This window comes from Paenibacillus sp. FW101-FHT12H11, from assembly GCF_058790355.1.
In genome coordinates, this window is record NZ_JBYTCO010000001.1 from 628,439 (window position 1) to 686,109 (window position 57,671).

Consider the following 57,671-nt stretch of genomic DNA (forward strand, 5'->3'; position numbering starts at 1 on the left):
ACTCGGCGGTTCAAGTGTTTAATGCCGCTGTTATCCAAGCGGGCATTCCGACGGCGCTGGGCGCGGCGATTACTACTGCGCAGCAGGCGTTGACGGATCATCCGGAAGGCACGGATGTAGGGCAAACTTCGGCAAAAGACCGCGCTACCTTGCAGACCGCGATAGATGCGGCGCAGGCTATTGCCGACGATGCGAAGAATCAATCTCAGACTCGATTAGATGAAGCCACTGTCAGTTTGAACGAAGCTATGGCGGCATTTGAAGCCTCTTGGGTGGGAGTGGTGTTAACCGCATCGGCTAATGATTTGTATGGAACAAACGGCGCGCTTCGCTTTACGGTATTTTACGGATACGAAGTAACCGTGAGTGGGACACCCGCCGTTCCAATCATGATTGGAGATGATTCCGTCACTCAGACGGTATATCAGATGGTATATGCCCCGTATACAGGAGAGCGCGGCACAGCATTGACAAAACTTACTTTCGAATATGAAATTCCGGCAGGGCTCGCAGATGTTGACGGAATAAAAGTTGCCGCTTCATTGGACCTCCCGAACGGTGCAAGCATTGTTCGCACCTCCAACGGACTTGCGGCTTCGCTGAATTACGTAGCACCAGACGCGAGTGGAATACGTATCGTAGCGATACCGCCCGATGTTGCCCTGACGGCTGCATTGAACGGTTCGGCAAGTAACGCGATCAACGTAACCGCAAGTGTGTACGGCGTGACTGCGGGAAATACGCTGACAGAGCTCCGTTGGCTGCCTGGAAGCCTCAACGAGGCTGATTTTGCTAGGGGAACGAAAGGAACCGATATTTTGGCTGCATCTCAATTCACGATTACGGCCAACGGCGACTATACCGTATATGCCCTAGATAAAGCAGGTAATGAAACAGTGAAAACCATCACTGTTACTGGGATCTCAATCCCGTCTTCATCGGATAATGGCGATGGACCTATGACATTAGGGACGGCTGTGACGACTGGGACGACCGTAAAGATAAATATGAACGGCGGGATTACCGCTCTTGTCGATCCTTCCGACATCAAAAAGATTACGCGTTCGGACGGCACGGTGGTCGAACAGATCGTCCTCTCCGAACGGACGAGGGAGAGGGTACTGGAACTCTTGAAAGATGCGAAGGAACCGTTTGTCAGCATTAAAATTGGAAATCGGGAGCAATCGGTACAAACACAGTTTCCGGCTGACTGGATTGCGCATATGGCCCAAGCTTATCCTAATGCAGTTATCGAGGTGAGGCTGAACGACTCCAGTTATCAATTGCGGTTAAGCGGTATCGATCTGACCGGCTTGGCGGAGCGTCTCAACACGGAAGTATCGGATATGAACGTGAACATCCTACAGGCGCAGGCCGGCGAGAATGTTCGACAAGAGATTAATCGGATCGGCGTTTCCCAAGGTTTTACTGTTTTTGCCGACGTCATTGATTACCAGGTGACGGCAGAAGCAAAAGGGCAAACGTTGGAGGTGCATGACTTTGGCGGATCGTACACGATTCGGACCATAAAGTTAGACCGAGAGAACATGAACCGTAACCTGGTTGCCGTTCAGTATATCCCGGCAAACGGCACCGTCGTTTTTGTTCCCTCACAGCTGGAAACCGGTCCAGATGGCAGAACAGAAGCGATTTTGAAAGTGCCACATAACAGTGTATACACAGTTGTAGATGTGCAAGCACGAACGTTCGCCGACTTAAACGGACATTGGGCGAAAGCGGATGTCGAGTATCTGGCGTCCAAATTGTTGGCGAACGGAGTGGCGGCCGACCGTTTCGCGCCAGAGGGAACCATCACACGAGCGGAATTCTCAGCTTTGCTCGTTCGCGGGCTAGGGCTATCCATGAAGGAGAGCGGAGGCAGTGCCCGTTTTGCGGATGTCCCGGCATCTGCATGGTATGCATCTGCAGTAGATACGGCAGTGGCTAGTGGCTTGGTTAGCGGCGTCGGTGCCGGCCTTTTTGCACCCAATGCCCCGATTACCCGCGAAGAAATGGCCGTTGTGATCGCGAGCGCCTTAGCCTTGACCAGCCATGGAACTGGCAGCGAAGGGCAAGGGCAAAAGGGCGGCAGCCAACATGTTTTCACGGATCGAGAATCCATTTCTTCATGGGCGCAAGAAGCGGCAGTCCGAGCTTCGGAAGTCGGCATTATGAATGGGATGGAAGACGGGCGTTTTGCCCCGACGGAGTATGCAACGAGGGCACAGGCAGCAGTTATACTGAAAAGGTTCCTGCAGTATGTACATTTTGTTAAATAAATATGGTTACAGAAAAAGTCGCATCGGATGCGGCTTTTTTATTTTATATCCTCAAGTTCTTAAGTCTGCTAGTCGACGAAATGTTAAGGGAGAAGGGTAGATACTCGATGAATAAGCATGTATATTGAAAAGGAGGTTTACTTAGGGCTGACCCGCATGGCAGTTCCATAGTGAGGAGAGACGCTGTAGTGAGCACAGTTCAATGGTTGTCCGTACTGCTTTTTTTGGCAGCGGGATTCATGATATACGTTGCGTTTTTGTCCTATCAGCAACGGCATTTACCAGTCGCTAGAACGATGATTCTGATTATGACAGGAGCGGCTTGGTACGCAACTGGTTAAGCCGCAACTTATACGAAGTTAAGCTTTCGCTTCAAATTGAATATGTGGGCATTCCATTCGTCACGACGCTTTGGCTCTTCCAGGTCATCCAATTCTCTGGGACGGCTTCGCGTTACCGAAAACGCCTTGCGGCGGCCCTATTCGTAATCCCTGTAGGGGTCTTTTTTTCCCATTTGACCAATGAGTGGCATCACCTTTTTTATGAGCAATATATCTTCAATGAATCTACTTCATTTCCGTTGTATATAACAGTTAAAGGGCCATGGTATAAAGCACATACGCTGTATAATTACTTCGTATTATTGTGTGGATTTTTTCTGTTTATCCCGATGTATTGGCGGTCTTCAAGAATCGTTCGCAAGCAAATTATCATACTGACCATGGGAGCCGCAGTGCCCCTACTGTTCAATATTACCTTGTGGTTTGGAATGGTGGTCGATTTGACGCCTTTCGGGTTCGCAGTGTCTGGGATCGTCTATGCCTGGGGAATTCTGCGATTCAATTTGCTCCGATTTACACCGCTTGCGTTGACTCAAGTGTTCGACACCATCCGCGATGGTGTTATTCTGCTCGATTACAAGGATCAAATTGTCAGTTACAACAAAGCGGCCGAAGGCGTCTTACCGGAACTCACATGGACGAAACATTACCCTGCCTATGTCGGGGAGGTTCTCTCATCGAATCCTGAATTGATTCACCCCATTCTTGACTCTCATCACGGAAACGAGCGGTTCTCGTTCTACAGATCCCAAGCTGATGGCCATAAAAATAACTATTATCAATGCAGTGTATCGTTCATCTATGATTCAGGCACGCCCATTGGAAAAATGATCCTGTTTAATGATATCACGGAGTTGAAAGAAAACGAGGCAAGGCTGCGTGAGAGTGCGAACCAGCTTTTGGAATTAAATGCGTTTAAGGACAAGATGTTTACGGTTGTGGCACACGACGTTCGTGATCCGATCGCGCATTTGGTCAGTATAACCGAACTGCTTGGTGAAGAGCTTGCTGCGGATAACAATGAGCATGCCGAATTGTTCGGAGTACTCCAAGGACAAGTACAGAACACGTTTTATCTTGTGGAGAATTTGCTCGACTGGTATCGCAACCAGAAAGGGAATGTCGTGTTTCGACCGCTAGGCTGGAATTTACAGCAAGTCGTTCGTCAAGCCTTGTTACTAGCAGAGTCGAAGGCAGGAATGAAGCATATTGTGCTGAGAGAGCAAATGGACGAGCAATTTACAGTTAGCGCGGATAAAGAGATGCTGGATCTCATTCTGCGGAACTTGCTATCGAATGCAATCAAGTTTACGGGCATTGGTGGATGGATTGAAGTTGGAGCTGATCTGGACAAGGATAGGATTGTTGTGACTATAAGCGATAATGGAGAAGGAATGGACGAAGAGACCGCGGACATGCTGAGCCGTGACGATACATTTATCAAAGTGCCGGACCCTGAACAAGGTGCAGGGCATGCTAGATTTGGGCTTATGTTAACTCGTGAATTTATTGCGATTCATGGAGGGAATCTGTGGTTTGACAGCGTGCCTGGAGTGGGAACGACGGTTTATTTTACTTTACCTTTACACAGTTCAAGAGGCGGGATGGGTGTAATAGACTATCGGAAGGAAGGCGAAGAGGCATGAAAGTTATTTTGGTAGACGATGACGCGACCATGCATTTAATTTTGAGCAAAATGCTGCATAAGCTGCCAGAGGTTCATGTTGTTGGCGCCTTCGCGGATGCGAAATCTGCTGCCCTCTTTTTACAAGAAAATACAGATATCGGCCTCGCATTCGTTGATATCTCCATGAAAGGTGAGAATGGGCTGGAATTCGCCGCAAGGTTAGGAAACGCTGGATCTCCTGTTCAAATTGTGTTCGTCACCTCTCACAAGGATTTTGCCCTAGAAGCTTATGATCTTTCAGTGATTGATTATTTGGTTAAGCCGGTTTCCCAAGAGAGACTGCAGCGAACCGTGCACCGTGCGCTTCAGAACTGGCGGGCTTTTCATCCGCCAACGATCCAGGTACCAGCGGCGCAGGAAAGAAAAGCGATTGTTATTACAGTGCTTGGAGACGTTGTTGTAAGCAATGAAACGGGCCGAGTGAAGTGGATCTCGCGAAAATGCGCAGAGCTATTTGCCTATCTCCTGCTTTACCGAGGTAGACGTATTCCACGTTCTAAGTTGGTTACGGATATTTTTGGCGGTGTGGAGCAAGCAGGTGCGGAGAGCTATTTGAATACAACCGTGTACCAACTGCGCAAGTCGCTGGAACAGCTTGGTATGCGCGAGGTCATACGTTCTGAGAACGATGGCTATGCACTTGAGTGGAAGGACGCAGATATTGATTATGTAGAGTTCGAAATGAAAGCGAATGAACTGCAAACGATCGATGCCAGCCAAGTGGAAATTGCTCTAAGCGTTGAACGGCTTTATACAGGTGATTTGTTTGGCGATAAAGCGTATGTATGGGCTATTCACGAAACGGAACGTTATCATCAAATGTACACTTCATTCGTCAAACGCCTTGTCGCCGTACTGATTTCGTCGGGAGATACAGGCTCGGCTTCAAAGTTATTACTAAAGCTTAAAGAGTACAATCCGTTAGATGAGTCGGTTATCCACCATTTGATGATCATATGCGAAATGGCGGGGGACAAAAAGGGATTGACCGTGCTGTATACAGATTATGTTCGGCTGCTTCATCAAGAGCTAGGTATTCGCCCTTCTGATGAGTTGACCGTTCTATACAGTTCGTTAGTTCGTGCAATCACAGATAAGAAGCCAAAAACCGCGAAGCCTTGAGGCGTCGCGGTTTTTGGTTTTTTGGGGTTCTACATATTTTGCATGATTAAAATGTGTAAAGGTCTGATAATTACATAATAATAACCGAATTTTTCTATAGGATTTGGGTTCATAATGGGATAATCTAAGAAGAGGCACTGACGATATTGTGGTCAGTGTCTCTTTGTACTCATCCTAAAGGAGTTGGCACCGTGTTTACTGACCGATTTCGACGGCTATCCTTCCGGGATATGAAGATTAAGCACAAGTTAATCGTCGTCATGATGCTCTTAATTATATTTTTTTGCATCGTTGTCATATCCTGCTTGCAGTTCATTTTCCATGCTTATGATGACATGTTATATGGGCAATCCGCGCAAACGATCAACAACTCGATCGGTGATATAGAGAATGAGGTCAGCAATATTGAAAAGCTGTCGCTTACCATTGCAACAGATCCTCGCATTCAAGATCAGCTTGCCAAGGTAAAAGGTATGACCAATGAATATGATCGTGCACAAGCATTAACCGATTTTAAAAATAAAATTTTTGTCTATATGCTGACCGAGAAACATATTTCATCCATTCAATTTATGAATGATGCTGGTTATAGTTTATTGATTGGCCAGAGTGCGCAGATGCCGGAGGAAAGCAAACAACAAGAGGTTATGATGAAAGCGAGACAAGCAAAAGGAGGCAACGTTTGGGTGGATCCGGATGCCGCACATCCTTACTTATTAGCGGCCAGAGAAATACGTTCCACAGGTCCGAATTTGTTGGAACCGCTGGGTACGCTTATTTTTCAAGTGAATTTGCAGTCTGTCGTCCAGCAGCATCAAATTATAACCAAAGATAGTGGATTACTTTATATCTGGAAAGGCAATCAGCCTATTTATACACCTGGTCAGGGTTTTGAGCCTCAAGTTGATATGCGCGACAACAAGCAAGGGTATACGATTCAGAAGATAGGCGGGGTAAGCTCTTTCATTGCCTATACGACTTCCCGAGAAACAGGTTGGACCTATTACAGTGTCTTATCTTATAACGATATTTTTAAAAAGAAAAATGATTTGCGATTCGCCCTTCTAGTGGTCGTACTTCTCTTATGCATGCTTGTAATTGCAATTAGTTACCGCTTCGCCAGAGGAATAACGAAACCCATTGAACTCTTGACGCAACAGATGAGGCACGCGGAAAAAGGCGATTTCGGAATGATTGTCACTCATTCGCCAGAGTTTGACCGCTCGGATGAAGTTGGTTATTTGCAGAAACGGTTTTTCATTATGATCCAAAGAATCGATGCTCTGATCGAAGAAAACTACAGCCGGCAAATTATGTTGAAGGATACAGAATTCAGAGCTTTACAAGCACAAATTAATCCTCATTTCTTGTACAACACACTGACCTCAATCAATTGGATGGCGAGGGTAAACGGACAATCGGCGATCTCTAGCATGGTGGAATCGCTCAGCAGACTGCTCCGTAACGCCATTAACAATAATGGGCAAGTTATTACCGTTGGCGAAGAGATTGGCTTGCTGCAAGATTATATGAACATTCAAAAGGTAAGATTTGAAAACGAATTGCAGTTTGTACTCGATATCGATGAGAGCTTCTATCAGTACCGAATCCCCAAAATGTCCCTTCAGCCCATTGTTGAGAATGCGATTAAACACGGATTGGAAAATATGCTAGGAGACTGCACGATTACGGTTACAGCTGTTCAATTGGATGAACGGATTGAAATCTGTGTTACAGATAATGGTCCTGGCATGAACGAAACAGCCCTAGAATTATTGAGGAAATTTGAAATGCCATCGAAAGGAACGGGGATTGGACTCAAAAATATTCACGAGCGCCTGCAACTCATGTTCGGGGAGTCGGCGGGGCTTTTTTTCAGCAGTACGTCAGGGCAGGGCACACAGGTTACGATTAAGTTTCCGAAGGAGCGTGTAACAGATGTATAAAGTTCTATTAGTAGACGATGAGAAGCTATCAAGAGACAGTATAGCAAGTTTAGTGAACTGGCATGAGCACGGATTGCAGCTAATTGGAGCCGCGAAGAACGGATTTGAAGCTTTGGATTGGGTGGACAAGGAGCTGCCGGATATTGTAATCACCGATATAAAAATGCCGATCATGAGTGGTCTTGAACTTATTGGCAAGATTAAGGGAAAAAGAAATGATACGGTATTTGTTGTGCTTTCCGGATACGACGAGTACGAATATATGAGCGAAGCCATGCGTTATGGGATTAAGCATTACCTACTTAAACCATGTAATGAGGTTCAAATCATCGAGGTGTTGAGCGAAATTAAACGGGAAATGATTAGTAGGAGTACGGAGCGGGAATTCTTCACGAAGCTAAACAGCAATTTTAATCGGGTACTCCCTCATGTAAAGGAACAGTTTTTAAGAGATATTGCGCTTACTGGCACTTATAATCAGCGAGACTTCGAAGAGTTTATGGCGATGTTTCATATCAACGTTCAATCGTTTCAGCTTGTTCTTGTTCAGTTTGGGGAGAGCTGCGGTTATTTGGAAAAGTTTGCTTTGAAAAACATTGCCGAAGATTTGTTTACGCCGGAGAAGCTTTACTTAAGTACGGTTGTTGAAGACTGTGTACTTTTATTAGTACAATCTATGGACTTTAACGAGCTAGCCGATGTTGTAAATCAAGTTAGAGATATCTATAAGTCCTATTACAAATTAGAACTGTTTATGGGTGTTAGCGGAATCGGGGGCTTCAAAGATATTCGTAGTATGTATAAAGAGGTACATGACGTACTTCGGTATCGATTCTACTTTACGGAAGGATGTATTCTCACCCGTGATGATGTTCACGTTACTTCAAAAGTTACTTGGCGGGTTGATTTCAACGCGCTTTTCGAAGCAATTGCCTCTTCCGTCAAGGCGGGAGATGTGAAGGATGTCACTCAGAGACTCCAATCTCTCTTCCATATCTTCGAAAATCATCGGATGGAGATCAACGAGGTGAAATCTCACTGTATGGAATTGTACATGATTGTTATTCGCCAAGGACTTAACCCACCGACCTCCGAGAAGATGTTTCAAGTCGTTAAATTTCAAGAATTAGATACCTTGCACGGGACATTTGCATTTCTGAGTTCGGTATCTGAAGAAGTAGCTAGCTCCAATTATCAAGAATCGTCCAGCAATCAGAATAAGATGATCTCGACTGTCCTACGAATCGTCGATGAACATATCGGAAACCCGGAGTTATCTTTAACGTGGATTGGGAAAGAGCTTCTGTATATGAACGTGGACTATTTAGGAAGATTATTTTCGAAAGAAACCGGTGTTAAATTCTCGCAGTATGTCCTGGAACGAAGAATGGATCAGGCCATCCGTTTGATTGTACAAGCGGGAGATTTGAAAATATACGAAATCTCCCGATTAACCGGCTTCAGAGAAGACACGCAGTATTTCAGTAAAGTATTTAAAAAATATACGGGATTCACGCCTTCCGAGTATAAACGGAATTTCGATGAAGGCTCAAGCAAGTAGCCTGGTCATGTAAAAAGTCGAATTTTTGCATAGAGGTCATCGAGTTATTGCATTGTTCCCAAAGCCTCGCAGAGGTACGATGATAGCAAGACGAGTGGTATTCTCAGGGCCCGAAAATAACCATTGGTTATCGATCACATATTTTCCCACAGGAATGGATATGACAGGAGGGTTTATGGAGATGAAATATAAAGCGATAACGCCGATAGTGGCAAGTTTAGCCGTTACGATGGCACTAACAGGTTGCTCTAGCGGAACGAAAAATACAGATACGGCTACAGCAACTGCAGGAACAACATCAAACTCGCCGAGCCAAACGGCAAGTATGAAAGCAAGCACTTTGCGCGTGCTGTGGTGGGGTTCTCAGCCAAGACACGATGCAACCAATAAAGTGTTAGACATGTATAAAAAAGACAATCCCAATATTTCTTTCCAACCTGAATTTCAGGGATTTGACGGCTATTGGCAGAAAGTTACCCTTCAGGCTGCAACCAACAATATGCCGGATGTGCTGCAATATTATGTAGGTTCTGCTGACACGCAGCAATTCATGGACAAAAATTTAATTGCACCTCTTGATGATCTGGTGGCAAATAAACTTATCGATGTTAGTGATATAAGTGAGAGTGCATTATCAAGTGGAAAGCTTGGAGGGAAGCTGTATGGTATACCTCTAGGTGTGAATGCCAAAGCCATGGTTGTAGATCCAGAGGCTTATCAGAAAGCAGGATTGACGATTCCGACGAACGGCTATGCGACATGGGAAGATCTTGGGAAAGATTTGGTGAAGTTGAAGGCGGTTACAGGGACATACGGCGCTGACGACCTTTTTGGTGAAAACTTCATGTTCCCCTATTATGCTCGGCAGATGGGGCAGGTTCAATACGCAGACAAAACGGGGATCGGTTTTGATGAAAAAACGTATGTAGACTTCTATACGATGAAAAAGAATTGGAGTAAAGAGGGACTGATCCCGCCGATCGATGTCATCCTTTCGATCAAGTCGCCTGAAGAGTCCAATATTGCCAAGAAGAAATCTGCTGTCAATGTTATCTATACTAATCAGTTTGAAAGCATTTCCAAGGCAGCCGGAAAGGAACTAAAGCTTATTCCTCTTCCAGGGCCTAACGCAACCAAAGCAATGGATTTGCGACCAGGTAATCATTTTTCAATTCCGGTTAACTCAACAAATAAAGAAGAAGCGGCAAAATTCATCAGCTACTTCGTTAATAATGTAGAGGCTAATAAAGTACTCAATGCGGAGAGAGGCATGCCGGTTGCCGGAAAAGTAAGGGACGGTATTAAGGATGGATTTACACCAGAGCAAAAGGTAACGGCTGCTTATATTGATCAGGTTGCCAAAGCGAGCTCACCCATGGATCCTCAGCCGCCTGCTGGTTCTACGGAGATTGAGAAACTTATGCTGGATTTGGAACAGCAAATCCTGTATAACAAGACAACTCCTGAGCAGGCTTATGCGACATTGAAGAGCGAATCACTTAAAATTTTGGATAAGAATAAAAAATAGGAAGTCGGACTTGCGCATATAAGACATACCCAAAAAGGCTAGCTTAACGGCTGCCTTTTTTTAATACGGATGAGGTGACGAGAAGTGAGAAAAACAGCTGTGCGTTCGGAGTTTGAAAATGGGGCAGGCTATCTATTTATTATGCCGTGGATGGTCGGGTTTTTAGCTTTTACATTGGTTCCTTTGATTTGTTTGGTTTACTTTTCGTTTACGAAATATGACTTGTTATCTTCCCCAAAGTGGTTGGGATTAGACAATTATGTTGAAATTCTAACGAATGACCCTAAATTTATACAATCCTTGAAAGTTACTTTCATTTACGTACTTATTGCCATTCCTGCTCGCTTGATCGTTGCACTCGCAATAGCTTTGCTGTTAAATACGAAGTATCGACTTGTAGGAGTTTATCGCACAGTGTTCTACATACCTTCTATTATCGGTGGGAGTGTTGCTGTTGCCGTTATGTGGAGATTATTGTTTTCTAGAGAGGGTGCCGTCAATTCATTCATTGGTTATCTGTTCGGTAAAGCCCCTGATATTTCTTGGGTTGGGGACCCGAGTACCGCCTTAGGTTCAATCATACTGCTAAGCATGTGGCAATTTGGATCTCCGATGGTTATTTTTCTGGCTGGCCTAAAAAACATTCCAGCTTCCTATTATGAAGCTGCTGTCGTGGATGGGGCGAACGGCTGGCAAAGATTCATCCGTATTACCTTACCGCTGCTCAGTCCGATTCTCTTCTTCAATTTAATCATGCAAATTATCGGTGGTTTTATGACGTTTACACAAGGTTTAATTATTACAGGCGGGGGTCCTTTGGATAAAACGTTATTTTACCAACTGTATGTATATCGAAGAGGGTTCGAATTGTTTGAAATGGGTTATGCCGCTGCCTTGTCCTGCATTCTGCTAGTCATTGTTGCAGTCCTGACAGCCATCGTATTTAAGACGTCAAATTCGTGGGTTCATTATGAATCAAAGGGTGAATGAAATGACAACAACTTGGAAATCGTTACTGCCTAAGATAAGTTTCCAGATCTTGTGCGTTCTCATTGCTGTACTGTCGTTGTATCCCGTTATTTGGATGATAGCTAGCTCCTTTAAAGAAAGCGCTAGAGTTTTCGCAGAATCGCATTCCTTGATGCCGCAAGTTTGGAACTTCTCTAATTATGCCCGTGGTTGGAAAGGATTTGCGGGAATTTCTTTCACCACCTTTTTTACGAATACGGTCGTTATTGTTCTATTGTCTACGTTAGGTACTCTATTGTCTTGTTCATTGATTGCATATGGCTTCGCAAGAATTAAATTCCGGTTTAAAGGGTTTTGGTTTGCAACCGTGATGGTGACGATGCTGCTTCCCTCGCAAATTGTTTTGATCCCGCAATATATCATTTTTTATAAAATACATTGGATTAACACGATACTTCCCTTAGTCGTGCCTTCCTTTTTCGGGAGTGCGTTCTTTATTTTCCTCATCATGCAGTTTATTCGAACGATTCCGTATGAACTCGACGAGTCCGCGAAAATTGATGGCTGTAACCGATTCGGTATTTACTTGAAAATTATCATTCCTTTGGTTGTACCAGCACTTGTTACATCGGCTATCTTTGAATTCTATTGGACCTGGGATAAGTTCTACGAAGCTATGATTTATTTAGGAAAGCCATCAATGTACACCGTAAGTGTAGCGCTGCGCATGTTTGCCGACCCGAGCTCACAGACGGATTGGTCCGCTATGTTCGCTATGGCAAGTCTATCTTTGCTTCCGCCTGTTATCGTATTTTTTATTTTTCAAAGATATATCGTGGATGGAATAAGCACGACGGGGCTCAAAGGGTAGCGAGTTGAAGGGTTAAACGGAGTGTGAATTCTAGAAAAACAAAGGAACCGTCAACGCTATGACGGTTCCTTTGTTTATAGTTCCATTTTCTGTGCGAGACTCATTTCCACACACATGAGAATAAAGGCACCTGCTCCGTGCAAATCGTTCTCGCTGGTAGGGCGTGCGATATAGTGGGCGTAGTCTCCGATCCCTGTGCCAATGCAGATTTGACCGATGATTACGTTGCCATTCTCATCGAACTTCAGTGTATCAATGACTCCTTGATAGCCTTTCCAGGCATACGCCAAATACTTAGGATCCAGATAACCGAATCGTACGGCTTTGGCAATCGCATGAACATACAAGGACGTACAGGAATTTTCCAACCAATTATCTATTCGATCACCTTTGTCGACAACCTGATACCATAAGCCAGTTTCATCATCCTGATATTTCGTCAAGGCGATGAGCAGATCCTGAAGAATGGCTGTCAGCGCGGCTTTATCCTTATGATCTTCTGGGAGGTATTCGAACATTTCCAGCAGAGCGACAGGGTACCAGCCAATGGCTCTTCCCCAGAACTCGGGAGCGAGGCCGGTATCCGGGTCCGCCCAAGCCGCTGCTTTGGTTTCATCCCAACCATGATACAGCAAGCCAGTGTTAGGATCTTTGGTATGCCTTTCCATCAATAACGCTTGGAAGGTCATCAGGTCGAAATAGTCGCTTTCGCCAAATGTCTGACCGAACTGCACAGCAATGGGTCCAGCCATATATAATCCGTCTAACCACATTTGATTAGGGTAATGTTCCTTATGCCAGAACCCGCCGGACGGATTGGTTTTCCATGATTTTATAAGGGGAACAAGCGTATGCAAGGCTTTTTTATATCGTTCATCGCCGGTTTGCTCGAATAGGTTAAAAAGAAGCACGCCAGGCTGAATATCATCCAGTTCGTCCGGGTTGAACTTCTTGATACTGCCATCTGCGAGAATCTGGCTGTCCACCCAGCGTTTGATATAATCATAGTATTTATTATTATTGGTTTCCCGCCAGCATTTCTCCATACCGGACAGAAAGACACCTTGATGATAATGGAACCGGTCTGGAGGAAGTAATTCCGGCTCAAATTTGAACATTAACGCCTCGCAGGCTTTTTCCGCCCACTCAATGGGAGATCTGGTCTCTTGTTCTGTGATTCTGATTTGACTATTAACTTCTGAAGAACTCATTTGGTTCATTCCTCCTTCTTGTACGTAAGGCAATCATAACAGAGGAATATGTACATTTTTTGCGATGATGTTCGAAAACTACCTATATCTTGCGAGAAATGCACAGTGGCGTATAATAAATGACAAATGGATGGAGAGGTGGGCAAGGAATGGGAGAACTTCAATTCGAAAACCGAGAAGGTACCTTCTCGGTTTCCCACAGGAAAGCGCTAAGTCACAATATGCCGATCAGCCATTTTCACAGTACCTTCGAGATCTTCTATTTAATGTCTGGTAAAAGGGAGTTTTTTATTAAGGACAGGACGATGGTAATTAACGAGGCTGATGTCATCATCATCTCTCCCAATATTCTGCATCGGACTACGAATACGGAAAAGCCCAAGCATGAACGGCTCATCGTGAATATTCATGAAACCTATATGGCTTCAGTCAATGGGGCCTATCGGGATATTTTACAGCCTCTTTTTGAGAACGAATATCTTATCGTAAAATGCTCTTTGCAGGACCGGCTTGTTATCGAGGACCTTGCACAACGAATCATACAAGAGATGCAGGAGAGGAAACCTGGGTTTGAAATGTATGCGCAAATTCTAGTGCTGCAGCTGCTCATCATTTGCTGTCGATATGTCAAACAAAATAGCATGGAACCGGCCGAATCACCAAGCCCCATGCATGAAAGAATCTCGGAAGTTGTTAAATATATCAACAATCATTATACGCAGGAACTGTCACTTCATTTGCTGGCAGAGAAGTTTTATGTGAGCCCTTATTATTTGAGCCGATTTTTCAAAGAAGCGACTGGATTTACGTTTGTGGAGTATTTGAACAGTGTCAGGATTAAGGAGGCAAAGAAGCTTCTGGAGCAATCCAATATGAAGGTTAGCCTGATTGCCAAGAAGGTAGGCTTCGGAAGTGTTACGCATTTTGGCAGAGTGTTCAAACTAGTCACAGGTTATGTGCCGCTATACTTTAGAAAGAATTAGGATAGCGAGGTGAAATTTTATACGGAGCGTGAAGATGAGTTACCAGAGGTGCATACCTCTGGTTTCTTAATTTCGGGTATTCAATTGGAGTTTTCTAAATTGATTGGGACTAACTTGTTCCAGATGTTTAAAAACGGTACTGAAATAGTTGGCATCTTCAAAACCTGATAAAAAGGCAACTTCTTTGACTTGCATAGAGGGGTTCAGCAACATAAGCTCCTTGCTCTTTTTTATTCGAACGGAATTAATATACTGAAAAATTCTTACATTGGTTGTTTTCTTAAATACGGTACATAAATGCTGCGGGGTAAATTCCGTAATCTCTGCCATTGTTTCTAAAGTGAGCGGATGATTAAAATGTTGGTCAATATAATCAAAAAGTGGCTTAAGTTTATTATTCATATGGGTTGCACTATTGTTTGGGTGAGTAGAAGTGTATTGCACGATGTCGGTCAAAAGGGAATAAATAACGCTGGAACATTGGATCCCTTTCAAACTGCCGTCCGATTGTTGGATGCCTAAGGCACTTTGAATTTTGGATAAAAGAATATCGGGTCTAAGTACATACAGGGCACCAGAGGATTGAATGCCTGCGTTCTGCCTCAAGAATGACCCCACTTGATGGCCGTCGAAGACGATCCAATCCACGATCCAGGAAGGAGTTATCGCGTAATATTCATGAGGGGTTCCTTTTAACAGCAGCATAGCCATACCTTCTTTTACTCGATATGTTCTGCCTTCCGTCAGCAACTCACCTTCACCCTCTATGCATTGGATCCACTGATATAAATATCCTTCGGGACGCACAATAGGTTCCTGACTCCAGTTCGAGCCTACATCGACTAGATAGTAGGGCAGTAATCTATCTGATTCTGTAATGATTGGTATGCGTCTCTTCAAGTGATATACCACCTTAATATTTTAATATAATACTTAATATTCTTAGATTGTTTGAGGTTTAATTGAATTTTATAATATGAATATAACAAATGAAATATGATTGAGCAACGAGAGGATGGGATGAGAATGAGCCGAGTAGAGAACTTGATTATGGATGGTTGGGAATTTACATTGAAGGAACCTAAGGATGAGTATTTCGAGCCCGTACATCTTCCGCACGATTGGGCAATTACTGCTCCCATCAACCGAACAATGAAGCAAGGGGAAGCTCAAGGTTTTAGAGAGAGATGGGGGATTGGTTGGTATAGAAGAAATCTTGCCATCGCCGAGATTAAGGAAGATCACGTCTATCATTTGCAATTTGACGGTGTATACGAGAACAGCACGGTATGGGTGAACGGGAAAGAAGTGGGTGGACGAAAATACGGATATTCGAGATTTACGCTGGATATTACGGATAACATTCAAGAAGGAGACAATCTGATTCTGGTTAAAGTGGATAACACTTCTTTCCCGGCAGATAGATGGTACTCAGGGGCAGGCATCTACCGAAATGTTAAGCTGCTAGAATTGAATCAACATCATCTCAAGCCGGAAGAGATTCAAGTGAAATCCATCGTTAGGGGAGATAAAGGGATTGTGACCATCTTGACAGGTGTTTCCTCCTTAGTGAAAGCCTATATTTCTGATGGAACGACTTATTTTACTGGCGAATCGCAAGATGGAACAATCTCAGTTGAAATACCTCAAGTAAAGCTCTGGAGCCCGGATCAGCCGCATTTATATCATCTGGAATTATCTCTTTTTGAGGGGGATAGGCTTGTGGATGCCTACCGTCTACGGATCGGTGTCCGAGATATTCAAATGATTCCCGGTAAAGGCATGTCCGTCAATGGCAGCATGACTAAGATTAAAGGATTTTGTATTCATCAAGATGCGGGGTGTCTCGGAGTTGCCGTTCCAACAGAAATCTGGAAAGAAAGATTAATGAAATTCAAAGCCATGGGATGCAATGCCATTCGTCCGTCACACCACATGCCGGCATCAGAAATACTGGATATTTGTGATGAACTTGGTTTGCTCGTGTATGAAGAGCCATTCGATAAATGGACGGGGGGTTCATATAGAAGATATTTTGAGACGGAATGGCAATCGGACTTGGAATCTATGGTAAAAAGAGATCGTAATCATCCGTGCATCTTTATGTGGGGCGTAGGCAACGAAGTCGAAAATCAAGGGCAAGCGTCCATGCTCAAAATATTAAAAATGCTGAAGGATCACTTGCTCACCCTCGACGATACGAGACCGATTTCTTATGCGATGAACCCTCATTTTAAATATGAAAGCCATGTCGATTTATCTCAAGTGAAGGATATTCAGCAGTTTGTCGATGAGGTTAGTGATACAGAAATATATGATAAATATGAAAGAGTGGAACGGATCCGGAGAATTGCCGAGATTGTGGATGTCATCAGCTGTAACTATCAGGAGCAATGGTACCCGCTAATCCATGAGGCGATTCCCGATAAATTGATTCTGGGAACGGAGACTTACCAATTCTTTCGGGGACATCCCGATCAGATGCAGAATTTCAGCGATGAAGTGCCATGGATGGATGTGGAGAAACATGATTATGTTATAGGCGGCATGTTATGGACAGGCATTGATTATCTGGGCGAGTCCATGGGGTACCCCGCCAAAGGATGGGCGGGTTCGTTGTTCTCGACAAATAATGAGCGTAAGCCAATTTCGTATCTATATGAAAGCTATTGGTCAGAGAAACCGATGGTCTACTTGTCTGTCATGGACTACTCTCTGCAAGATGAAGGCGTGAAGGAGCATTGGGATGCTCCAAGATATGCGAGCCACTGGAGCTTTCCGCAGTTTAATAAAACGGTAATTCCTTATATGATCGCAACGAATTGTGAGGAAGTTACGATTGATTTGAATGGTAAACAGTTTCATGTAAAAAAGCCATCTGACTATCCAAACCGAATGATTACAGGTTATCTCCCCTACCTGCCGGGAACAATAACAGTCAAAGGTTATATTAGCGGTCAAGAGGTGAGCAGCTATAGTTTACAAACAGCCGGGCTTGCAGTGAGACTTGGATTTGATTCAGAAGTCATTACGCTGAAAGCCACGGAAGGATATCAGAAATTATTCACGGTGCGAGCTAAAGATTCGGATGGCACACATGTATTTCGCGAGAGTTCAAAGGTAAATTTCGCTGTGACCGGACCGGCGGAGATTATCGCAGTAGACAATGGAGATCTGTGTTCAAGCGAGCCTTACGATAGAAACTGGATGCACATGTACCGTGGATGTGTGAGTACGGTTATCCGATTAACGGGTGAAACAGGGCGCGTAGTGTTATCGGCATACTCAGAAGGTATGTATGCTGCTCAGTTGGTCGTTGAGGTTGTTTAAGGGCAGATGTCTTTGCAGAGCTGCGCTCTGCCGATTATGCGAACTATAGAACAAGACAGGAAGAGTATGCCTGACGGCAGCTCTTTTTTGTTTTGTCCAGTAGGTTAAAGTTCTGGAAGACGAAGCCGGTCTTCCGATTCATATCGGACGATTAGGAAGGAGAAAAAAGTAGAAAATTGAAGGAAAATATATCCATAAATAGGATTGACAAATATTCCCTCCAGTCTTAGAATTTGTATCAAGACACTTTGTTAGTCATCTTAACTATCAAAGGGGGTGAGAATGTGCTTGGACGCGGTCAAACTGGAAATACCAAGCTAGTTAAACAAATGAATCGACAATTGCTTATAAGTCGGCTCAGAGAATACAAGCGAGTTTCCCGGGCGGATTTGGCTAAACTTACTGAATTGAGTCGTCCGTGTGTTTCCTCTCTAGTAGATGAAATGATACGAGAAGGCCTCATCCATGAGGTCGGCATCGGTGAATCCAAAGGCGGAAGAAAGCCGATTTTACTGGAGTACAACTTTAAAGCTAAAGGTGTGATTGGCGCTGTGTTTGAGGGCAGCACCCTCCATATGTCCATAGCAGATCTTAGCGGTGAACTGCTCTTCAATTATGGGACGCGTTTATCTCAGCCGACCAACGGGGAGACGGCAATCCGTGCGCTGGAAGTGGGTGTGGATGCCCTTCTGAAGCAAAGTGGATTTGATAAAAACCATCTTCTGGGCATTGGGATCGGACTTCCGGGAATCACGCAGCGCACGGACGGAACGATTAGTTATGCGCCAAGCACAGGTTGGATGGGGCTGCCTGTTCAGCAAGAAATGGAAGAAAGATTAAGCATTCCGGTATTCATCGAAAATGATGTTAATTTAATGACGATTGGTGAGTTTCATCAGGGGATTGGCTTTGGTGTTCGTAATCAAGTTCATATGTATGTAGGTACAGGAATCGGTGCAGGAATTATTATTGACGGTCAATTTTATCGAGGCTTTCGTGAAGCTGCCGGCGAGATCGGCTATATGATCATCGGGCCTGTCGGACGAACTCGGCGTGGTGAATATGGCGTATTCGAAAGAAATTATTCAGTTTCTGGCATCATCGAAAAAGCAAGGCTGATTCTGACGGGCTGGAACGAAGATACGAGTGTCATCACCGAACTTATGAGGCAATCAGAGGACGGAAATCGAGCAGCGGAGCAGCTTTTGGAAGACATTTACGTTCACTGGGCACATGGCATGGTCAATATGATAAGTGTGTTGGATCCAGAGTTGTTAATCATTAATGGAGAAATGGTCAACATCGGCGAACAGGGGATAAAGAAGTTAAACGGGCTTCTATCGGAATGGGTTCCCTTTGTGCCGCCTGTCAAAGTTGCAGCCTTAGGTATTAAAGCAGGAATAATTGGAGCTATTCAAATTGTTTTGGAAGCCCTTTCATGAACGAGCATACATAAAGGATCACCAAAAAATAAATTACTGGAGGAATTTAAACAATGAGAATGCTAAAGGGGAACATTTCGAAATGGGTTACCGGCATGCTTCTTTGCACTGTTATGACAGCGGTTACAGCGTGTGGGAGCGCGACTCCTAGCGGTGGGCAAGCAACCAAGCAGCCGGATAAACCGGCGGAATCGGCTAAACCTGCCGAAACTCCAAAGGCCTCAGAGAAGCAAAAACTCGTCATTTACACAGCTAGAGATAAAAACGTTGTGGATGAGATTATTCCAAAGTTTAAAGAGAAAAATCCAAATGTTGATGTTGAAGTGCTGACCATGGGCGCTCAGCAAATCATGGAACGTGTCCGTGGAGAGAAAGCTAACCCGCAAGCAGACTTCTGGTGGGGTGGAACCCAATCCTCGCTTATGACAGCGGCAGACGAAGGACTCCTTGAAAGCTTCAAACCTAGCTTCGGCGACAGCATACCGGCGCTCTATAAGGATGCAAAGGACCGTTGGTACGGCGAAATGCTGCTTCCTGAGGTTATTATGTACAACTCTAAAGCGCTAAAAAAGGAAGATGCCCCTCAGGATTGGGATGACCTGCTTGATGCTAAATACAAGGGGAAAATCATCATTCGCGGTGTTCTCGCTTCGGGTACGATGAGAACCATTTACTCTGCGATGGTGTTTAAAGAAGGTGGAGCTACAGATCCGAAAAAAGGCTACGACTGGCTGAAAAAACTGGATGCGAATACGAAAGAATATGCGCAGGATCCTACAAACTTATATTTGAAGCTGGCGCGTGAAGAAGGAACGCTGTCTCTTTGGAACATGCAGGATATCATGATTCAGAAAGAATTGCAGAAGCAGCCATTTGATTTTATTTATCCGAAGAGCGGTGCGCCGATTCTGGTAGATGGTGTAGGTATTGTTAAAGGTGCAAAAAACATGGACGCAGCCAAGAAGTTTTATGAATTCCTATTTGATTCCAAGTTGCGAGTGGAATTAGCAGAGAAACTATTCCAAATCCCTACCAGAACGGATATTAGCAAAGACACGCTTCCTGCTTGGTTAAAGGGCGTTGAATTAAAGCCTATGCAGTTGGATTGGACAGTTATGGCTAGCAAGGAAAAAGATTGGATGCAGTACTGGGACGAAAACATCAGAGGTAAGGGCGGCAAATAAATCAGTTTGGATGGCGGAGGGTCCCCCTCCGCCACAATGACAACAAGGGAGGTAGCCCGCTTGATTGATGTAGCTTTGGAACATGTAAGCAAAGAGTTCGGTAAAGTGAAAGGTGTCCAAAACGTAGATATCAGAATTAAACCAGGAGAATTTTTCACTTTTCTTGGTCCGAGCGGATGCGGGAAAACAACGACGCTTCGGATGATCGCCGGATTCTATTATCCGAGCGCAGGACGCATTGTCTTCGGGCATGAAGATGTTACAATCCTGCCTCCGAATAAACGGAATACAGGCATGGTATTTCAGAACTATGCGCTTTTTCCGCATTTAACCGTATTTGAAAATGTAGCGTTCGGCCTGGAGGTTAGAAAAAAGTCTAAAGCGGAAATCACCGAGAAGGTAGAGCGAGCCTTAAGACAGGTGCACCTGGGTAATTTTGGACACAGACGAATTGACCAATTGTCAGGCGGACAGCAGCAGCGTGTTGCTTTAGCAAGAGCCCTAGTGATTGAACCCAAGATATTACTTTTGGATGAACCCCTGTCCAACTTGGACGCTAAGCTTAGGGAAGAAACACGTTTAGAGATCAAGCGTCTGCAGATGGAACTTGGAATAACTACGATCTACGTTACTCATGATCAAGCGGAAGCGATGTCGATGTCAGACCGCATTATGGTCATGCACGGCGGTATCGTCCAGCAAATCGGGACGCCCGAGGAAATATATCACCACCCGGTTAATCGGTTCGTAGCTTCATTCATCGGTGAGTCGAACTTGTGGGAAGGCGTAATTGAAGAGATCCGTGGGGAAGAAGTCGCAATCCGAGTGGCCCCTAGCCTCGTGTTAACGGCTTTAGCCCGTAATTGTTCACCGAACACAACATTGGCAGTTGGGACCAAAATGACTGTATCCATACGTCCTGAGTCCGTTCGTGAAGCGCTGCCGGAGGAGCAGCTTCGACCGAATACCGTGATCGGTAAGGTAATCATTTCAGAATTTACGGGCATCAGCGTTAATTATTTGCTTCAGGTGCACGAGCTTTCGTTGAAAGCCATGTTTGTGAACCACAAAACACAGGTCCAGCAGCGGGGGGACGAAATATCTATCTATATTCCCAAAGAAAGCGTATACCTGTTAGGGTAAACGAGGGATCCGATGATGAAAACTGACATACAATCCTATACGCAGCCTGTCACTCGTAAACGTTCAATTATTCATTCACCTAATTTCGTTTATGTGCTAGTAGCACCGCTTTTTCTTGTATTACTGGCTTACGTGCTATTTCCCTTATGCCAGACCTTTCTACAAAGTGCCTTCGTGGATGGGCAGTTTTCGATGAAAAGTTACGCCAAGTTCTTTAGTTTGGAGCATACTGCAAACCTGGAAGCCCTATGGACGAGTATTTATTTATCGGTTCTTAGTGTGATTACGTGCGCACTCGTCGGTATTGCCATGGCTTTCTTGCTTGAGCGTTATGAATTCCCGGGACGGAAAATATTAGCCGTGCTCGTTATGGTTCCGATGGCTTTACCCCCGTTAATTGGCGTGTTGTCCTTTACGTTTTTATATAGTGAGAGCGGGATCATTCCCCGCGTCCTGAAACTTCTGCTTCATCTGGATCACGTCCCTTTTTCGCTTAAAGGCGTGTGGGGTGTGCTCGTAGTCCATACGTTTACAATGTATACGTATTTCTACATGACAGCTTCGTCCGCTATCAGAGGTTTGGATCCATCGCTGGAGGAAGCGGCGTCCAGTCTTGGAGCCGGAAGATTATATATTTGGCGGCGAGTTATTATTCCGATGCTGACACCGGCCATTATCGCTTCATCTCTATTGGTTTTTATGGTTTCTATGGCTTCTTATACGGCACCTCTCATCTTTGGAATAGAGCGGACGATGACGATGCAGATTTACTTGTCGCGTACAAATGGCAATCTGGATATGGCTGCGACGCAGTCGACGATTTTATCGTTCGTCTCCATTCTGTTTTTGATTCTAATGCGCTGGTATCAGAGTCTTCGTAATTATCAAAATATGAGTAAAGGCGTCTCTGTGCACAGAACGGAAGTAAAAACGATGTGGGGCCGATATTTGGCGATGCTGTTTTCCTTCCTCGGCGTCATTGTCCTGCTTCTGCCGATATTCGTAATTATTCTTATCTCTTTTTCCGCAGATGGCAAATGGACTACGCAAATTTTACCGCCAGAGTACACCTTTAAGCACTATGTGGAGCTTTTTACGAATAGCAAAACGTGGCGCCCGGTAGTGAACAGTTTCAAAATGAGCTCCATTGCCACATTAGGCAATCTCCTATTTGGCGTAGCGGCTGCTTACGCGATGGTTCGTATGAAATTCAAAGGAAAGTCGCTAATGGACATTTTTATCATGCTTCCATGGGCGCTGCCAGGTACAGTTGTAGGTATTAATCTGATAGCGGCATTCAGTACGCCGTCCATATTCAGCTTTAACCAAGTATTGGTAGGAACCTTCTGGATTTTGCCTATCGCCTATTTTGTCCGTCATTTACCTCTGGTTTTCCGCTCGACGTCCGCTACTTTGATACAAATGGACGTCTCCACGGAAGAGGCTGCACGCAATTTGGGTGCTACCTGGTGGTACAGCTTCCGGCGCGTCGTTTTCCCCATGGCGCTTAGCGGCATTCTGGCTGGGACACTGCTTGCGTTCGTGGACGGTATTGGCGAATTCGTAGCCTCCATTTTGCTTTTTAAAACAAGTACCGTTCCCATCTCGGTAGAAATATTTCAGAGAATGTACGCTTTCGAATTCGGCACAGCTTGCGCATATGGCGTTTTGCAGATCGTCCTGATTATCATTGTTCTTTTTATTTCGCGCAAGATGACAGGGGATAAAGCGGGCAGCGCATTCTGACGATCCGTGATGATCTTCAAGCAGGTTCGGTCATATCGTGGGAACACCTAGGAGTTCATAACCACGTCATGATATACAGCGGGAAATTGGCCATTTCTTGCCGTGTTAGTTAGGAATGATCAAAGGAGGAGTTCAATTGAGTGGTAAGTCGAAATCAAGCCCCAAATTAGTATCCATGATGACGAGCGTTGCGATCGCAGGAAGTATGCTTTTGCCTGCAATGGCAAGTCCTGCTTATGCAGAACGAGGCGTAGTAGATCTCTGGAAATCGATTAAGCCGTTAACGACCATTGCAAGTGCCATGAATACCGGTGCCCATCCAGATGACGAGCATAGTGCTGTGCTTGCTTATCTTTCTCTTGGCAAAGGTGTCAATACGTTCAGCGTTATTGCAAACCGTGGCGAGGGCGGGCAAAATGAAATCGGCAGCGAGCTGGGTAATCCCCTGGGAATTATCAGAACGCGCGAACTGCAGGAAGCCTCAAAAATTACTAACGTAACACTAGGCATGCTTAGTGAAGAAATCAATGATCCGATTTTTGACTTCGGATTTTCTAAAAGTGTAGAAGAAACGCTTCAACATTGGGGGGAGTCCGTTGCGTACGAACGGTTGATACGTAAGATCCGTGAGGATCGTCCGGATGTCATCATTCCATCCTTCCTTAATGAAGATTCGACGCATGGCCATCATAGAACGATTAACGTTCTGACTGTTCGGGCATTCAAGGATGCTGCCGACCCGAATGTATTCCCTGAGCAGCTAAAAAAAGGTCTGCAGCCTTGGCAGGTTAAGAAGTTATATTTGCCGGCGGACGCCAAGAAATATAACGTCATGGTTCCAGTAGGCGATTACGATAACATCTACGGCGCTTCTTATGTGCAGCTGGGTGAGGAATCGCGATTTATGCATAAGAGTCAAGGTATGGGCAGAGTCGTAGATGAAGGTCCATCCGGTAATTATTATACGCTTGAATCAAGTACAGTAAAAACGAATGATAAGGAAACAAGTTTCTTTGATGGCATTGCCTTTTCTTTTGCCGACCTCGCGAAAGAAGTTGAAACCAAAGGCAAAGATAATAAAGTAACGAAGGACTTACAGCAGCTGCAAAAAGACAGTGAAGAGGTTATTCAGGCGTATCCAAACTTCACAGAAGTGGCTAGAGAAGTTCACGAAATGAAAAAGGATGTCCAAAACGCCTTGGCAGACGTGAAGGCATCCAGTCTTGATCAAGCCGTGAAGGATGATTTGTCCTATCGTTTGAATGTGAAAGACGCGCAATTGAACAAAGCTAGTATGGAAGCCACTTCACTGGTTGTTAAAGTAAAACCGGATACAGGTGAGCTAGTTGCCGGTCAAACGACCAAGGTCGTGGTCTCTGCCTTCAACGGTGGCCATGTAGACCTGAAAAACATTCAGCTAAACTTGAATGTTCCGCAAGGATGGGAAACCAAGGCTGCAGGGCCGGTTGCCTTCGATTCGATTGGCAATAATCAAACGGTTTCCGTTACGTACAATGTGACCGTACCTAAGGACGCTGCTGAGTTTAAGCCTTATGCGGCACCGAGTCTAACGGCTGATGTTACATACAAGGCGTTTGATACGTCCAGTACGGTTAGAGCAGTTCCGCAAAATGCGGTTGCCGTTCTTCCAGCCTATGCGATGTCTCTTAGTCCAAATGCAACTGTATTTAATACATTGAAATCGGATGAAGCGATTCCGGTTAAGGTTACAGTACGTAACTATACGCCAGGCGCTTCCAAGGCATCAATTTCCTTGAATTTGCCGGAGGGATGGACGGCTGAGCCGTCTGTAGAAGAGCTAAGTTTCGCTTCTAAAGGCGAAACCAAATCTGTTTCCTTCACGGTCAAAGGTTCCACCAAGGTGGCCACTGGCAAGTATTCGATTACAGCTGTAGCTAAGAATGAAGATGTTCAAAGCAATGAAGGCGTTCAAGTGATTTCATATCCGCATATCGGTACAACGTATTTGGTTCAGCCTGCTGAACTGAAAGTTCAAGCGTTCGATCTGGCTGTTCCGCAAAACCTAAAAGTTGGATACGTATCAAGCGGTTTTGACAACATCGATGAATATTTGCGTCAAGTAGGCGTTAATGTTGTGAAATTGGATGACAAGGCAATTCAATTCGGCGATCTCTCTCAATATGACACGATTGTTCTTGGCATTCGCGCCTATGCTTTCCGTCCGGAGCTGATTCCAAGTAATCAACGTCTGTTGGATTATGTGAAGAACGGCGGAAACCTAGTGGTTCAATATCATAAGCCGGAAGATAAATGGAAGCCTGAGCTTGCGCCTTATCCGATTAAGATTGGTGAACCGTTAATTAAATGGCGTGTAACCGATGAGAATTCCAAGGTTACGATGCTGGCTCCGGATCATCCGATTTTCAATTACCCAAATAAGATTACAAATGCGGATTGGGATTCGTGGATTCAGGACCGTTCTGCTTATAATCCTGCACAATGGGGCGATGAGTACACGGAGCTGATTTCTAACGGCGATCCGGGCGAACAAGAATTCACAGGTACTTTCTTGTCGGCTCCTTACGGAAAAGGCGTTTACACGTACAGCTCGATTGTTTGGTATCGTGAAATCCCAAATCTAGTTCCTGGATCCATTCGTATGTTCGTTAATATGATTAGCCAAAAACAGTCAGAGAGCAATTAGCTAACCTATTACATCTGGAGGTCTCGTTCAGCGCCTCCAGATGTATCATGAATTTGGAGGTTGTTCAGGGGATATGAATGTAATGAATGTTCATGGGCGAGAGGTAGATGAAGTTAGGCGTACAGTGCAATTTGCTGTGGTTCCACTGGGTTCTTTAGAATATCATGGTCCGCATTCACCGTTGGGTACGGATATTATTTTGGCTGAGGGTTTTGCACAAAAGGTAGATCTTGCTCTTAAGCCCTTAATCTATCCTGTAATACCGTATACGCCTTGTCCAGGCAAAACCCAAGATTATTCTGGTACGGTTACGGTCCGCCCATCTGTCTTTATTGATTACTTATCAGACATCGTAGACGGAATTTGTCAGTTGGGTATTCGCAATATTGTCCTACTCAATGCTCACGATGGCAATATGGGGCCTTCCCGGACCGTAGCCGAATCCATCACCGGTGCATATAAAGACGCGAGCATCCTGTTAATCAACTGGTGGCAAATGGTTGCGACAGAATATGCTGAGCAAAGGGGACTTTTTCAAGGGACTGCGGGCAGAGGCCATGGGGGGCCATATGAAATGTCGGCCGTTAAGGCTTTTCGACCGGACTTGGTATCCGTACAGGATGCAGACTTGGAATTAGATTCATGTCCGCCTTTAACTTCAATGCCCTATGTTTTAGTGGAAAGTACGCCCCAAGGATGGGATGGATACACGGGCAAAATTAGGCAAACTTCGCATGAAGCCGGGGAGTCGATTGTGGAAGAAGCTGTCCGGAATATGAATCAACTAATCGCGAATTGGCTTGAGATGAGAGCAAAAAGGGATAGGAAAGGATGAACCGCAAAATGGGATATCGCGAACAACTGCTGCAATCTGAAGGATCTTCTTTTCCGGGGAAAACGTATACGGAGGTAGTTTTGGAGCCAGCCTATAATGAAGCAAAAGAAAATCTGCTAGGCCCGATGATGGCAATCAACAAAGCACATTTGATCATGCTGCATGAGCAAGAACTAGTCACAGAAGAAGAATCCAAACAAATAGCTAAAGCCGTTCAGAGCCTTGACTTGGAGGCTCTTCGCCATAGCACTTATACCGGAGAGTTCGAGGATTTATTCTTCCAGGTCGAGCATCAGTTACTGGCGCATGCCGGGGATATCGCTGGCAATTTACATCTTGCGAGAAGCCGCAATGATATGGGCATTGCGATTTATCGAATGGTGCTCAGAGAGAAATTAGCGGTGACACTGTCTTCTGCCCTTCTCTTGAAGGACCATTTGCTGGACTTTGCAGAGGAACATTTGGACACGGTGATGATTGGCTATACCCATACGCAGCAGGCTCAGCCAACGACTCTCGCTCACTACATGACGGCTGTAATCGATTCCTTAAATCGTGATATCCGACGCATGAAAGCGGCTTATGCCAACTGTAACCGAAGCAGTATGGGAGCGGCGGCATTGACGACCTCAGGATTTGCTATCAGCCGGGAGCGTATGATGAACCTGCTTGCTTTTGACGAACTTATCGAAAATTCATATGATGCGATAGGCGGCGCTGATTACATCGGAGAAATCGCGACAGCCATTCAGCTGGCGGCCATAAATTTAGGGCGAGTCGTACAGGATCTTCTTTTGTGGTGTACGCAAGAGTTTGCGGTGCTTAAGGTAGGAGCTCCTTACGTACAGATCAGTTCCATCATGCCACAGAAACGAAACCCCGTCTCACTCGAGCATATGCGGGCGTTATTGTCGAGCTGTGTCGGCAATACGAATACGATTCTTTCCATGATACATAACACGCCTTTCGGAGATATTGTAGATACCGAGGATGATATGCAGCCGTATGCTTGGAAAAGTTTAGAAATCATGGATAAGTTATATAGATTATTAGCTGCCGTCATGGGCACGATGGAGGTTAACAAGGAAGTGCTTCGCCAGAGGACGGAAGGAAGCTTCGCGACAGTCACTGAGCTGGCGGATACGTTAGTGAGATCGGACGCGCTGTCCTTCAGGAAAGCCCATCATATTGTCAGCGATGTAGTAAACAAAGCGCTTGCTAATGGTCTGAGCGCGAATCAAATCACACTCCAATTGGTGAATGACGCTGCCAGAGGAGTTATTGGCCGGGATGTTTCCCTGAATGAGGAAGACTTGGGCAGGGCATTGGATCCCGTTCATTTTGTGGACATCCGTATGCTGCCGGGGGGCCCAAATCCTAAAGAAATGAAAAGAATTATCGATGACCGCAGGCTCCAGTACTCATCACATTTACAATGGCTGCAAGAGGCACGAGAGAAGAACCGATGTGCCATTCAACGTCTGGATGAAGTCATTCTTCGATGGAGTGAAGCCTGATGAAGAACATAAGAATCCCCTTACTTGCTTTTGATGGAGGAGGTACCAAAAGCCTTGTCGTACTAACGGATAGGGAAGGAAACGTATTAGGACAAGGAAAAGCAGGGCCATGTAATTATCAAGGGGTTGGCAAGAAAAGGGCGATGCGGGAAATCGCACATGGTATTCGCGAGGCGATACTGGACCTAGGTATCACCAATAATTTGGGAGATTTTCCCGAAATTGAGATCGACTGCGCTGTTTTTGGAATCGCCGGCCTGGATACGGAACTTGACAGGGAAGTGATTACGGAAATGGTGAAGGATACCCTCTGTCTCCTGACTCTCCAAGTAGGGCACTTAGTGGTTCATAATGATGGATTAGCCGCGTTATTAGGTGCAACCGAAGGCGAGCCCGGTGTGCTTGTCATTGCAGGAACAGGGTCGATTGTGTTTGGCATCAACGAATTCGGTCAAACGGGTAGGACTGGTGGATGGGGGCATCGGGTAGGGGACGAAGGAAGCGGCTATTGGATCGGTAAGCAGGCTGTGACAGCCATTCTTCGGACGAATGATGGTCGGGGTGATGCAACCAGACTCCATGAATGGGTGCTGCCACATATGGGCTTTAGCCATGTGGAAGAGCTGTTCAACTGGGTCTATAGTTCGGACTACTCCGTGGATAAATTAGGGGAATTATCCCAGTTGGTTAATTTAGCGGCGATAGCCGGTGATCATGAGGCTAAACGTATTTTATCCGCGGCCAGTGAGGAATTATTTGTGAGTGTACGGGCTATCATTCGGCAATTAATGCTAACGGATAAACCGTTTAAGCTGATTCTGCAGGGGGGCGTGCTGCAAAATATTAGCCTCGTTCGAGAACAGCTGATTTTGCAAATTGAGGCATATGCTCCCCAAGCTCAAATCATGGACATGCAGGGAGAACCGATAAACAGCGTTACTTCGATGGGTCTAATTTACTTAAAAACTTCGATCAGTGAATTGAATTGAAGGAAGGGGTTGAATGATATGAGTAAGAAATTATTATTCGTGTTTGCTCATCCTGATGACGAATCCTTTGCAGCCGGAGGGACCATGGCTAAAGCCCATAAACAGGGGCACGAGGTGTTTTTAATATGCGTCACTTCGGGCTGTAGAGGGAAGTCCGGTGAATTTCAATTTAGCTCACGAGAACAGTTAGCATTGCACCGCGAGGAAGAATTACGGAAGGCTTGCTCGATACTTGGCGTTACCGATTTAATTTTATATAGATATCCAGACGGGACCCTTAAGGATCAAGATGCGGATATACTGGCCGATCGCATTAGTCAAACGATTATTGCTTTAAAGCCAGATGTCATCCTATCTTTTCCGCTAGATGGGGTTACCGGCCATCCGGATCATATCGCGGTTTCCCATGCTGCTGAAAAGGCTGTAATCCTATCGGAGGCATATTATTCGCCAACTCAATTGCCTAAATTTTATTATATTTCCGTTCCTTACTATTATGCTCATTGTCAGGACGCTGGACCCGAGGATACATGCATCATTACAGGAAAAGTGGATATCAGTGAATTTAGATTATTGAAGGGACAGGCACTACAATCCTATAAGAGCCAAGTCTACTCCGTAAACCGGGCCTACCCGGGTGTGATGCAGAACGATTTTTCAGTCATAGGGTCTTATGAATACTACACTTTAATTCGTGATAACGGTAAACATGTCGATATGGTGGCAGAAAAGTTCTCCAACGAACTGCCACTCATCGACTTAGTTGATAAATAGTCCGGGTAGCGAGAATAATTCGGGCTTTACCATCGTACCAATAGGGAAAGGTTAGCATTGGAAGAAGGAGATTGCCAATGAGAGACAATACTGCCGTTCGATCGTTTCGACCCGGAGTCGTTCCAGAGTCAGCGCTTATGGATCTGCGCCGGCGAGTTGCCGCGACGAGATGGCCCGACAAGGAAAGCGCCCCGGGTCAGTCGCAAGGCGTGCCACTTGAGACGATTCAAACCATCGCGCGCTATTGGGCAACCGAATACGATTGGCGCAAATTCGAAGGATGGCTGAACGCCATCCCGCAATTCGTGACGGAAATCGATGGCTTGGACATTCAATTCATTCACGTTCGGTCGAGTCACGAGGGAGCGATTCCGATGATTCTGACGCACGGATGGTCGGGTTCGATCGTAGAGCTTCTGAAAGTCATAGATCCACTGACCTGTCCCACAAAGTACGGAGCGTCTGCCTCGGACGCGTTCCACGTGGTAATTCCTTCGCTGCCGGGTTACGGATTCTCCGGTAAGCCGACCAAGCCTGGTTGGGATGTTCCTCGAATCGCCAGGGCCTGGGCGGTGCTTATGAACCGGTTAGGCTATGAGAAATACGCTGCCCAAGGGGGCGATTGGGGCGCGCTCGTCGCGGATATGATGGGGGTGCAACAGGTACCGGGGTTGTTCGCCATTCACAGCAACATGCCCGGTACGGTGCCTCCAATCTATGAAGCGGCGATCATTAATGGAGACCCGATGCCTCATGATTTAACGCAAGAACAGAAAATTGCCTGGATGCAAATGGAATTCTTCTATCAGCATGTCGGTTACTCTGCGATCATGGGGAGGCGTCCCCAAACGCTGACCGGGCTGGCGGATTCGCCGGTGGGTCTCGCAGCATTCAATCTCGACCATGACGCGAAAAGCCTGAATCTCATTTCGGGAGCTTTCTTCGGTCACCCCGGGGGCATTTCGCGAGACGATTTCCTCGATAACATCACGCTCTACTGGCTGACGAACACGCCTGTCTCTGCGGCACGCCTCTATTGGGAAAACAAGCTTCCTTTCTTCTCGGTCAAAGGCGTCAATCATATCCCGGTTGCCATCAGCGTCTTTCCCGATGAACTCTATCAGGCTCCTCTTAGTTGGGCGAAGGAAGCGTATCCGAAGCTGTTCTATTACAACCGGGTTGACAGGGGAGGACATTTCGCCGCATGGCAGGAGCCGATGCTGTTCTCCGAGGAACTCCGCATGGCGTTCCGATCATTTCGTTAAAGAAGATTTCGAAGAGGCCCGAACCGGTTCGGGCTTTTTGCTTTTCATAATGGCATATTTTCATTATTGAAAATGGCTTTGTAAGCTAATTTCATTCATTACTTTTCTTCGATATACGCCTGGGGTAACGCCGGTAAACTTCTTAAATAACTTATGAAAATAAGGCAAGCTCTCATAACCGCAATTGTTGGCGATCGTATCGATACCTAAGTCGGTAGTTAAAAGCAGCTCCTTTGCAGTTGAAATTCGCTTGGCATTCACATAGTCGGTGATGTTCATCCCGGTTAGTTGTTTAAACACCCTGGATAAATGGGCGGTTGAGATGGAAGCGTGCTTAGCCAAATACGAAAGTCCAGCGATCGGTTCCGTGTGAAACTGATCTAAGTGTTGAAGGATGTTCAGTAACCAGGGGGGGCCGATATCGGACGAGACCAGTTGATGGTGGGATTCTTTTAATATCAAACGATTAATGCTGATGAGAAGGCTATTTAAATGTAGTTGCACTGCATATCTAAAACCGGCTTCGTGCCGTTCCAATTCTTCATGAATGTGTTCGAGTTTTTCTTCGAGCTGCGGGCGCATGGCTGCTGGGACAACAAGCTTATAGCTTGTATATTTCCGGGCTCGCTCAAAAACTTGCCTATTCGTAAACGAATCGCCTGCTGAAAAATGTCCGATCAATTGCGAATCAAAGTAGACGGCAGTGGCGGTAATTGGAAACTCGGAATCTGGCAATGCTTGATGAACGGTATTTCCAGGAATGATGAAGAGGTCTCCTTCATTCATCTCATAGAGCATTTGGTTTAAGAAAAACGTACCTTTTCCACTATAAATATAAACCAATTCAAAGCGATCATGGAGATGTTCTGGCAGTTCACGATTTGGTGTCTTTATGTCCTTAAAGACAATGTTGAGTGGTAAGAGGTGGTCGTTAATAAAGTTCTTTATAATTGGTTTTTGCATGTTCCGGCCCTCCCCAGATCATCTCACTGCGTGATTTTCTTGTTTATAGAATATCAAAATAGAGTATGTTTTTGCAAAGGTAAAGAATTAACAAAAAGCATATTCTTGATACAATAATAGTGAGCAGCACTAACTTTGAAGAAACTCAAATTATTCGATAAGTTCGGAAAATCTCAATAAAAGGAGCCAGTCATCGATGGACGTCGTTTACCAATTTGAAGAAGTAGCGAGACTTCCCTTGCCCGGGGATAACTGCGCCGTTGCGATTCAACAATTGAACTCCGGTACTGTCATTCAGTATGAAGGCCAATTCCTCGTCTTGGATTACACGGTGATGGAAGGCCATCGATTCGCGGTGAAAGCGGTTGCTCCTGGCGAAGATCTGCTTTCGTGGCATTTGCCTTTCGGCAAGGCGATTCAACCGATTCAGCCCGGCAACTATGTGATCAACAAAACAGTACGGGAAGCGCTCAGTGTGCGCCAGTTGACATTCGCGGTGCCGGCAGAGCCCAATTTTGCTGATCAAGTTTCTCCCTATATCCTTGACGAGGAGAACTTCCAGCCGGCTCAAGCTTCGCCAGTTTATGAGGATACGCGTACGTTCATGGGATATCGCCGCCATGCAGATCGCGGAGTTGGCACCAGGAACTACGTCGTACTACTCGGTACCACCTCGCACACGGGAAGCTACGTAACAGAGCTTGCTGCTCGTCTGCAAGGCGAGTGGAACAAGGATTCGAATATAGACGGGATCGTTCCTGTCGCTCACACAGAGGGCGGGACAGAGAAACCGAATAATGTGGATTTGCTGCTGCGGACGCTCGCAGGTTTCATGGTCAACCCGAACGTCGGAGCGGTACTAGTTGTCGATTATGGCAATGAATCGGTCACGAACAAGATGGTGGAAGCTTATGCACGTGAGCATAGCTATCCGATCAATGAAGTGCTGCATAAGTTCGTGTCGCTCACTGGCAGCTTCGATGAGGAGCTGGTTAAAGGGGAAGCGATCGTACGGAATTGGCTGGGGGCGGTTAGCTCGATGCAGCGGACGCCTGAATCCATCAGCCACTTGCGAATCGGCTTGCAGTGCGGCGGTTCGGACGCATTTTCCGGAGTATCCGCGAATCCGCTGCTTGGCTGGGTTTCGGAACAATTGGTGCGCTACGGCGGTGCGGCTAGTCTAGCCGAAACGGATGAGTTGATTGGGGCGGAGCCTTATGTCCTGTCAAAAGTACGCAACGTGGAAACCGCTCGCAAATTTCTGGAGCTTGTGAACCGATTTAAGGAGCGTACGTCCTGGCATGGCACTAGTGCGGAAGGTAACCCGTCAGGCGGCAACATGTATCGCGGCTTGTATAATATTTATCTTAAGTCTATAGGCGCTGCCATGAAGAAAGACCCGACAACACGGATCGACTATGCAACGGAGTACGGGGAGCTCATGAAGGATGGCGGCTACTATTTCATGGATAGCCCTGGCAATGACCTGGAGAGCATCGCCGGACAAATAGCCGCAGGCTGTAACATGATCTTTTTTACAACAGGAAATGGTTCAATTACTAACTTTCCGTATGTACCTACGGTCAAGGTGGTCACGACAACTCGCCGGTTCCAATTGCTGTCGAACGATATGGATGTGAACGCGGGGCAGTATCTGGAAGGTAAATCGATGGATGAGCTGGGCCTAGAGGTATTCGAGCTGGCGATTCAAATTGCCTCCGGTCAGCGAAGCGTCGGCGAGAAGGCGGGCCATGCCCAAGTACAAATTTGGCGCAACTGGCAGCAGAACGATGCGAGTCAGCTGGAGACCCTGCTTCACACTCCTGTACCGACAGGAGCTCCGATCGCCATTGAAGATGATGCTGTACCGACGGCTAATTCAATCCAATTCTCCTTTACTCGGCAACGCAATCGGCAGTCCAGTGATCATATCGGCTTGATCGTGCCGACCAGTCTTTGTGCCGGACAGGTAGCGGGTATGATCACACGGCGCTTGAACGAGCAAGGAGCAGGGAAGCCCGAGCTCTCGCGCTTTGTCACCTTGGCGCACACGGAAGGCTGCGGTACCTCGGGGGGGCCGGCTGAATCCCTGTTTTCCCGCACGATGATCGGTTATATTACGCATCCGATGGTGGAACATTGTTTGCTGCTGGAGCATGGCTGCGAGAAAACGCATAACGACTACATGCGCCATCAGATGGACGTAATGGGTGTCGATGCGAGCCGCCTTGGTTATGCCAGTATCCAGCTCGACGGGGGAATTGCCAAGGTGAGCGAAAAGGTCGAGTCCTGGTTCGCCGATCAATTGGCGGCCGCCGAACCTGCGGAGAAGGTGACGGTCGGTCTGGAAGGGCTGCGCATCGGGATTGTAAGCACTGGTGCCATTCACAAAGAGGCCGGCGAACAGCTGGGGCTGCTAACCAAGATGATCGTTGGCGCCGGAGGCTTGGTCGTCGTTCCCGAGAACAGCGGATTGCTTACCGAGGACGGGTTTAGTCAGCTTTTATTTGGTTCGTCTCCAGTTCGGCCGTCCATTGCCTATGGGGAACACGTCCGCCAAAACGGCTTCCACGTGATGGAAACGCCAACAACGCATGGCGTGGAGACGATCACAGGACTCGCCGCCACAGGTGTGGAGTTAATCATCGCGCTGATCGGCGATCGTCCGATGCAGGCGCATCCTTTCGTCCCCATGCTGCAAGTGACGTCGGAACAGGCTGATCTGCCTAACCATAAGCAAGATGTCGATTTGGTACTCGGGGGTAACCCGAGCTTCTGGGTGAATCAAATTCTCGAGCGCAGCAAAGAAATTCTGGAGCATACTTATGTACCGCGTCTCTATCAGCAGGGTAATATCGATTTCCAAATGACACGAGGCTTTTTGGGTGTGTCGTTATAATACAGACAATATCAGAAAGCGAGGAACACGCCATGACGAACGCATTATTATCCAAAAGACCGCTTGGCAGTACGGGCCTACTCATATCACCGCTATGTTTTGGAGCGGCTCCGCTGGGGGATATGCCGGAAACCTTTCAATACAGCACGTCGGAGGAACAAGCATTAATGACGTTGCGCACCGCCTTCGATAGCCCAATCAACTTTCTGGATACAGCTGCGGCTTACGGCGAAGGCGAGAGCGAACGGCGAATCGGTAAGGCCATTCATGCGAATGGTGGTCTTCCAGCAGGGTATGTGTTGGCCACCAAAGCCGACCGCGACCTAAAGACCGGCGACTTTAGCGGCGAACAAATGAAACGTTCCATCGAAGGAAGTCTCGAACGATTAGGACTTGATCGTCTGCAATATGTTTACATCCACGATCCTGAACATACCACCTTTGAAAATGTGATGGGATCCGGCGGACCGCTAGAAGTACTGCAAAAGTTTCAAGAGCAGGGGGTCATCGATCACATCGGCATATCCGGCGGACCGATCGATATGCTCATTCGTTATGTCGAAACGGGAGCGTTCAGTAGCGTTGAAACCCACAATCGATATACGCTGCTCAATCGGGCTGCCGAGCCGTTGCTTGATGTCGCGAGCCGTATGGGCGTTGCGGTTATTAACGCTGCTCCTTATGGCAGCGGCATACTCGCGAAAGGTCCGGAAGCATACGCACGTTATGCCTATAGCGAAGCTCCGCCAGTCTTATTGGAGAGAGCGCGTAATTTCGCCAAGGTTTGCTTGGAATACGATGTTCCGCTTGCCGCCGCCGCACTTCAATTTTCGCTTCGCGACCCGCGAATCGCGAGTACGGTCGTCGGCATGAGTAAACCGGAACGGATCGCTCAAACGCTGGAACTCGCGAATTACCCGATTGCCCCTGAGCTATGGCCGGCGCTTGATGCCTTTGGCTATGATATGGAAGATCCTGAAGAAAATCGTTTCGCTTAGAGTACCGAGTGAGATAAGTTCAAGCAAAGGAGCTTTCGTTCATGATCATAGACGCCCATCAGCATTTCTGGAATTTGGAAAAGGTGGCTTACCCTTGGCTCGATCCGTCTTACGGATCGATATGCCGCAACTTTGAGGCGGATGAATTGGAACCATTGATTCGCAAGGCTGGCATTAACAAAACGGTCATCGTACAAGCTATGAATTCCTATGAGGATACCGATTATATGTTAAAGGTAGCCGCCGAAAGAGAATGGGTAGGCGCGGTTGTTGGGTGGGTGCCCTTGAACATTCCGGGAGTGGCGGATAAAAAGCTGCAGGCATACGCCGCGAATCCTTCCTTCAAAGGGGTTCGTCATCTGATTCACGAAGAGAAGGATCCAGATTGGGTCATCCGTGATTCGGTGATAGAGGGACTCAAGATTCTCTCTTCCTTCGGCTTGACCTTCGATATCGTGGGCGAGTTCCCGAATCATTTGAAACATATCCCTTATTTGGCTGAGCAAATACCGGATCTTAGAATGGTCATAGACCACTTCGCCAAACCACCGATCAAGGAAAAGCAAATGGGAGCATGGGCGGAACAATTTGCTGCTGCGGCTCAGTACCCGAACGTGTACGCCAAGGTATCCGGATTGAATACGGCAGCGGATTGGCATACTTGGAGCTCAGAGGATTTGACCCCCTATATCGACTATGCGTTAAAGCATTTTGGGGCGGATCGACTCATGTTTGGAAGCGATTGGCCTGTAGCCAACTTGGCGGGGGACTTTGAGAAAGTCTGGGAGCAAACCAATCAGGCAATTTCGGATTATTCGGAACATGAAAGAGCTGCCATATTAGGCGGAACAGCGGCAAAATTTTATGGCATTCAAGCTGAATCATAGAGGAGTGGAAGTATGCGATTACAAGATAAGATAGTTTTGATCACCGGAGCTGGATCAGGTATCGGGAAAAGCACGGCATTGCTTTTTGCACAAGAAGGCGCGACAGTTATCGTGAACGACTTGGATGAAATCAAAGGCAGAGAAACCGTGAGCGAAATTAAGGACAAGGGTGGCGAAGGGCTATTTCTCCACGCGGATGTAACAAATGCTGAGCAAGTCAAGACGATGGTGGAAGCGGCTATTGCTGAATTTGGCCGCATCGACGTTCTGTTTAACAATGCGGGAATCAGCGGCGTCGGAGCCGTGCATGAAATTGAGCCGGAAGCTTGGGACCGGATTATGAACATTAACGTAAAAGGCGTATTCCTGCCTTCAAAATATGTATTGCCCTACATGATGGAACGTAAAACAGGTTCAATTATCAACATGTCGTCGTGCGTAGCGGAAATTGGACTCGCGCGCAGGGTTTCTTATGCTGCAACGAAAGGAGCCGTACTCGCCTTAACCAAATCGATGCAGGTTGATTATGCAGCCTACAACATCCGGGTGAATGCCCTTCTGCCGGGTACGATTTTTACACCGTTCGTAGAGAACTATTTGAAGACTTCCTATGACGATCCTACAGCTGCCATCGAATCCTTAAAACAGCGCCAGCTCAGCGGTGAACTGGGCAAGTCAGAGGATGTTGCTAAAGCGGCATTGTTCTTGGCATCGGATGATTCCAAGTTTATGATGGGTTCTCCGCTTTACATTGACGGTGGTGTTGTTTTCGGCAAGAACGCGTAACATTAGCTAGCTGGAGGAGTATATTTACCAATGAAACTACTGACATTTAACGACAACGGCCAATTAAAGCTTGGTATTAAAACGGGTAAAGGCATTTTGGATGTCGCCGCAGCAATTGAAGGAATGACTTTGAACCAAACGATTAGCTTGCCAACGACGCTGCATGCTGTCATAGAAGGCGGAACAGCGGCGGTTGCGCAGCTGCAGCGTTTTGTGAACATCGTGCTTGAAGCAGGCTCAGAGGGAGAAGTCTATTTGCTGGATGAGACTCATATCCAATATGGACCCTCTGTGACGAACCCTAGCAAAATCATTTGTGTAGGGCTTAACTATCGCAAGCATGCTGAAGAAACCAATGCGCCAATTCCGGAGTATCCGATTCTTTTTAATAAATTTTCGAACACGCTAACTGGACATGGCGCTGAAGTTCCACTGCCGGAGAAAGTTTCATCGCAGGTTGATTACGAAGCGGAGCTTGTGATTGTGATCGGTAAAAAAGCGAAATATGTGGAGAAGGAACAAGCGTTAGATCACGTATTCGGCTATAGCAATGTGAACGACTTGTCCGCGCGAGATTTGCAAATGAGAACGCATCAATGGTTGCTTGGCAAATCATGCGATGGCTTCAGCCCGTTAGGACCCTTCCTTGTTACCGCAGATGAAGTAGGGGATCCGAACAATCTGGATATTCGCTGTATCGTCAACGGCGAGGTTAGACAGCATTCCCATACATCCGATATGATTTTTCATTGCGACGAGATTGTCAGCTACATCTCGCAACACATGACCTTGCTTCCAGGTGATATTATCCTAACTGGAACGCCTGCCGGCGTTGTGCTAGGGTATCCGAAGGAAAAGCAGATCTATTTAAAACCGGGAGATGTTGTAACCATTGAGATTGAGAAATTGGGTTCGTTAACAAATACGATGGTTGCTGAGAAATAGCAGAATAAATAGTAAGAACCTCGATCGTTGAGGTTCTTTTACTTTACATATCCGACAATCTGATAAAGATATAGGTCATAAAGATGAGAGGTGCACCATGAAAGTATCATTATTTATTACTTGTCTTAGCGATGCGATTTATCCCCGAGTAGGAGAAGCGATGGTGCGGCTTTTAGCCAAATATGGGGTTCAGTTGGAGTTTCCACACGTTCAAACTTGCTGCGGTCAACCCGCTTATAACAGCGGATATTGGGATGAAGCACGGACCACGGCCAAAACAATTCTCAAAGCGTTTGAAGATAGCGATTTTGTTATCTCTCCTTCGGGTTCATGCACCTACATGATTCATCACTATGCGAATCTCTTTCAAGATGATCCTGTTCTCTTGGAGAAAGCGATAGAGCTTCAGAGAAAAACTTACGAGTTTACTCAATTCCTTGTGCAGGTGTTGGGGGTTACGAATCTGGGGGCCGTGTTCCCTCATAAAGTCACTTATCATCCATCCTGCCACGGAAGCAGACTCCTTGGTGTCAAAGACGAGCCGTTGGAATTATTGAAAAATGTCCAAGGTTTACAATTTGTTCCGCTTCCTTTTGCTGAAGATTGCTGCGGGTTCGGCGGGACATTTGCTGTCAAGATGGCAGACATTTCAGGAGCTATGGTCTCAGAGAAAGTGAATCATGTGAAAGAAACGGAAGCGGAAGTTCTCGTCGGTCTCGACATGGCCTGCTTAATGAATATCGCCGGCAACCTGCGCTATCGAAACGAACCTGTCAAGGTGATGCACTTGGCAGAGCTGCTGCATGAAGGAGTGAATCGAACTTGAGTACGACGAATTCTGCTGCTTCAAGCGTGAAAGAACGTGCGGATCTGGCGCTTAACGATGAGTTTTTGCGCAATGCTGTGCGCTTCACAACAGAGCGGCTGCGTGGAGGTAAGAAGAAAGCTGCGGAAGAACACGGCAATTGGGATATGTGGAGAGAGAGAGGTCGACAAATCCGGCTCCATACGATTGCTCATCTGGATTATTATTTGAATTTGTTTGCGGATAACGCTCGCGCCAATGGTGTTCATGTCCATTTCGCTGATACATCGGCTGATGCGGTGAAAATTGCTCTGGCGATTGCGGAACGTAAATCTGCAAAGTCGGTTGTAAAATCAAAGTCCATGGTAACCGAAGAGCTTCATCTAAATCAAGCGCTTGAATCTATCGGAATAGAAGCTATTGAATCGGATCTAGGTGAGTATATCATTCAACTCGCGGGAGAAACGCCTTCCCACATTATCATTCCGGCTATTCATAAGAACAGATATCAAATTGCGGAGTTACTCTCCAAAGAAGCTGGGGAAACGCTGCCACCGGATACTACAATCCTAGCAGGTTTTGTTCGTAAGAAGCTGAGGGAAAAGTTCCTTGAAACCGACATCGGGATGACAGGCTGCAACTTCGCGATTGCCGAGACCGGATCCATGGTGTTGTTCGAGAATGAAGGCAACGCCCGGATGGTAACGACAGTTCCTAAGACGCAAATTACGCTAATGGGTATGGAGCGTATTATTCCTTCCTGGACCGATTTGGAAGTCATGGCAACGCTTTTGCCGCGTTCGGCGACAGGTCAGAAGCTGACGGTGTACATGTCAGGGATTACAGGTCCGCGAAGAGAACAGGATGCCGATGGTCCTGAGGAAATGCATATTATTATTGTCGACAATGGACGTTCTTTGCAGCTGGGAGATCCCGAATTTCAAGAATTGCTGAATTGTATCCGCTGCGGAGCTTGCTTGAACGCTTGCCCGGTGTACCGGCATATCGGGGGACATGCATACGGGGGCACGTACAGCGGCCCGATCGGTGCCGTATTGACTCCTGCATTGAAGAAAAACGTGGCCGAGTGGGACGATATTGCGAATGCCTCCAGCTTATGCGGGGCTTGCTACGAAGCATGCCCCGTCAAAATTCCTCTGCACGATATGCTTGTTTCCTTACGGCGCCGCAAGGTGGAGAGTGGCCATGGCAACAAGCTTGAAGCGGTTGGCATGAAAGGCTTCTCGGCGGTTATGAGCAACTCGGGCCGTTTCAAAGGTGTGCTGAAGCTCGGCAAGATCGGTCAAAAACTTGTCGTCCGTAATGGAGAGATCCGTACAAAGCTGGGTCCGCTCAAAGGCTGGAATTCGTATCGGGTAACGCCTAGTCTGCCTGGAAAATCGTTCCGAGAAGGGTGGGGGACATTGGAGGCGGAACTGCGCCAAGGGCTGAAGGAGCTGGATCCGGAAGTACGCCAACGAATGGAAACCATTGTCAAGGAAAGAAAAGCCGGAGGAGGGCATGAACATGGCTGATGCGCATCAGGAATGGTTAGTTCAGCTTGAAGCGGAGTCACGTGCGAAACAGAAATCATTTATAAATGGCATCGCTAGCAAGCTTGGTAGAGCACGGGTGACTGAGAAACCTGCTCAGCCTTACCGAGGGGCGCCTGATTTCTGGCAAGCATTCGAGTGGCCTCTTGAAGAGAGAATTGAGAGATTTACGGAAAATTTCCAAGCTGCTGGCGGATATGTCGCTCGTTTATCTTCCATGGAAGATGCTAAACAATTCATAGTGAATAAAGCACAGGAAATGAGCGCTACATATATCATCCGGCAAAACCAATCGGAGCTTGATGCTCTCGATTTGGAAGGCGCGCTAAAAGATACTAGCGTATCGGTTTGGAACCGTGAACCGGAGAATCACTGGAAAGCCCGCGCCGCTGAAGCGGATTTTGGAATTGTGATGGCGGACTACGCTACTGCGCATACAGGCTCCATAACAGTCCTGTCATCACCGGACAAAGGAAGATCGGTTAGTTTGCTCCCGACTGTATTGATGGCTATTATTCCAGTAGAAAGACTGAAAACGCGTTTAGGCGAAACATTGGTTCATTTCGATCGTGCGGGAAGTGGGAACCTGCCTGCGGGTATTCATTTCATTTCTGGACCAAGCCGTTCGGCTGATATCGAGAATGATTTGACCATTGGGGTTCACGGACCGGGTATTGTGTATGCTTTGATTGTGGGGTAGATAGGGCCGGGACTCCGTTGGGGTTCCGGTTTTTGATTTTTTATTATAGCTTTGGGATTAATCGAACTGGGAGGATAGTCTTATCTGATTCACGAATATGTAAAACATATAGGGTGTTTGCAAAGTAGCAGATGTAACGTTAGTTGAAACTTCTGCAAGTGCAAGATTAAATCCAATATGGGGGGCGAATCTGTATGCTTCTTATTTTTTGCTCAGATCCAATTTTATTGATCGACAAGGTGAACACATGAATGAAGGCATAGTGTTTAGAGAGTTCGTGAATCTTGAAAAAATATCTATCCATTCCAAGAGTCAGATGCCGCTCTCAAAGGAATATAGATTGTTTTATTACCAAAAACAATTTCTTTTTCAATTCGATTATTGGGAAGATATTCATTATGATGATGAGAAACCTAATTTAACGATTTTCAATCATCTTGCTCAGAAAATTAAAAGCAACTTTTTTACGATGGACATCGGAAAAACAGATTCTGGAGACTGGATTGTTATTGAAATTGGGGATGGGCAAGTATCTGGCTTGCCAAATGATTCAGATATTATGGGATTTTATACATCGATTAATGAGTTTAAAGGTTGATTCAGGGAGGGTAGCTTGCAAGACGCATTCCTCACAGGATATGGTCACAGATGTATGTGATCCTAAGGTGGCCGGAAAAGCGGCTTCAGCATGGGAAAGCGTCGCGGCTTCGCAACTTGATGATGAAAGGGAAATAACCGGAAAGGTTAGAGGAAAGTTTAGGGGAAACGCTTGTCCCCCATTACAATTATGTATGAATACAGCCCGTCATGAACAGGTCTCATTGTTGTGTTAGCATTATTATGATAAAATTATGTTACATTAATAAGGGGTGATAACATGCCACATATTAGACCGGTTTCGGATTTGCGTAATAATTTTGCTGAAATTTCAAGGGTTGTACACGAAACCTCAGAACCCGTATTTTTGACCAAGAACGGTTATGGTGATATGGTTGTGATGAGCATTGAAGCGTATGAGCGAAAGCAATTTGAAAGTGATATTTACTTAAAGCTTAAAGAAGCTGAGCTTGAGGCCAAGTCTACGGATAAGCGATATTCGCATGAAGAAGTGTTTTCGGAGTTAAAGGCAAATCTCGCCGCTAAGGTCAATAAGAAAAATGTTTAAGTTGTACTATCTGCCTTTGGCATTACAGGATCTAAAGAATATATCCGATTACATTGTGGATACGCTTCACGCACCAAAGGCTGCTGCGGATTTATTGGATGATATGGATGAATCCATATCCAGGCTACGGCAATTCCCTTTCTCTTGCAGGGTATATCAGCCCATAGATGATATGAAGCATGAATACAGGATCTTGCCAGTCAACAATTATTTGGTATTCTACGTTGTGAATGAACAAGTGGTTGAAATCCATAGGGTGATCTATGCGAAGATGGATTTGACCAAGATGATTAAATGATGCGAATCAAGTGAGGCAGCGATGCTCCCCTAATTAAGTTTAAGAGCCCTAGAACCCAACTCTAGCGGCTCTTATTTTTTATAATCATCTCCTTATCAGCCGTTGCTAGCTTGCTAGATTTTCATATATTGATAGCAAAGGCATAAGGAGATGATTGTGTGACTCAACGTAAATACACATTAAAACAAGACTTAGAAGATGTGCGGGATTTCATATTCCGCTCCCTTCACATGGATGCCGGCATGCTTCCAGAGAGTGTCGATTTACGAAAATTCACCTCACCTGTGGTGGATCAAGGCTCGCTGGGCAGCTGCACGGCCAATGCGATTGCTTCCGGGCTAAGGGAATATTATGAAGTGAAAGCCGGGCAGCCCTTAACGCGGTTAAGCCGTTTATACCTGTATTGGCATGAACGATCGATGGAGGGGACCATTTCTTCCGATGCAGGCGCGTATATTCGCGATGGCATGAAGGTTCTGCAGACGATTGGGTGCGCACCAGAAGCTGATTTTCCTTATAATGTTTCCAAATTTGCAGAAACGCCTTCCGCCAAAGCCGAAGCGAACGCCAAAGCTTTCAAAATCAGCGAGTATCATCGCGTGACCTCATTTGCCGCTCTGCAATCCGCACTAGCTAGCGAATACCCAGTCGTGCTAGGCATTTCAGTGTATGACAGCTTTGAATCCGCTGACGTCGCACGCACAGGGATGGTCCCTCTCCCTAAACATGGCGAAGCTTTGCTTGGTGGACATGCTGTTCTCGCTGTGGGCTATAAAAAAATAAATGAAACAGTCTATATCATTGTCAGAAATTCATGGGGAACAGGCTGGGGCGATCAAGGTTATTTCTATTTACCAAAATCGTTCTTTGATAAAGGCTACGTATCCGATATGTGGACAGGCAAATAATGGAGTAAATGATCACTTAAAGTATGCGCTGCTTGCTCTTTGTTATTGGAGCTGGCGGTGTTTTTTATTTTGGGCCGGGAGGATTCGCGGCGGTTGCTCCCTATTTTTCATTGAAGTAACTGGCAGGATTGTGCCAACGGATGGATAATTTTTTAATAACAATGAATGGCAAAGGAGAGATGGTCAATTGAATCAAGAGATCGTCATTAATTTACCGTTAGAGCCTCATGAAGTGCCAACTTTAAGAGAACTGGTGGGTTGGGATGGTAGGCATTCTGATTATCCAATTTTATTTGAACGATGCAATTTCTGGGCTGGACTTAGGGATGAAAAGAATGAACTAATAGCATTCGGTTATATTGCTGGAATGGGATTGCAACACGGATATATGGAAGATATCATAGTGCATCCGCTACATCAGAGAAAAGGGATAGGCCAAGATTTAGTTAAGAAATTACTTCAAGAGGCGGAATGTTTTGGCTTAGAGATTGTAACATTGACTTACGCATCTAAACATACTGCGTTTTACTCAGATAGTGGGTTTGTTCCTTGTCCTGGAGGTGTCTGGAGGAGAAAGGAGTAAGCTAACAGGGGAGTTTGGTTATAACAATTTATGCACATTACTAAGAAAAGAGAAATATGTATTCTATAAGTTAAAGGGCAGATAGAGACAGAGAGGCTGAACCGCATATCAGGTAACAAAGAAATATTGAACGAACGGAGGATGAACAAATGTCATGTGAAATCGTAGCTTACCAAGATAAAGATCATAATAAATTAGTGGATATCTGGTATAAAGCTGTCGTTCATACCCATACATTTCTGACGGAAAAGGATATTCAATTTTATCATGACATCGTTAAAAATGGAGCGCTTAAAGAAGTGGAAATATGGGTGAAAATGAATGAGAATGCTGAACCGGCAGGGTTTATCGGGCTTGATGGAACAAAGATAGAAATGTTGTTTGTAGACCCAAAATACCACGGAAAAGGTACAGGGAGCAGATTGATTAACCATGCTGTAAAACTAAAAGGGAGGAATCTCCAGGTTGATGTTAATGAGCAAAATGAAGGAGCGCACGCATTTTACAAAAGGATCGGATTTGATCAGGTGGGACGATCAGAACTAGACAGCTCAGGTCAACCGTTCCCCCTACTTCACTTGGAGTTAGAAGGCTGACTTGGCACTGTTTAGAGCCAGATTAAAGGAGCGATTTCATGCAAGACCTACTAGATAAGTGGATTATTGAGGCTGATTTCAACAGTATGCAGACAGCCATGGAGTCAGGCAATATAACTTCTGAAAATCTGATCAACGTTTACTTAGAACGTATTCAAAGGTATTCTGGGCTAAATGCGATTATCGAAATCAATCCTGATGCCATCGACATCGCGCGTGCATTAGATAAAGAAAGGGCTTGCACTGGAAGTCGAGGGCCATTGCACGGTATTCCGCTTCTATTGAAGGATAACATGGATACTCATGATAACATGCACACAAGCGCGGGAGCTGTAGCTCTAGCGGATTCCTATGCGGTGGAAGACTCATGGGTGGCAGCGCAGCTCCGTTCAGCAGGCGCTGTTCTCCTAGGAAAGGCGAATATGACCGAGTGGGCTAATTTTATGTCTTCCACCATGTGGGCAGGCTATAGTTCACGAGGGGGGCTAACTATGAACCCCTATGGACCGGGGGAATTCTTTGTTGGCGGATCCAGCTCAGGTTCGGCTGCGGCTATAGCGGCAAACTTGGCAGCTGCAGCTATTGGAACAGAGACAACTGGATCCATCATTTGTCCAGCGAGCCAAAATTTCATTGTCGGATTGAAGCCGACTGTCGGTTTAATTAGTCGAGCAGGGGTCATTCCGATCTCGAATAGCCAAGATACCCCGGGTCCTATGACTAGAACGGTAGAAGATGCAGCCATTTTGTTGGGAGTACTGACAGGCGTTGATGAACGGGATCCTAGTACCTTCGAAAGTGTAAACCGCTCGTATAAGGATTATACGCAGTTTCTCGATAAAAGCTTTATAAAAAAAGCTAGAATTGGTATCCCGAGATTTTATTATCAGAACTTGGATCCAGAAAGACTAGCCATCATGGAGGCAGCCATAGCCCTATTAAAAAAGGAAGGCGCAACTGTTGTTGACCCTGTTTCTCTTCCTTGTGAGCTTGTAAACTGGAATTTTGATGTTAAGCGTCATGAGTTTAAAAAGTATGTCAATGATTACTTAGCCAGACTACCTGCATCCATACCTGTGCATACATTGTCGGAAGTGATAGCGTTTAATTATGATCATGCGGATGTTGCATTAAAATATGGCCAATCCCGCCTAATTTGGTGTGATGAAACATCGGGATCGTTGGAGGATACCGAATATCTGGAGAGTAAACGAAAAAATGAGGCGTATTCCCGTGCTCAAGGAATCGACGCTGTGTTAGAACAACACGATCTGGATGCCCTATTACTGCCTGGTAACTATGACGGTACGGATATTGCGGGAAGGGCTGGATACCCTTTAATTACTGTCCCAGCCGGATATGCATCTGTAGGAAGCACGACATCGGAGGGTTGGATTACGAAAGGACCTTTCGGCATTGTCTTTTCCGGCTCTGCTTATAGCGAACCTGTTCTAATCAAACTTGCGTATGCTTACGAACAAGCGACGAAACATCGTTTTCCTCCAGCATGATATGAAAATCCCCCTTTTTTTCTAATAGGGTCTATCGGAGTAATGATAGTTTAATATGGAAAGTGAGGAACAAAATGAATATAGTTCTTGTAGGTATGTCTGATGTAGAACAATGTGTAAACGAGATTATTAAACTAATACAAGAAGTACGTTGAACCCTGTGGGGCGAAAGAATATGTACGAAACATTACTAGCTGCACAACGCAGAGGGTTTATTGATGAGGATATTGAGATATACCATTATGCATTAACAGTTAACAAGTACTCAGGTGAATAATTATTCATTAAACTATCAGAAATACTGCACGAAGAACGTAACAGCGGCAGTCAAGGACGTCATTTTCCCGTCCAAGGCTACCGCTGTTTTTATTTCTAATTTGTTAAAATATTCCTTTACATTTGCGCTTTTTCATATATACTATGGAATGGCAATTATATACAAAGATGGATAAGGGGGAGTTTTAAAAATGTCGATGGAAACAACAAACTATGGGCTAGATCAAAGAGAAAAGGTTATGACGGTGAAAAATTGGCTAATTACTAGTTTAATTTTGATGATCCCAATCGCCAATATCGTCATGTTATTTATTTGGGCATTTGGTGACAGTGCAAACAAAAATAAGTCTAATTACGCCAAAGCGAGCTTAATAATGATGCTTATTTTTATCGCATTATATGCTATTATTTTCATTGCCTTCTTTTCTATATTCGCAGACGCACTGAGCAAAAACACTACTTTTTAGAGAATACCAATTTATAATACAACACAACAAACAACCCTCAAATGGCCTTGCGAGAAATCGTAGGGCTATTTATTTTAATAGGATGATTGAGATAGGCTAGATAGCAAATAGCAGCAACCATAAGTAAAATGAGGAGAATTGTCATAGCTTCACCTGATTGTTTAGTTGTAAGTTTGAGGTGGATGCCTGAGCCGTGGGATACGATGTATGATCCAGATAGGGTGGCCTCTATTTGTTAAGTTAATGGGGCATTTGGTTTATTAAAGTAGGCAATAACGATCAAGTTATCTAATATGACTTAACCTTTTTGAGTGATGTGGTAACATTTGAGGAAAGGTTGCAAATAGCTTATGTAATAGGAGGATTATGAGGACGTTTAAAAAACTTGACTTAAACTACAAAAAAAAAATGATCATTACTTTTGTGCTGGTCGCTTTTTTGCCGTCTTTATTCATGCAATATATGACCTATATGAACTCTACGCGTGCCATGAATTCCAAAATAAACGAACTAGTTACTTCTAATTTAATTCAAACAAATAAGAATTTAAACTCGAGTTTAACCCAGTACGAGGATGCCCTGTATCAATTGATTATTAGCGAAGACGTTATCAAATCTACCAAAAAAATACTTCATGGCTCCGATTTCGATCAACTGAATTACTCAGATACACTGATCCAGATTTTTTCCGGCTATTCAAACTCCAAACCGGGGATTCGAGGATTTACCTATTTTGATAATAACGGAAGTATTTTAGCCTCCTATGACAAGTACACAGCTTCGTCCTTATGGGGCGAGGAGAAAAACAATATCCCCTATCTCTTGATTATGAAGCTGAATAACATCGATAAAGGCCCCCTTATTACCTCAACGGAAAAGGTGAATGCAGACACAAGTGAAGAGCAATTTGTGTTCCATATCGCTCGGCGGCTTTACGGCATTTCGTCCAATCATTTAGAGAAGATGGGTTACATGGTCATGACATTGGAGGAATCGGTTCTGGCTAAAGCATGCAGCACTTCGCTCATAGATTCGGATGTACAGGGAATGAGCAGCGCCAACATCCTCATCGATCATGCTCAGAACATCGTTTCATTCCCGAATGAAGGGCGAATCGGGTCCACGTTTTCCAGTATTCTAGGCGTAAAAGAATTATCTATGGATCACCTTCCTGAGAAGGGAATGGTTCTTGGCCAGTCCTCCATTATGAATTATTACCCCAATGAGAAGACGGGCTGGACGATTGTAAGCATGACCAACGAACAAAAAATGTTCGGTGAAATGTACGCCATGCAAAAGATAAATGTATGGACAGGATTAGCCATGTTTCTTGTCACTACTCTTCTTATCTTCTATTTCTCAGGCTTATTGACCAAATCGATACACAAAATCGTTAATGCGATGAAGCTGACGGAACGTGGTAACCTAAACGTGAAAATCGAAGATAATACCGGAGATGAAATTTCGATTATTGCTTCTAGCTATAACAACATGATGACCACAATTAATGAGCTGTTGGAGAAAACGAAGCTGGCCGTACAAAAACAAAAGGAGTCGGAGATCCGATCATTAGAGGCACAAATCAATCCTCATTTTTTATACAACACCTTAGATTCGATTAACTGGATGGCTATTGCGAAAGAGGAGCATGATATTAGCCGCATGATTAAAGGGCTCGCCCACATTCTTCGTTATAGCATAAGCCATAGCAACAAAAGGGTTAATCTTGCCCAAGAACTGGAATGGCTCGAGCACTACTTATCTTTACAACGGAATCGATTCAATGATTCGTTTCAATATTTCATCCATGCCGATCCGCGGGTCAAAGAAGCGAGATTGCATAAGCTTTTGCTTCAACCTTTTATTGAAAATACGATTATCCATGCTTTTGCCGGAAAAAAAACCGGCGCTGAACTCCACATCCGTTTCTGGCTCGACGATAAGCGCTGCTTATATATAGAAATTGAAGATAACGGTTGTGGTATGGACGAATCGACCGTAAGAACGATGCTGGATGGCGGTGCCCGGGAGAGTGCGACAATTGGATCCGGAATAGGCATACGGAATGTGGTTGAAAGGCTGCAGCTGTACTACGGGGACAAAGCACAATGCGCCATTGAAAGCACAATAGGCAAGGGAACCAAGGTAAGTTTAATTTTGCCGTACCATGCCGATGAACAAAAGGATGGTGATTTATGAGAATCGTGGTTGTTGAGGATGAAGAGAAAGTACGAAAAGGAATTATTCGTTTAATCCATAAGTTAAGTGAAGCCTATCAAGTTGTTGGAGAAAGTGAGAATGGTGCGGATGGGGCCATAATGATTAAAGAAACTAAGCCGGATTTAGTCGTTACGGACATTCGAATGCCCATCATGAGCGGAATCGATATGCTGGAGTTCTTGAAAATGGAAGGAATCACACCCCGAACGATCATATTAAGTGGCCACTCCGAATTTGAACATGCCCGTAAAGCTCTTCAAATCGGCGTTGTGATCGAATATTTATTGAAACCGATTACAGCAGATGATTTAAAGCAGGTGCTGCTCCGTGCGGAAAAACATATGACAAATCAACTGCTGAGTGGGGTGCCGCAAGACCAATCGGGTACAGATCTTGAACAACTAGAGCCTAATGAATTGCGAAAAGCTTTGCTTGAAACCGCTGATAAAATTGCCAAACAATTGGCGAAGATGCCCAAAACCCATAGCCTGGTGATCCATAAATCAATGAAAATCATACAGGATACATTCAGCAGCGGAATTACGTTGGAAGAATTGGCGATTGCCTTGAACCTCACACCGGAATACTTAAGTTCATTGTTTCAAAAAGAATTGGGTATCTCCTTCACTGCCTACATCAAGGATATCCGGATTAAAAAGGCAAAAAAACTGTTGATGAGTCCATTGAAGGCTTTTGAAGTTGCGCAGCAGGTAGGATATTCGGATGCAAAGTATTTCACTCGTGTATTTAAAGAGGTAACGGGGTTAACGCCGGGAGAATTTCAAAAGCTGTACCGCTAAAATATCTTACCTTAAAACAGTCCACCTATCTTAGAATATTAGAATTATCAACTCGCCATGTTTGGATTATGATAATCTTGCTTGCTTCACAATATGAAACAAAATACTAACGAAGGAGGGAGATTATGAAATTACGCATTATTCTTGTAACCCTATTTGCTGTATTAGTCGGCATGGGATTGATTGGTTGCACGAGCAGTCCGGATAGTAAAGAGGTTAAGGAGGTCCCTGTCAAAGCAGCAGAAAACGAATTGTTCATCTATACGGCATGGCCGGCTTTTTATGTCAAAGAAGATATTTTTGAGAAGCAGATCGGCCAATTTCTCAAAAAGAAGTTCCCGGATGTAAAAATCAAACATGTTGCTTGGGATAACCCGGGCAGAAGGTATGAGGACTTGATTGCGGCAGGCACGATACCTGACATCATATTCGATGAAGTCAGACGAAACTCTTATAGACAGGTTGGCAGGTTTAAGATGGAATATGACTTGACTGATCTGATCAAAAAATTCAATTTCGACATCAGCAAGTTGAACCCTTCCGACATCCAGCGTTCTATCGCTGCTTCCGAAGGGAAATTGTACTCGCTGCCCTTCAATAATAATGAGTGGGTGCTAATTTATAACAAAGATATTTTTGATAAATTTGGTGTGGAATACCCGAAGGACGGGATGACATGGGATGAAGCCTTTGAAATGACTAAGAAGTTGACCCGGCAGGAGGGAGATGTTACCTACAAAGGGTTCCAGATGAATCCCGCGCACTATATGAAATTTAATCAGCTCTCAGAGCCTGGACTCGACCCCAATGAAGACCAAGCAGCTATGAATATGGACGGCTGGGGGAAGATCGTAAACAATATTAGACGATTCTACGATATTCCTGGCAATCAACTGGTCAAAACGAACCAATTTTCCAAAGGGAACGTTGCGATGATCGTGGACACATTGGAAAATGCGACAAGGTTGATTGGTGAGAACAAGAATATAAACTTTGATATCTCTTCGGTACCTGTATTTCCTGAGACACCTAAGTCCAAATTTCAACCGAACACGAATGGTATGTTTATTACGAATCAGTCCACCAAGAAGGATTTGGCGTTTCAAGTGATTGCTTATCTTCTGTCAACGGAGTATCAAATTGAATTATCGAAACAAGGTGTTATCACTTCACTTATGGATCCAGCCGTACAACAGGCCTTCGCGAAGGATTTGCCGGAATGGAACGGAAAGCATACCCAATCCATCTTTTATTTAAGCAGTGCTAAGTCTCCGCTTCGCAAACCGGGTCTAACATTTATTGATACGAATTCGGACAGTGTATGGAATCTTATCGCCAAAGAATCCAAAGACAGCCAAACCGCGCTGCGAATGACCAATGACTTGATGAACAAGAATATCCAAGAAGCTAAAGAGCTAGAAAAGCAAGGCGGTACAAACCCGTTTCAATAAGATTCATAAACACTTGCTACATCGGTAGAGGAGGTTTGATTAGGCATGAATAAAACTCTTCAAGCATCTATAATGATTGCAATGGCATTCTTAACCGTGACAGGTTGTAAATCTGAAACAGCTATTTCCACCCAAAACCTGGTTGCTAACCAAGCACCTGAATCGCCAGACAATGAATTATTCATATTTACAGGGGATCAATTATTTAATAAACGTTACTTAAAGGAAGAAAATTTCGAACTGCTCATCGGCCAATTTATTAAGAAGAAATTTCCCAATATTAAAATCAAACACGTGCAATGGGATAATCCGGGCAGACAATATCAGGACTTAGTCGCTGCAGGAACGATTCCCGATATTATTCTGGAGGATGCCCGTCGCAACACTTATAGATCGATTCGAAAATATGATTTGCAGTGGGACATGACCGATCTAATCAAAAAATATAATTTCGACACTACCCAACTGAATCCAGCCATGATGCAGCAATCAATTAACACTTCTGATGGTAAATTGTATTCGCTTCCATTTGAAGGCAGTGATTATTTGTTGTTCTACAACAAGGATATTTTCGACAAGTTCGGTGTGGATTACCCCAAGCCAGGCATGACGTACGATGAAGCTTATGAATTGACGAAAAAGCTGACTCGCCAAGAGGGGGACATCACCTATAAAGGCTATCAGCAGCACCCTGAATATTACATGACGTATAACCAGCTTTCGGAGCCTGCTCTTGATCCTAATGAAGACAAGGCCAGCATGATTTCGAACAAATGGGTGCAGATTGTAGATAACCTCAGGCGGTTCTATGACATTCCTGGCAACCAGTTCACAACCGTTAAGGACTTCCCCAAAGGCCACATCGCCATGGCTGTAGATGTAGAGGAAAGCATCATCGATTGGAGTCAAAATAAAGACCTGAACTTCGATGTCTCTTCGGTACCCGTATTTCCGGATGCCTCTTCGTTCAAATACCAGCCATACTCCGTGGGAGCATTTATCACGAAGCAGTCCACCAAGAAGGAACTTGCGTTCCAGGTACTCGCGTATCTGCTTTCGGAAGAGGTTCAAATCGAACGGGCTAAGCAAGGTATTAGCTCTCCTTTGATGAGCCCAGCCGTTCAGCAGGCGTATGGTCAAGGTGTGCAGCAACTGAAAGGAAAAAATCTGCAATCGCTATTTGCGTTGAAGAACGCGATGCCTGCTCCTCGCAAGCCGGGTTTAACATTTATAGATCCTAAGACATCGATGATTTTTCCTTTGATTTGGAAAGAATCCAAAGATAGCCAAACGGCTCTGCGGATGATCAATAGTGACATGAACAAAGCGATTGAAGAGTCAAAGGCTCTTCAAAAGGAAGGTGCAGCCAGTCCTCACCTGTAAGTTCTGTATTTAAGTCAATACGGATGCGAAATAAAAGAGGAGTGCACAACGGCAACTCCTCTTTTCTCTGTTAAAAACGTACAGTTTAACGCGGCTGAAAGAGTAAGGATTCCTGTAGATTTCCATGAATTTCTTTTTTACAGTCATTGTTTCATGACTTAGCTCACCTCACACCTCTGCGATATTGCAGAGGTGTTTGCTTTACATGACGCTGAAAAATTCGATAGAAATGCTGCAGATTATTGAAACCAGAGCCGAGGGCAACATCAATAATGGAATGCTCCGTTTGCTGCAATAATTTTTTGGCTTCTAATATTCTTCGGTTTAACACATATTCAAATACTGTAAAATGGGTCGTCTCTTTAAACAAATGGCTTATGTAATATTTACTCAGCCCAAATTCGGCTTGGAGTTGCTCTAGGGTGATTGGTTTAGCGTAATGTTCATCGATAAAGCGGATCAGTCCCCTAATGTGCGGATTAAAGGCAGGAGACGGCTGCTGCTGGTCTGCCAGCTCCTTAAATCGGATTAGCAGCTGAAGTAAATTCAGCTTTACCTTGGCCTCGGCTAGCGGATCGCGATCGTTCATTTCATGCGCGGATACCACCGTTTTGAAGAGAGACGTCAGTGCGCTCCGCTGCTCCAGCTTCGTCTCCACTTTACGCGGACCTTGATGAATTAACCAGTCCAAGGTGGGCTCCAGCCCGGCTTCCCGAAGTATCCCTTGAATGAACTCTTTGCTGAAATTAATCACATATCTTGCATAGGGACGGTTCGGCTGGTAGTGGATCCGATGGATCTCGTATTCATTAATGAAAAAGAAGTCGCCGTCCCGGATCGTATAATTGTTGTCCCTTACGAAGATTTCAAGGTCCGCTTTGACAAAGAAATCAAGCTCGAAGGCATTGTGATAATGGTGAATGACTGGTTTTTTCCCGATTTCCCTATCATGGGTATAGCTTATGGAGAAAGGCGGGGTTCGGTCATAAGGAACATCGTAGTTCGACATGGTCTTCCGGTCCAATTGCAGGTCCCTCCTTCAGTAACGACAGCACGATAAATATATTATAGCAAGATAGGTGAAAGTATGGGGAGAAAAACAAGATAATTGAAGACGCTCTCACGGCTCGGATGGTACGCTTAATCTGAAAATATCAAGCTCTTACTCTCTGGAGGCGAAAGAGATGAATGCTATGAACTTAACGATAATCGGCGGCGGGAGCGTCAACTGGATGGCGGGGCTCATGCGGGACGTGTATCTGTTGGACGAGATGCAAGGTGGCGAAATCAGACTGGTCGACCCGAACCGCGAGCATGTTGAGGCTGTAGCCGCTATGCTGCACACATTTAATAGACTTCGTAACAAGGAATACCAGATCCGCATTATGGATGATCGGAAGGAAGCGCTGCAAGGAGCCGACTTCGTACTGACGACGTTCAGTCCAGGAGCGATGGATGCGTTCTGGAATGATCTGGAGCTGCCGATCCAATATGGCATTAGGCAGCCGGTATCAATGACGGTTGGACCATGCGGCATATCCGCTTCGCTGCGTACGGCACCAGTTGCCTACGAGCTTGTGCAGGAAATGGAGGAGATATGTCCGGGTGCCTGGCTGTTCAATGTGACGAATCCCATGAGCGTCGTCACCAGGGCTATGAATAAGGCGGCCAAGAGTGTCAAGGTCGTCGGCATGTGCCATGAGCTGCATGCGGCTCCGAAATATTTTGGCCCGATGCTTGGTTTGCCCAAACCTGAGGGCATGAACGTGACCGATTATTTGTACCGCTATCTTCCGGAGCAAGGGTTTCATTATAAGGTTGCAGGGGTCAACCATTTCATCTGGCTGACGAAGGCAGAGCTTAATGGCCAAGATGTACGGCCTCGAATCCGCGCATATGCCCAGGAACATTGGGAAATTGAAGATGAAGGAGCAGCAGGACAGAATGACTCCTTTCACAACAAAAGCGCAGCGAAGCTTGCATTATGCCGTCAGTTTGGGTACTTGCCGCTGGCAGGCGACCGTCATCTGATCGAATTTTATCCAAGTCTGTGCAATGTGAGAAACGGGTACGGCATGAAATACGGCGTGCTTAAAACGACGGTAGACGCCAGGCGCTTGACGAAGGTGCATCAGCTGGACACGATCCGGCAGCTGGCAAGCGGCGTGAAGGAGGTTTCCTGGCAGCGATCCGGCGAAGAAATGACGGAAATCATGAAGGCGGTTGTCACTGGCGGCGAGACGCCCGCGATTGTTAACGTCCCGAACGAAGGGCAAATCGGAAACATGCCTAAGGACGTCATCGTGGAGACACTCGCCACTGTTGGGGCGAGCGGGATTCGCCCGTGGGCTTCAGGTGATCTGCCCGGTCCGGTCGGCAGTCTGTGCAGGCTTCACGCCGATGTGCATGAGCTTACGTTGAAAGCGGCGCTGGAGGGCAGCCGGGAGACGCTGATCGAGGCGTTAAGCCTGGATCCGCTTAGCGGGCTCGCTGATTTCTCCGAGCTCGGGGAGCTGGCTGACAGCTTGCTAAGGGCGAATCGGAGTTGGCTGCCGCGTTTTTTTAACTAGAGGGGAGAGGAAGCAGTGAATACGGTCAAAGGTACCATTTTCAAACATCAATTACAGAAACGCAAGGATGCGTTAACAGGGCGGACTGTGACTCAGCTCACTTCTCTGCCTGGAAATCATCATCATTTATATTTTACGAGCAGCAGCTTCACAGCGGATAACCGGCAGATTCTATCTATCAGTGACCTGGGCAGCGGCAATCCGAATGTGTTCAAGCTGTCGCTGGAAGACGGTATGGCTGTTCAACTTACGGACAATAGTGACGGCATAATGAAAAGTTATGTGTACTATGACGGCAATCCGGACCGCGGTTTCGCCAAAGCGAGCCCCAGTTTCGCTCCAGGAGCAGGTCTTCTGCTATATATTCAAGGCAACGAGGTGCGATTGCTCGATGTAAACGGGCTGGAGGAAAGGGTCATTTATCAACTCCCGGCAAACGTGATGACCGGATTTACCCATTTGTCTGGTGACGGACGATACGCTTGCGTCCCTTATATCGATTCAGCAGCGTTTGAGGTTGGAGATGGTAATCCTTTCAGCTTGATTCGGGAAAAAGTGAAGCGGGACAACATAAGCTCACAAGTCGTCGTCATCGATACGATCTCAGGGGAAACGCTCTACAATTTTACGCACCGGGGCTGGGTGACCCACGTACAGTTTCACCCGAACGATCCGCGAATCATCCTGTTCAACCATGAAGGCGGGATGGTCGATCAGCGCATTTGGCTGTATGATCACGGGAAGATCTCGAAGGTGAGGGATCAATCCAACGGGGGGCCGTCTTTGTGGATTTGCCATGAAATGTGGGCGAATCAAGATCATGCGGTGATTTATCACGGAACCCGTGGCGTTCCAAACGACCCGGCGATGAAGGAAGTAGCGAAAGAGCAAGAGCCGATTGTCAGCTTTGTCGGTTATATGGATTCACGGGAAGGGAAGTACATGGAAGTAAGCTTTTCACCTGATATGACAGCTTATGGACATTTCACCACAAGCACAGACGACTCGCTGCTGGTGACTGACGGCATTATTAATGCCCACAGTATTCATCTGTGCCGGATAGATTGGCTGCAGGCTAAGCTGGACATGACACTTCTCTGTCTCCACAACAGCAGCTTCTCTGTGCAGGACGTGCATCCGCATCCGATTTTCAGCCATAACGACCAGTACGTTCTTTTTACCTCGGATACTCATAATGAACGGACACAAGGCAATATCTATATCGTTGATTTGCACGAAACTGTATAAATTAAAGGGGGTTATACCATGCATCCTTTTATGGGAATAGAGCAGTGGGACAAAATTGGCATGTCCGTAGCCGAATCATCCAACCGGCTGCACCGGCTCGCTTACATCGATCGGCGGCTGGCAAGAATCGAAGCCGGCCATCTGATCGCCCGACCGGAATATGAGCTCAAAGGCGCATTAGCCCGACTGGTCTGGCAAGATGCTTCCTTCAATGAGCAATGCCGCAATCGCTGCAGGCAACTGCGACTGA

48 protein-coding genes and 1 pseudogene (1 of these 49 cut by a window edge) are annotated in these 57,671 nt (G+C 45.7%); 45 read left to right on the forward strand and 4 right to left on the reverse strand.

Going from position 1 to position 57,671, the window contains the following annotated elements; translation table 11 throughout:
• The 9 genes from AC3WTJ_RS02710 to AC3WTJ_RS02750 all read left to right on the forward strand — a co-directional run.
• Nucleotides 1-2,279, forward strand: a 2,279-nt coding sequence (locus AC3WTJ_RS02710) for an S-layer homology domain-containing protein (RefSeq protein WP_492520450.1), incomplete at its 5' end; no start/stop codon positions are given.
• Between the two features lie 188 nt (nucleotides 2,280-2,467).
• On the forward strand, nucleotides 2,468-2,620 hold the full coding sequence (locus AC3WTJ_RS02715) for a hypothetical protein (protein ID WP_492520451.1): 153 nt from the start codon (nucleotides 2,468-2,470) through the stop codon (nucleotides 2,618-2,620).
• On the forward strand, nucleotides 2,602-4,266 hold the full coding sequence (locus AC3WTJ_RS02720) for a sensor histidine kinase (RefSeq protein WP_492520452.1): 1,665 nt from the start codon (nucleotides 2,602-2,604) through the stop codon (nucleotides 4,264-4,266). Before AC3WTJ_RS02715 ends, AC3WTJ_RS02720 begins: the two co-directional genes overlap by 19 nt.
• Complete coding sequence (locus AC3WTJ_RS02725; RefSeq protein WP_492520453.1) at nucleotides 4,263-5,429, forward strand: response regulator; 1,167 nt, start codon at nucleotides 4,263-4,265, stop codon at nucleotides 5,427-5,429. Before AC3WTJ_RS02720 ends, AC3WTJ_RS02725 begins: the two co-directional genes overlap by 4 nt.
• Nucleotides 5,430-5,620: 191 nt before the next feature.
• Nucleotides 5,621-7,375, forward strand: coding sequence for a cache domain-containing sensor histidine kinase (locus tag AC3WTJ_RS02730; RefSeq protein WP_492520454.1), 1,755 nt, complete (start codon nucleotides 5,621-5,623; stop codon nucleotides 7,373-7,375).
• Nucleotides 7,368-8,936 (forward strand): response regulator transcription factor, encoded by a 1,569-nt coding sequence (locus AC3WTJ_RS02735; protein ID WP_492520455.1) that lies wholly within the window; start codon nucleotides 7,368-7,370, stop codon nucleotides 8,934-8,936. Before AC3WTJ_RS02730 ends, AC3WTJ_RS02735 begins: the two co-directional genes overlap by 8 nt.
• A gap of 181 nt (nucleotides 8,937-9,117) precedes the next feature.
• The gene (locus AC3WTJ_RS02740; protein ID WP_492520456.1) at nucleotides 9,118-10,464 is read left to right on the forward strand and encodes an ABC transporter substrate-binding protein; all 1,347 of its coding nucleotides are present in this window, start codon (nucleotides 9,118-9,120) and stop codon (nucleotides 10,462-10,464) included.
• 84 nt (nucleotides 10,465-10,548) lie between these two features.
• A complete protein-coding gene (locus AC3WTJ_RS02745) occupies nucleotides 10,549-11,454 on the forward strand; it encodes a carbohydrate ABC transporter permease (RefSeq protein ID WP_492520457.1) in 906 nt (301 codons plus the stop codon).
• A 1-nt stretch (nucleotide 11,455) separates the two neighbouring features.
• Nucleotides 11,456-12,304 carry a carbohydrate ABC transporter permease gene (locus AC3WTJ_RS02750; protein ID WP_492520458.1) on the forward strand — a complete coding sequence of 283 codons (849 nt, stop codon included), beginning with the start codon at nucleotides 11,456-11,458 and terminating at the stop codon, nucleotides 12,302-12,304.
• A gap of 74 nt (nucleotides 12,305-12,378) precedes the next feature.
• Here the strand turns inward: AC3WTJ_RS02750 and AC3WTJ_RS02755 are convergent, their stop codons facing one another.
• Nucleotides 12,379-13,515, reverse strand: coding sequence for a glycoside hydrolase family 88/105 protein (locus AC3WTJ_RS02755; RefSeq protein WP_492520459.1), 1,137 nt, complete (start codon nucleotides 13,513-13,515; stop codon nucleotides 12,379-12,381).
• Nucleotides 13,516-13,664: 149 nt separating this feature from the next.
• On the opposite strand from AC3WTJ_RS02755, the gene AC3WTJ_RS02760 reads away from it, so the two are divergent.
• On the forward strand, nucleotides 13,665-14,498 hold the full coding sequence (locus AC3WTJ_RS02760) for an AraC family transcriptional regulator (RefSeq protein ID WP_492520460.1): 834 nt from the start codon (nucleotides 13,665-13,667) through the stop codon (nucleotides 14,496-14,498).
• 66 nt (nucleotides 14,499-14,564) lie between these two features.
• Here the strand turns inward: AC3WTJ_RS02760 and AC3WTJ_RS02765 are convergent, their stop codons facing one another.
• A complete protein-coding gene (locus AC3WTJ_RS02765) occupies nucleotides 14,565-15,398 on the reverse strand; it encodes an AraC family transcriptional regulator (protein ID WP_492520461.1) in 834 nt (277 codons plus the stop codon).
• Nucleotides 15,399-15,524: 126 nt separating this feature from the next.
• Between AC3WTJ_RS02765 and AC3WTJ_RS02770 the strand changes: the two genes are divergently transcribed.
• The 11 genes from AC3WTJ_RS02770 (at nucleotide 15,525) to AC3WTJ_RS02820 (ending at nucleotide 31,409) form a co-directional block, all read left to right on the forward strand.
• Nucleotides 15,525-17,828 (forward strand): glycoside hydrolase family 2 TIM barrel-domain containing protein, encoded by a 2,304-nt coding sequence (locus AC3WTJ_RS02770; RefSeq protein ID WP_492520462.1) that lies wholly within the window; start codon nucleotides 15,525-15,527, stop codon nucleotides 17,826-17,828.
• Between the two features lie 284 nt (nucleotides 17,829-18,112).
• Complete coding sequence (locus AC3WTJ_RS02775; RefSeq protein WP_492520463.1) at nucleotides 18,113-19,270, forward strand: ROK family protein; 1,158 nt, start codon at nucleotides 18,113-18,115, stop codon at nucleotides 19,268-19,270.
• A gap of 53 nt (nucleotides 19,271-19,323) precedes the next feature.
• On the forward strand, nucleotides 19,324-20,454 hold the full coding sequence (locus AC3WTJ_RS02780; protein WP_492520464.1) for an extracellular solute-binding protein: 1,131 nt from the start codon (nucleotides 19,324-19,326) through the stop codon (nucleotides 20,452-20,454).
• A 60-nt stretch (nucleotides 20,455-20,514) separates the two neighbouring features.
• Nucleotides 20,515-21,597 carry an ABC transporter ATP-binding protein gene (locus AC3WTJ_RS02785; protein ID WP_492520465.1) on the forward strand — a complete coding sequence of 361 codons (1,083 nt, stop codon included), beginning with the start codon at nucleotides 20,515-20,517 and terminating at the stop codon, nucleotides 21,595-21,597.
• 15 nt (nucleotides 21,598-21,612) lie between these two features.
• Nucleotides 21,613-23,343: an ABC transporter permease gene (locus tag AC3WTJ_RS02790; RefSeq protein WP_492520960.1), complete on the forward strand. Its 1,731-nt coding sequence runs from the start codon at nucleotides 21,613-21,615 to the stop codon at nucleotides 23,341-23,343.
• 175 nt (nucleotides 23,344-23,518) lie between these two features.
• Entirely contained in the window at nucleotides 23,519-26,029 is a 2,511-nt protein-coding gene (locus AC3WTJ_RS02795) for an NEW3 domain-containing protein (RefSeq protein WP_492520961.1), read from the forward strand.
• 73 nt (nucleotides 26,030-26,102) lie between these two features.
• Entirely contained in the window at nucleotides 26,103-26,864 is a 762-nt protein-coding gene (locus AC3WTJ_RS02800) for a creatininase family protein (RefSeq protein ID WP_492520466.1), read from the forward strand.
• 8 nt (nucleotides 26,865-26,872) lie between these two features.
• Nucleotides 26,873-28,381: an argininosuccinate lyase gene (argH, locus tag AC3WTJ_RS02805; protein ID WP_492520962.1), complete on the forward strand. Its 1,509-nt coding sequence runs from the start codon at nucleotides 26,873-26,875 to the stop codon at nucleotides 28,379-28,381.
• Complete coding sequence (locus AC3WTJ_RS02810; RefSeq protein ID WP_492520467.1) at nucleotides 28,381-29,370, forward strand: N-acetylglucosamine kinase; 990 nt, start codon at nucleotides 28,381-28,383, stop codon at nucleotides 29,368-29,370. Before argH ends, AC3WTJ_RS02810 begins: the two co-directional genes overlap by 1 nt.
• 18 nt (nucleotides 29,371-29,388) lie before the next feature.
• On the forward strand, nucleotides 29,389-30,144 hold the full coding sequence (locus tag AC3WTJ_RS02815) for a PIG-L deacetylase family protein (RefSeq protein ID WP_492520468.1): 756 nt from the start codon (nucleotides 29,389-29,391) through the stop codon (nucleotides 30,142-30,144).
• Nucleotides 30,145-30,221: 77 nt separating this feature from the next.
• A complete protein-coding gene (locus AC3WTJ_RS02820; RefSeq protein WP_492520469.1) occupies nucleotides 30,222-31,409 on the forward strand; it encodes an epoxide hydrolase family protein in 1,188 nt (395 codons plus the stop codon).
• A gap of 63 nt (nucleotides 31,410-31,472) precedes the next feature.
• Here the strand turns inward: AC3WTJ_RS02820 and AC3WTJ_RS02825 are convergent, their stop codons facing one another.
• Nucleotides 31,473-32,372 (reverse strand): AraC family transcriptional regulator, encoded by a 900-nt coding sequence (locus AC3WTJ_RS02825; RefSeq protein ID WP_492520470.1) that lies wholly within the window; start codon nucleotides 32,370-32,372, stop codon nucleotides 31,473-31,475.
• Nucleotides 32,373-32,568: 196 nt separating this feature from the next.
• On the opposite strand from AC3WTJ_RS02825, the gene AC3WTJ_RS02830 reads away from it, so the two are divergent.
• From AC3WTJ_RS02830 to AC3WTJ_RS02930, 21 genes and pseudogenes are all read left to right on the forward strand, one after another.
• A complete protein-coding gene (locus tag AC3WTJ_RS02830) occupies nucleotides 32,569-35,271 on the forward strand; it encodes a UxaA family hydrolase (protein WP_492520471.1) in 2,703 nt (900 codons plus the stop codon).
• Nucleotides 35,272-35,303: 32 nt separating this feature from the next.
• The gene (locus tag AC3WTJ_RS02835; protein ID WP_492520472.1) at nucleotides 35,304-36,269 is read left to right on the forward strand and encodes an aldo/keto reductase; all 966 of its coding nucleotides are present in this window, start codon (nucleotides 35,304-35,306) and stop codon (nucleotides 36,267-36,269) included.
• 41 nt (nucleotides 36,270-36,310) lie between these two features.
• Nucleotides 36,311-37,156, forward strand: a complete 846-nt coding sequence (locus tag AC3WTJ_RS02840; protein ID WP_492520473.1) for an amidohydrolase family protein — start codon at nucleotides 36,311-36,313, stop codon at nucleotides 37,154-37,156.
• 12 nt (nucleotides 37,157-37,168) lie between these two features.
• Nucleotides 37,169-37,942: an SDR family NAD(P)-dependent oxidoreductase gene (locus tag AC3WTJ_RS02845; protein WP_492520474.1), complete on the forward strand. Its 774-nt coding sequence runs from the start codon at nucleotides 37,169-37,171 to the stop codon at nucleotides 37,940-37,942.
• A gap of 30 nt (nucleotides 37,943-37,972) precedes the next feature.
• Nucleotides 37,973-38,887: a fumarylacetoacetate hydrolase family protein gene (locus AC3WTJ_RS02850; RefSeq protein WP_492520475.1), complete on the forward strand. Its 915-nt coding sequence runs from the start codon at nucleotides 37,973-37,975 to the stop codon at nucleotides 38,885-38,887.
• A gap of 97 nt (nucleotides 38,888-38,984) precedes the next feature.
• On the forward strand, nucleotides 38,985-39,713 hold the full coding sequence (locus AC3WTJ_RS02855) for a (Fe-S)-binding protein (RefSeq protein ID WP_492520476.1): 729 nt from the start codon (nucleotides 38,985-38,987) through the stop codon (nucleotides 39,711-39,713).
• A complete protein-coding gene (locus AC3WTJ_RS02860; RefSeq protein WP_492520477.1) occupies nucleotides 39,710-41,227 on the forward strand; it encodes a LutB/LldF family L-lactate oxidation iron-sulfur protein in 1,518 nt (505 codons plus the stop codon). Before AC3WTJ_RS02855 ends, AC3WTJ_RS02860 begins: the two co-directional genes overlap by 4 nt.
• Entirely contained in the window at nucleotides 41,220-41,945 is a 726-nt protein-coding gene (locus AC3WTJ_RS02865) for a LutC/YkgG family protein (RefSeq protein ID WP_492520478.1), read from the forward strand. The genes AC3WTJ_RS02860 and AC3WTJ_RS02865 overlap by 8 nt, the downstream gene beginning before the upstream one ends.
• Nucleotides 41,946-42,153: 208 nt before the next feature.
• Nucleotides 42,154-42,543, forward strand: coding sequence for an ATP-grasp domain-containing protein (locus AC3WTJ_RS02870; protein ID WP_492520479.1), 390 nt, complete (start codon nucleotides 42,154-42,156; stop codon nucleotides 42,541-42,543).
• A 279-nt stretch (nucleotides 42,544-42,822) separates the two neighbouring features.
• Nucleotides 42,823-43,110, forward strand: coding sequence for a type II toxin-antitoxin system Phd/YefM family antitoxin (locus AC3WTJ_RS02875; RefSeq protein ID WP_492520480.1), 288 nt, complete (start codon nucleotides 42,823-42,825; stop codon nucleotides 43,108-43,110).
• Entirely contained in the window at nucleotides 43,103-43,408 is a 306-nt protein-coding gene (locus tag AC3WTJ_RS02880; protein WP_492520481.1) for a type II toxin-antitoxin system RelE/ParE family toxin, read from the forward strand. Before AC3WTJ_RS02875 ends, AC3WTJ_RS02880 begins: the two co-directional genes overlap by 8 nt.
• A gap of 158 nt (nucleotides 43,409-43,566) precedes the next feature.
• On the forward strand, nucleotides 43,567-44,316 hold the full coding sequence (locus AC3WTJ_RS02885; protein WP_492520482.1) for a C1 family peptidase: 750 nt from the start codon (nucleotides 43,567-43,569) through the stop codon (nucleotides 44,314-44,316).
• Nucleotides 44,317-44,503: 187 nt separating this feature from the next.
• Nucleotides 44,504-44,899: a GNAT family N-acetyltransferase gene (locus AC3WTJ_RS02890; protein WP_492520483.1), complete on the forward strand. Its 396-nt coding sequence runs from the start codon at nucleotides 44,504-44,506 to the stop codon at nucleotides 44,897-44,899.
• A 149-nt stretch (nucleotides 44,900-45,048) separates the two neighbouring features.
• Nucleotides 45,049-45,495 (forward strand): acetyltransferase, encoded by a 447-nt coding sequence (locus AC3WTJ_RS02895; protein ID WP_492520484.1) that lies wholly within the window; start codon nucleotides 45,049-45,051, stop codon nucleotides 45,493-45,495.
• Nucleotides 45,496-45,533: 38 nt separating this feature from the next.
• Nucleotides 45,534-47,006 (forward strand): amidase family protein, encoded by a 1,473-nt coding sequence (locus AC3WTJ_RS02900; protein WP_492520485.1) that lies wholly within the window; start codon nucleotides 45,534-45,536, stop codon nucleotides 47,004-47,006.
• 148 nt (nucleotides 47,007-47,154) lie between these two features.
• Nucleotides 47,155-47,283, forward strand: a pseudogene (locus AC3WTJ_RS02905) (cyclic-phosphate processing receiver domain-containing protein); the annotation flags it as partial.
• 190 nt (nucleotides 47,284-47,473) lie between these two features.
• Nucleotides 47,474-47,749 (forward strand): hypothetical protein, encoded by a 276-nt coding sequence (locus AC3WTJ_RS02910; protein WP_492520486.1) that lies wholly within the window; start codon nucleotides 47,474-47,476, stop codon nucleotides 47,747-47,749.
• 366 nt (nucleotides 47,750-48,115) lie between these two features.
• Nucleotides 48,116-49,948 (forward strand): cache domain-containing sensor histidine kinase, encoded by a 1,833-nt coding sequence (locus AC3WTJ_RS02915; RefSeq protein ID WP_492520487.1) that lies wholly within the window; start codon nucleotides 48,116-48,118, stop codon nucleotides 49,946-49,948.
• Nucleotides 49,945-50,769 carry a response regulator transcription factor gene (locus AC3WTJ_RS02920; protein ID WP_492520488.1) on the forward strand — a complete coding sequence of 275 codons (825 nt, stop codon included), beginning with the start codon at nucleotides 49,945-49,947 and terminating at the stop codon, nucleotides 50,767-50,769. Before AC3WTJ_RS02915 ends, AC3WTJ_RS02920 begins: the two co-directional genes overlap by 4 nt.
• A 125-nt stretch (nucleotides 50,770-50,894) precedes the next feature.
• A complete protein-coding gene (locus tag AC3WTJ_RS02925; protein WP_492520489.1) occupies nucleotides 50,895-52,220 on the forward strand; it encodes an ABC transporter substrate-binding protein in 1,326 nt (441 codons plus the stop codon).
• Nucleotides 52,221-52,265: 45 nt separating this feature from the next.
• On the forward strand, nucleotides 52,266-53,603 hold the full coding sequence (locus tag AC3WTJ_RS02930; protein WP_492520490.1) for an ABC transporter substrate-binding protein: 1,338 nt from the start codon (nucleotides 52,266-52,268) through the stop codon (nucleotides 53,601-53,603).
• Nucleotides 53,604-53,766: 163 nt separating this feature from the next.
• Here the strand turns inward: AC3WTJ_RS02930 and AC3WTJ_RS02935 are convergent, their stop codons facing one another.
• Nucleotides 53,767-54,627, reverse strand: coding sequence for a helix-turn-helix transcriptional regulator (locus AC3WTJ_RS02935; RefSeq protein ID WP_492520491.1), 861 nt, complete (start codon nucleotides 54,625-54,627; stop codon nucleotides 53,767-53,769).
• Between the two features lie 160 nt (nucleotides 54,628-54,787).
• Between AC3WTJ_RS02935 and AC3WTJ_RS02940 the strand changes: the two genes are divergently transcribed.
• The 3 genes in view from AC3WTJ_RS02940 to AC3WTJ_RS02950 are tightly spaced (at most 18 nt apart) and all read left to right on the forward strand, a layout consistent with a single transcriptional unit that may run on beyond the window.
• On the forward strand, nucleotides 54,788-56,173 hold the full coding sequence (locus AC3WTJ_RS02940) for a family 4 glycosyl hydrolase (RefSeq protein WP_492520492.1): 1,386 nt from the start codon (nucleotides 54,788-54,790) through the stop codon (nucleotides 56,171-56,173).
• A gap of 15 nt (nucleotides 56,174-56,188) precedes the next feature.
• Nucleotides 56,189-57,421, forward strand: a complete 1,233-nt coding sequence (locus AC3WTJ_RS02945; RefSeq protein WP_492520493.1) for an oligogalacturonate lyase family protein — start codon at nucleotides 56,189-56,191, stop codon at nucleotides 57,419-57,421.
• Nucleotides 57,422-57,439: 18 nt separating this feature from the next.
• Nucleotides 57,440-57,671, forward strand: the 5' end (the start) of a protein-coding gene (locus tag AC3WTJ_RS02950) for a hypothetical protein (RefSeq protein WP_492520494.1). The gene runs 1,064 nt beyond the window's last position; only the first 232 of its 1,296 coding nucleotides appear in the window; it begins with the start codon at nucleotides 57,440-57,442; its stop codon lies beyond the right edge, outside the window.

Bases quoted from the DNA above. Each gene is read 5' to 3' on its own strand.
- AC3WTJ_RS02750 (WP_492520458.1), top strand. From the start codon at position 11,456: ATGACAACAACTTGGAAATCGTTACTGCCTAAGATAAGTTTCCAGATC.
- AC3WTJ_RS02925 (WP_492520489.1), top strand. From the start codon at position 50,895: ATGAAATTACGCATTATTCTTGTAACCCTATTTGCTGTATTAGTCGGC.
- AC3WTJ_RS02800 (WP_492520466.1), top strand. From the start codon at position 26,103: ATGAATGTAATGAATGTTCATGGGCGAGAGGTAGATGAAGTTAGGCGT.
- AC3WTJ_RS02930 (WP_492520490.1), top strand. From the start codon at position 52,266: ATGAATAAAACTCTTCAAGCATCTATAATGATTGCAATGGCATTCTTA.
- AC3WTJ_RS02755 (WP_492520459.1), bottom strand. From the start codon at position 13,515: ATGAGTTCTTCAGAAGTTAATAGTCAAATCAGAATCACAGAACAAGAG.
- AC3WTJ_RS02835 (WP_492520472.1), top strand. From the start codon at position 35,304: ATGACGAACGCATTATTATCCAAAAGACCGCTTGGCAGTACGGGCCTA.
- AC3WTJ_RS02725 (WP_492520453.1), top strand. From the start codon at position 4,263: ATGAAAGTTATTTTGGTAGACGATGACGCGACCATGCATTTAATTTTG.
- AC3WTJ_RS02875 (WP_492520480.1), top strand. From the start codon at position 42,823: ATGCCACATATTAGACCGGTTTCGGATTTGCGTAATAATTTTGCTGAA.
- AC3WTJ_RS02915 (WP_492520487.1), top strand. From the start codon at position 48,116: ATGAGGACGTTTAAAAAACTTGACTTAAACTACAAAAAAAAAATGATC.
- AC3WTJ_RS02780 (WP_492520464.1), top strand. From the start codon at position 19,324: ATGAGAATGCTAAAGGGGAACATTTCGAAATGGGTTACCGGCATGCTT.
- argH (WP_492520962.1), top strand. From the start codon at position 26,873: ATGGGATATCGCGAACAACTGCTGCAATCTGAAGGATCTTCTTTTCCG.
- AC3WTJ_RS02820 (WP_492520469.1), top strand. From the start codon at position 30,222: ATGAGAGACAATACTGCCGTTCGATCGTTTCGACCCGGAGTCGTTCCA.
- AC3WTJ_RS02920 (WP_492520488.1), top strand. From the start codon at position 49,945: ATGAGAATCGTGGTTGTTGAGGATGAAGAGAAAGTACGAAAAGGAATT.
- AC3WTJ_RS02850 (WP_492520475.1), top strand. From the start codon at position 37,973: ATGAAACTACTGACATTTAACGACAACGGCCAATTAAAGCTTGGTATT.
- AC3WTJ_RS02910 (WP_492520486.1), top strand. From the start codon at position 47,474: ATGTCGATGGAAACAACAAACTATGGGCTAGATCAAAGAGAAAAGGTT.
- AC3WTJ_RS02740 (WP_492520456.1), top strand. From the start codon at position 9,118: ATGAAATATAAAGCGATAACGCCGATAGTGGCAAGTTTAGCCGTTACG.
- AC3WTJ_RS02790 (WP_492520960.1), top strand. From the start codon at position 21,613: ATGAAAACTGACATACAATCCTATACGCAGCCTGTCACTCGTAAACGT.
- AC3WTJ_RS02830 (WP_492520471.1), top strand. From the start codon at position 32,569: ATGGACGTCGTTTACCAATTTGAAGAAGTAGCGAGACTTCCCTTGCCC.
- AC3WTJ_RS02895 (WP_492520484.1), top strand. From the start codon at position 45,049: ATGTCATGTGAAATCGTAGCTTACCAAGATAAAGATCATAATAAATTA.
- AC3WTJ_RS02940 (WP_492520492.1), top strand. From the start codon at position 54,788: ATGAATGCTATGAACTTAACGATAATCGGCGGCGGGAGCGTCAACTGG.
- AC3WTJ_RS02845 (WP_492520474.1), top strand. From the start codon at position 37,169: ATGCGATTACAAGATAAGATAGTTTTGATCACCGGAGCTGGATCAGGT.
- AC3WTJ_RS02840 (WP_492520473.1), top strand. From the start codon at position 36,311: ATGATCATAGACGCCCATCAGCATTTCTGGAATTTGGAAAAGGTGGCT.
- AC3WTJ_RS02880 (WP_492520481.1), top strand. From the start codon at position 43,103: ATGTTTAAGTTGTACTATCTGCCTTTGGCATTACAGGATCTAAAGAAT.
- AC3WTJ_RS02900 (WP_492520485.1), top strand. From the start codon at position 45,534: ATGCAAGACCTACTAGATAAGTGGATTATTGAGGCTGATTTCAACAGT.
- AC3WTJ_RS02760 (WP_492520460.1), top strand. From the start codon at position 13,665: ATGGGAGAACTTCAATTCGAAAACCGAGAAGGTACCTTCTCGGTTTCC.
- AC3WTJ_RS02795 (WP_492520961.1), top strand. From the start codon at position 23,519: ATGATGACGAGCGTTGCGATCGCAGGAAGTATGCTTTTGCCTGCAATG.
- AC3WTJ_RS02735 (WP_492520455.1), top strand. From the start codon at position 7,368: ATGTATAAAGTTCTATTAGTAGACGATGAGAAGCTATCAAGAGACAGT.
- AC3WTJ_RS02855 (WP_492520476.1), top strand. From the start codon at position 38,985: ATGAAAGTATCATTATTTATTACTTGTCTTAGCGATGCGATTTATCCC.
- AC3WTJ_RS02815 (WP_492520468.1), top strand. From the start codon at position 29,389: ATGAGTAAGAAATTATTATTCGTGTTTGCTCATCCTGATGACGAATCC.
- AC3WTJ_RS02810 (WP_492520467.1), top strand. From the start codon at position 28,381: ATGAAGAACATAAGAATCCCCTTACTTGCTTTTGATGGAGGAGGTACC.
- AC3WTJ_RS02825 (WP_492520470.1), bottom strand. From the start codon at position 32,372: ATGCAAAAACCAATTATAAAGAACTTTATTAACGACCACCTCTTACCA.
- AC3WTJ_RS02770 (WP_492520462.1), top strand. From the start codon at position 15,525: ATGAGCCGAGTAGAGAACTTGATTATGGATGGTTGGGAATTTACATTG.
- AC3WTJ_RS02865 (WP_492520478.1), top strand. From the start codon at position 41,220: ATGGCTGATGCGCATCAGGAATGGTTAGTTCAGCTTGAAGCGGAGTCA.